The sequence below is a fragment of the Streptomyces sp. NPDC086777 genome (assembly GCF_040702065.1).
Lineage (GTDB): Bacteria > Actinomycetota > Actinomycetes > Streptomycetales > Streptomycetaceae > Streptomyces.
Window position 1 is genome coordinate 56,517 of record NZ_JBFBJI010000020.1, and the last position, 56,258, is coordinate 112,774.

At 73.2% G+C, this 56,258-nt stretch carries 50 protein-coding genes (2 of these 50 cut by a window edge); 26 read left to right on the top strand and 24 right to left on the bottom strand.

The window, feature by feature from the left end; genetic code table 11:
- Positions 1-175: the 5' end (the start) of a DUF456 domain-containing protein gene (locus tag AB0472_RS26520; RefSeq protein WP_366359660.1), read on the bottom strand. 311 nt of this gene lie to the left of the window's left edge; the window shows 175 of its 486 coding nt (coding positions 1-175); its start codon is at positions 173-175; its stop codon lies off the left edge, out of view.
- Positions 176-211: 36 nt separating this feature from the next.
- Positions 212-1,192, bottom strand: coding sequence for a helix-turn-helix domain-containing protein (locus AB0472_RS26525; RefSeq protein WP_366359662.1), 981 nt, complete (start codon positions 1,190-1,192; stop codon positions 212-214).
- Positions 1,193-1,733: 541 nt separating this feature from the next.
- On the opposite strand from AB0472_RS26525, the gene AB0472_RS26530 reads away from it, so the two are divergent.
- Together AB0472_RS26530 and AB0472_RS26535 are read left to right on the top strand one after the other, a co-directional pair.
- Positions 1,734-3,263, top strand: a complete 1,530-nt coding sequence (locus AB0472_RS26530; protein WP_366359664.1) for a protein phosphatase 2C domain-containing protein — start codon at positions 1,734-1,736, stop codon at positions 3,261-3,263.
- A 77-nt stretch (positions 3,264-3,340) separates the two neighbouring features.
- Entirely contained in the window at positions 3,341-5,083 is a 1,743-nt protein-coding gene (locus tag AB0472_RS26535; protein WP_366359666.1) for a pyruvate dehydrogenase, read from the top strand.
- A gap of 26 nt (positions 5,084-5,109) precedes the next feature.
- Here the strand turns inward: AB0472_RS26535 and AB0472_RS26540 are convergent, their stop codons facing one another.
- Positions 5,110-6,489 carry a helix-turn-helix domain-containing protein gene (locus AB0472_RS26540; protein ID WP_366359668.1) on the bottom strand — a complete coding sequence of 460 codons (1,380 nt, stop codon included), beginning with the start codon at positions 6,487-6,489 and terminating at the stop codon, positions 5,110-5,112.
- Positions 6,490-6,705: 216 nt separating this feature from the next.
- On the opposite strand from AB0472_RS26540, the gene AB0472_RS26545 reads away from it, so the two are divergent.
- The 3 genes from AB0472_RS26545 to AB0472_RS26555 all read left to right on the top strand — a co-directional run bounded on the left by AB0472_RS26545 (position 6,706) and on the right by AB0472_RS26555 (position 8,676).
- Entirely contained in the window at positions 6,706-7,326 is a 621-nt protein-coding gene (locus AB0472_RS26545; RefSeq protein WP_366359670.1) for a hypothetical protein, read from the top strand.
- 124 nt (positions 7,327-7,450) lie between these two features.
- Complete coding sequence (locus AB0472_RS26550) at positions 7,451-7,912, top strand: hypothetical protein (protein ID WP_366359672.1); 462 nt, start codon at positions 7,451-7,453, stop codon at positions 7,910-7,912.
- Positions 7,913-8,220: 308 nt separating this feature from the next.
- A complete protein-coding gene (locus AB0472_RS26555; protein ID WP_366359674.1) occupies positions 8,221-8,676 on the top strand; it encodes an ATP-binding protein in 456 nt (151 codons plus the stop codon).
- A gap of 82 nt (positions 8,677-8,758) precedes the next feature.
- On the opposite strand, the gene AB0472_RS26560 is transcribed toward AB0472_RS26555, so the two are convergent.
- Together AB0472_RS26560 and AB0472_RS26565 are read right to left on the bottom strand one after the other, a co-directional pair.
- Positions 8,759-9,793, bottom strand: a complete 1,035-nt coding sequence (locus AB0472_RS26560) for a DUF2637 domain-containing protein (RefSeq protein WP_366359676.1) — start codon at positions 9,791-9,793, stop codon at positions 8,759-8,761.
- Between the two features lie 328 nt (positions 9,794-10,121).
- A complete protein-coding gene (locus tag AB0472_RS26565; protein ID WP_366359678.1) occupies positions 10,122-10,946 on the bottom strand; it encodes a (2Fe-2S)-binding protein in 825 nt (274 codons plus the stop codon).
- A gap of 163 nt (positions 10,947-11,109) precedes the next feature.
- On the opposite strand from AB0472_RS26565, the gene AB0472_RS26570 reads away from it, so the two are divergent.
- Positions 11,110-11,877 (top strand): GntR family transcriptional regulator, encoded by a 768-nt coding sequence (locus tag AB0472_RS26570; RefSeq protein WP_366359680.1) that lies wholly within the window; start codon positions 11,110-11,112, stop codon positions 11,875-11,877.
- Between the two features lie 492 nt (positions 11,878-12,369).
- On the opposite strand, the gene AB0472_RS26575 is transcribed toward AB0472_RS26570, so the two are convergent.
- The 3 genes from AB0472_RS26575 to AB0472_RS26585 form a co-directional block, all read right to left on the bottom strand.
- Positions 12,370-12,870 carry a DUF2231 domain-containing protein gene (locus AB0472_RS26575; RefSeq protein WP_366359682.1) on the bottom strand — a complete coding sequence of 167 codons (501 nt, stop codon included), beginning with the start codon at positions 12,868-12,870 and terminating at the stop codon, positions 12,370-12,372.
- A gap of 74 nt (positions 12,871-12,944) precedes the next feature.
- Positions 12,945-13,712, bottom strand: coding sequence for a hypothetical protein (locus AB0472_RS26580; RefSeq protein WP_366359684.1), 768 nt, complete (start codon positions 13,710-13,712; stop codon positions 12,945-12,947).
- A 168-nt stretch (positions 13,713-13,880) separates the two neighbouring features.
- Positions 13,881-15,581, bottom strand: a complete 1,701-nt coding sequence (locus AB0472_RS26585) for a PucR family transcriptional regulator ligand-binding domain-containing protein (protein WP_366359686.1) — start codon at positions 15,579-15,581, stop codon at positions 13,881-13,883.
- A gap of 373 nt (positions 15,582-15,954) precedes the next feature.
- On the opposite strand from AB0472_RS26585, the gene AB0472_RS26590 reads away from it, so the two are divergent.
- From AB0472_RS26590 to AB0472_RS26610, 5 genes are all read left to right on the top strand, one after another.
- Positions 15,955-16,845 carry a xanthine dehydrogenase family protein subunit M gene (locus AB0472_RS26590; protein WP_366359688.1) on the top strand — a complete coding sequence of 297 codons (891 nt, stop codon included), beginning with the start codon at positions 15,955-15,957 and terminating at the stop codon, positions 16,843-16,845.
- The gene (locus tag AB0472_RS26595) at positions 16,845-17,426 is read left to right on the top strand and encodes a (2Fe-2S)-binding protein (RefSeq protein WP_366359690.1); all 582 of its coding nucleotides are present in this window, start codon (positions 16,845-16,847) and stop codon (positions 17,424-17,426) included. Before AB0472_RS26590 ends, AB0472_RS26595 begins: the two co-directional genes overlap by 1 nt.
- A 3-nt stretch (positions 17,427-17,429) precedes the next feature.
- Entirely contained in the window at positions 17,430-19,862 is a 2,433-nt protein-coding gene (locus AB0472_RS26600; RefSeq protein ID WP_366359692.1) for a molybdopterin cofactor-binding domain-containing protein, read from the top strand.
- A gap of 169 nt (positions 19,863-20,031) precedes the next feature.
- Positions 20,032-21,489 (top strand): NCS2 family permease, encoded by a 1,458-nt coding sequence (locus AB0472_RS26605; protein WP_366359694.1) that lies wholly within the window; start codon positions 20,032-20,034, stop codon positions 21,487-21,489.
- A 167-nt stretch (positions 21,490-21,656) separates the two neighbouring features.
- Entirely contained in the window at positions 21,657-22,814 is a 1,158-nt protein-coding gene (locus AB0472_RS26610) for an XdhC/CoxI family protein (RefSeq protein ID WP_366359696.1), read from the top strand.
- Between the two features lie 62 nt (positions 22,815-22,876).
- Here AB0472_RS26610 and AB0472_RS26615 read toward each other — a convergent pair whose 3' ends face one another.
- Positions 22,877-23,317: an SRPBCC family protein gene (locus AB0472_RS26615; protein ID WP_366359698.1), complete on the bottom strand. Its 441-nt coding sequence runs from the start codon at positions 23,315-23,317 to the stop codon at positions 22,877-22,879.
- 209 nt (positions 23,318-23,526) lie between these two features.
- Positions 23,527-25,290 carry an esterase gene (locus AB0472_RS26620; RefSeq protein WP_366359700.1) on the bottom strand — a complete coding sequence of 588 codons (1,764 nt, stop codon included), beginning with the start codon at positions 25,288-25,290 and terminating at the stop codon, positions 23,527-23,529.
- Positions 25,291-25,479: 189 nt separating this feature from the next.
- Here AB0472_RS26620 and AB0472_RS26625 point away from each other — a divergent pair, with 189 nt between their 5' ends.
- The 3 genes from AB0472_RS26625 (at position 25,480) to AB0472_RS26635 (ending at position 27,672) form a co-directional block, all read left to right on the top strand.
- Complete coding sequence (locus AB0472_RS26625; RefSeq protein ID WP_366359702.1) at positions 25,480-26,121, top strand: phosphoribosyltransferase family protein; 642 nt, start codon at positions 25,480-25,482, stop codon at positions 26,119-26,121.
- 17 nt (positions 26,122-26,138) lie between these two features.
- Complete coding sequence (locus AB0472_RS26630; RefSeq protein WP_366359704.1) at positions 26,139-26,558, top strand: TIGR03668 family PPOX class F420-dependent oxidoreductase; 420 nt, start codon at positions 26,139-26,141, stop codon at positions 26,556-26,558.
- Positions 26,559-26,655: 97 nt separating this feature from the next.
- Positions 26,656-27,672, top strand: coding sequence for a serine/threonine-protein kinase (locus AB0472_RS26635; RefSeq protein ID WP_366359706.1), 1,017 nt, complete (start codon positions 26,656-26,658; stop codon positions 27,670-27,672).
- Here AB0472_RS26635 and AB0472_RS26640 read toward each other — a convergent pair.
- Positions 27,669-30,122 (bottom strand): SpoIIE family protein phosphatase, encoded by a 2,454-nt coding sequence (locus tag AB0472_RS26640; RefSeq protein ID WP_366359708.1) that lies wholly within the window; start codon positions 30,120-30,122, stop codon positions 27,669-27,671. The two genes, AB0472_RS26635 and AB0472_RS26640, sit on opposite strands and share 4 nt — an antisense overlap.
- Positions 30,123-30,350: 228 nt before the next feature.
- Here AB0472_RS26640 and AB0472_RS26645 point away from each other — a divergent pair, with 228 nt between their 5' ends.
- Entirely contained in the window at positions 30,351-30,578 is a 228-nt protein-coding gene (locus AB0472_RS26645) for a helix-turn-helix transcriptional regulator (RefSeq protein ID WP_366359710.1), read from the top strand.
- An 81-nt stretch (positions 30,579-30,659) separates the two neighbouring features.
- The gene (locus AB0472_RS26650; protein WP_366359887.1) at positions 30,660-31,823 is read left to right on the top strand and encodes an NAD(+)/NADH kinase; all 1,164 of its coding nucleotides are present in this window, start codon (positions 30,660-30,662) and stop codon (positions 31,821-31,823) included.
- A 13-nt stretch (positions 31,824-31,836) separates the two neighbouring features.
- Here the strand turns inward: AB0472_RS26650 and AB0472_RS26655 are convergent, their stop codons facing one another.
- Complete coding sequence (locus AB0472_RS26655; RefSeq protein ID WP_366359888.1) at positions 31,837-32,724, bottom strand: aldo/keto reductase; 888 nt, start codon at positions 32,722-32,724, stop codon at positions 31,837-31,839.
- Between the two features lie 198 nt (positions 32,725-32,922).
- Here AB0472_RS26655 and AB0472_RS26660 point away from each other — a divergent pair, with 198 nt between their 5' ends.
- Complete coding sequence (locus AB0472_RS26660; RefSeq protein WP_366359712.1) at positions 32,923-33,513, top strand: TetR/AcrR family transcriptional regulator; 591 nt, start codon at positions 32,923-32,925, stop codon at positions 33,511-33,513.
- 12 nt (positions 33,514-33,525) lie between these two features.
- Here the strand turns inward: AB0472_RS26660 and AB0472_RS26665 are convergent, their stop codons facing one another.
- Together AB0472_RS26665 and AB0472_RS26670 are read right to left on the bottom strand one after the other, a co-directional pair.
- Positions 33,526-35,238 carry a hypothetical protein gene (locus AB0472_RS26665; RefSeq protein ID WP_366359714.1) on the bottom strand — a complete coding sequence of 571 codons (1,713 nt, stop codon included), beginning with the start codon at positions 35,236-35,238 and terminating at the stop codon, positions 33,526-33,528.
- A gap of 136 nt (positions 35,239-35,374) precedes the next feature.
- Entirely contained in the window at positions 35,375-36,448 is a 1,074-nt protein-coding gene (locus AB0472_RS26670) for a substrate-binding domain-containing protein (protein ID WP_366359716.1), read from the bottom strand.
- Between the two features lie 111 nt (positions 36,449-36,559).
- On the opposite strand from AB0472_RS26670, the gene AB0472_RS26675 reads away from it, so the two are divergent.
- Positions 36,560-37,045 carry a MarR family transcriptional regulator gene (locus AB0472_RS26675; protein WP_366359718.1) on the top strand — a complete coding sequence of 162 codons (486 nt, stop codon included), beginning with the start codon at positions 36,560-36,562 and terminating at the stop codon, positions 37,043-37,045.
- Here AB0472_RS26675 and AB0472_RS26680 read toward each other — a convergent pair.
- Positions 37,032-38,339, bottom strand: a complete 1,308-nt coding sequence (locus AB0472_RS26680) for a hypothetical protein (protein ID WP_366359889.1) — start codon at positions 38,337-38,339, stop codon at positions 37,032-37,034. The two genes, AB0472_RS26675 and AB0472_RS26680, sit on opposite strands and share 14 nt — an antisense overlap.
- Before the next feature lie 197 nt (positions 38,340-38,536).
- Between AB0472_RS26680 and AB0472_RS26685 the strand changes: the two genes are divergently transcribed.
- Entirely contained in the window at positions 38,537-39,781 is a 1,245-nt protein-coding gene (locus AB0472_RS26685; protein ID WP_366359720.1) for a molybdopterin-dependent oxidoreductase, read from the top strand.
- Positions 39,781-40,272: a hypothetical protein gene (locus tag AB0472_RS26690; RefSeq protein WP_366359722.1), complete on the top strand. Its 492-nt coding sequence runs from the start codon at positions 39,781-39,783 to the stop codon at positions 40,270-40,272. Before AB0472_RS26685 ends, AB0472_RS26690 begins: the two co-directional genes overlap by 1 nt.
- Here AB0472_RS26690 and AB0472_RS26695 read toward each other — a convergent pair.
- From AB0472_RS26695 to AB0472_RS26705, 3 genes are all read right to left on the bottom strand, one after another.
- A complete protein-coding gene (locus tag AB0472_RS26695) occupies positions 40,161-40,871 on the bottom strand; it encodes a class I SAM-dependent methyltransferase (RefSeq protein ID WP_366359724.1) in 711 nt (236 codons plus the stop codon). The genes AB0472_RS26690 and AB0472_RS26695 overlap by 112 nt on opposite strands.
- Complete coding sequence (locus AB0472_RS26700; RefSeq protein WP_366359726.1) at positions 40,868-41,494, bottom strand: DUF2064 domain-containing protein; 627 nt, start codon at positions 41,492-41,494, stop codon at positions 40,868-40,870. The genes AB0472_RS26695 and AB0472_RS26700 overlap by 4 nt, the downstream gene beginning before the upstream one ends.
- A gap of 224 nt (positions 41,495-41,718) precedes the next feature.
- On the bottom strand, positions 41,719-42,444 hold the full coding sequence (locus tag AB0472_RS26705; protein ID WP_366359728.1) for a glycosyltransferase family 2 protein: 726 nt from the start codon (positions 42,442-42,444) through the stop codon (positions 41,719-41,721).
- A gap of 115 nt (positions 42,445-42,559) precedes the next feature.
- Here AB0472_RS26705 and AB0472_RS26710 point away from each other — a divergent pair, with 115 nt between their 5' ends.
- Together AB0472_RS26710 and AB0472_RS26715 are read left to right on the top strand one after the other, a co-directional pair.
- The gene (locus AB0472_RS26710; RefSeq protein WP_366359730.1) at positions 42,560-43,378 is read left to right on the top strand and encodes a response regulator transcription factor; all 819 of its coding nucleotides are present in this window, start codon (positions 42,560-42,562) and stop codon (positions 43,376-43,378) included.
- A gap of 1 nt (position 43,379) precedes the next feature.
- Complete coding sequence (locus tag AB0472_RS26715; RefSeq protein ID WP_366359732.1) at positions 43,380-44,492, top strand: HAMP domain-containing sensor histidine kinase; 1,113 nt, start codon at positions 43,380-43,382, stop codon at positions 44,490-44,492.
- A gap of 9 nt (positions 44,493-44,501) precedes the next feature.
- Here AB0472_RS26715 and AB0472_RS26720 read toward each other — a convergent pair whose 3' ends face one another.
- Positions 44,502-45,491 (bottom strand): NAD-dependent epimerase/dehydratase family protein, encoded by a 990-nt coding sequence (locus tag AB0472_RS26720; RefSeq protein ID WP_366359734.1) that lies wholly within the window; start codon positions 45,489-45,491, stop codon positions 44,502-44,504.
- A 276-nt stretch (positions 45,492-45,767) separates the two neighbouring features.
- Here AB0472_RS26720 and AB0472_RS26725 point away from each other — a divergent pair, with 276 nt between their 5' ends.
- On the top strand, positions 45,768-46,973 hold the full coding sequence (locus AB0472_RS26725) for an acyltransferase (protein WP_366359736.1): 1,206 nt from the start codon (positions 45,768-45,770) through the stop codon (positions 46,971-46,973).
- 42 nt (positions 46,974-47,015) lie between these two features.
- On the opposite strand, the gene AB0472_RS26730 is transcribed toward AB0472_RS26725, so the two are convergent.
- The 4 genes from AB0472_RS26730 to AB0472_RS26745 form a co-directional block, all read right to left on the bottom strand.
- Complete coding sequence (locus AB0472_RS26730) at positions 47,016-47,582, bottom strand: hypothetical protein (RefSeq protein WP_366359738.1); 567 nt, start codon at positions 47,580-47,582, stop codon at positions 47,016-47,018.
- Between the two features lie 66 nt (positions 47,583-47,648).
- Positions 47,649-49,136 (bottom strand): alpha-amylase family glycosyl hydrolase, encoded by a 1,488-nt coding sequence (locus AB0472_RS26735; protein WP_366359740.1) that lies wholly within the window; start codon positions 49,134-49,136, stop codon positions 47,649-47,651.
- Positions 49,133-51,838, bottom strand: coding sequence for a glucosidase (locus AB0472_RS26740; protein WP_366359742.1), 2,706 nt, complete (start codon positions 51,836-51,838; stop codon positions 49,133-49,135). Before AB0472_RS26740 ends, AB0472_RS26735 begins: the two co-directional genes overlap by 4 nt.
- Positions 51,839-51,898: 60 nt before the next feature.
- Positions 51,899-52,603, bottom strand: a complete 705-nt coding sequence (locus tag AB0472_RS26745) for a hypothetical protein (RefSeq protein ID WP_366359744.1) — start codon at positions 52,601-52,603, stop codon at positions 51,899-51,901.
- A gap of 267 nt (positions 52,604-52,870) precedes the next feature.
- Between AB0472_RS26745 and AB0472_RS26750 the strand changes: the two genes are divergently transcribed.
- The 3 genes from AB0472_RS26750 (at position 52,871) to AB0472_RS26760 (ending at position 55,181) form a co-directional block, all read left to right on the top strand.
- Positions 52,871-54,076: a glycosyltransferase gene (locus tag AB0472_RS26750; RefSeq protein WP_366359746.1), complete on the top strand. Its 1,206-nt coding sequence runs from the start codon at positions 52,871-52,873 to the stop codon at positions 54,074-54,076.
- 49 nt (positions 54,077-54,125) lie between these two features.
- On the top strand, positions 54,126-54,488 hold the full coding sequence (locus tag AB0472_RS26755) for a signal peptidase I (protein WP_366359749.1): 363 nt from the start codon (positions 54,126-54,128) through the stop codon (positions 54,486-54,488).
- A gap of 357 nt (positions 54,489-54,845) precedes the next feature.
- Positions 54,846-55,181 carry a hypothetical protein gene (locus AB0472_RS26760; RefSeq protein ID WP_366359751.1) on the top strand — a complete coding sequence of 112 codons (336 nt, stop codon included), beginning with the start codon at positions 54,846-54,848 and terminating at the stop codon, positions 55,179-55,181.
- A gap of 43 nt (positions 55,182-55,224) precedes the next feature.
- On the opposite strand, the gene AB0472_RS26765 is transcribed toward AB0472_RS26760, so the two are convergent.
- Positions 55,225-56,258, bottom strand: the final stretch of a protein-coding gene (locus AB0472_RS26765; protein ID WP_366359753.1) for an alpha-L-rhamnosidase. It continues 1,867 nt past the right edge of the window; only the last 1,034 of its 2,901 coding nucleotides appear in the window; its start codon lies off the right edge, out of view — the gene reads right to left on this strand; its stop codon occupies positions 55,225-55,227.

The window sequence follows — 56,258 nt, forward strand, 5'->3', positions numbered from 1 at the left end:
GCAGCACCAGGGTCGCCCCGATCAGGACCGTCCAGGCCACCGGGCGCGGGTCGTACAGCGCCCACCACAGCACCGCGGCCCACACCAGCCCCGTCCCCGGCACCCCGGGCACCAGCACCCCGCACAGGCCGAGCACCAGCACCAGGCCGACCAGCAGGAGTTCCCCTGCTCCCATCTGCCCAGAGTGCCGGACGGCGGGCGGACGCGCAGGTCAGTTCCGGGTCACCCAGCCTCGCTCGTAGGCCTGCCAGCCCAGCTGCATGCGGGTCGACACCCCGGCCAGCTCCATCAGCCGCCGCACCCGGCGCTGCACGGTCCGCAGGCCCACGTCGAGCTGCTTGGCCACGCTGGCGTCGGTGAGGCCCGCCAGCAGGAACGACAGCACCTCCAGGTCGGTGGCGTCGGGTCCGTCCGGCTCCTCCTCGACCACCCCGGTCGCACCGAGCCGCAGCGGCAGCGCCTCCCGCCACACGGACTCGAACAGGCCGCACAGAAGTTCCAGCAGGCCGCTGGCGTGCACCACCAGGGCGGCGGGCTCCGCGGCCGACGAGGTGAGGGGGACCAGCGCCAGCGTGCGGTCGGCGACGACCAGCTTCGTCGGCACCCGCTCCACCACCCGCACCTGCTCGTCCCTGCCGAGCGCGGCCGTCAGCTCCGGGACGGCGTCCGGCAGGCCGAGCGCCGGCCGTTCGACCACCACCCGGTAGCGCACGCCCCGTTGCGCGGCCTGTTCCTCCGCCTCGTTCTCCGTCCCGGTGACCGCCACCGGCCTGTCCGTGACCAGCGCGCACACCTCGTCCAGGGCACCCAGCTGGAGCTGCCGGAACCGCCGGGCGACGGCGGGGGCGCCGGTCACCACCTCCACCAGGTCGTGCACCGCCGGCTCGGCGGCGGCCGACCGGTACTCCTCCGCGAGCAGCGCCGCCGCCAGCTCCGCCTTCTCCAGTTCGTGCCGCTGCTGGGTGAGCAGGGCGCCCAGTGCGACCCCGGGCGGCGCCGCCACCCAGCGCTCAGGCCGGCCCGGGGACCGGCCCGCCAGCCCGTGCCGCTCCAGCCGGCGCAGCGCGTGCTCGGTGTCCGGCTCCGTCAGCGTCAGGCGCCGTGCCAGCCCCGGCACGTCGGCGGCGCCCGCGGACACCAGCGCCCGGTACGCCGACTCGTCCCGTTCGTCCAGCCCCAGCGCTGCCAGCATCGGCCCGTGTCACTCCCTCGAACTCCGGTGGCCTGGCGGGAACCGGCCACGGCGCAAACCCGCCGCGGCACATCATCGCCGTACCGCGGGTCACTCTGCCAAGATCACGTCACCGCAGCACCTTCGCACGGGAAACCGATGCGCCGTTCACAGCTGACCGCCAGGAAGACCCGTCACAATCTGGCCTTCCGGCCGGCGCCACGGCGTTCGGCCGTGCGAACGGTGACCGGCCCCACGACGCGCGTACGCGCAGGGGATCTGGGACCGGTCACTCCGGTGTCGCCGGGTGGTTCTCCCGTGGGGGGTGGGACCACCCGGCGACTCACACGTGTCAGCATCGACGCCCTCTCCCCTCCTGCCAGCCCCGTCCGGCACGCCTCGTCCGTGTGCTGTGCACCGTCCGTCCCGCGCGTGTCGCCGATTCCCCTTCCTTGTACGGGTGTTCGGGATGTCCCTCGTCACGCCGTTCGAGCGGGGGTCGGGTGCGGGATTTTCCTGATGCCCCGTTTTCATCCGGCCCCCGCGGTGGACAATTAGGGGCATGAGCCAGCCAGGGGGTAGGCCCGCCCGTCACGACGACGACTGGTGGGGGCAGTTGTACGACGACTCCACCGAGGACACCGGCCCGACGGCCGCACCCGATTCCCTGGACGACCGCTTCGCCTCGGCGAAGAACACGGTGGGGGGACGGCGGGGCGGCACCGCGGAGCCGGGCGACGAGCCGCCACCGCCGACGGTGCCGGCCCAGCGGGTGCCCGCCCCCGCCGAGGGCACCGGGACCGCCGCGCCGACCTGGCCCTGGGACGTGGAGGACCAGGAGCCGCCGGTGGCGGACGGCGGGCACCCGCTGGGCCGGTACCCCGCCACCCGGCCCGACCTGCCCGGCCCGCCCACGTACGCGGCCGAGGAGATTCCGGCCGGGTACACGGGCGAGGAGATTCCGGCCGGGTACACGGGCGAGGAGATTCCGGCCGGGTACGCGGCCCAGGACAGCCCGGCCGCCTATCCCGCGCAGGAGTACCCGGCCGCCTATCCCGCGCAGGAGAACCCGGCTGTCCGTGCCGAGGGGGAGGACCTGGCCGTCCCGGCCGCCGCCTCGGCCTCCGCCGTCGACTACGTCGGCTCCGGACCGCCCACCTACGACGCCGAGCCCACCGCCCTGCCCGCCGCCGACCCCGACGAGCTCGACGACCTGGTCTCCGACACCGTCCTGGACGGCGCCCGGTACGGCGCCTGCACCCTGCGGGCCGTCTCGCAGCGCGGCGACTCCGCCCGGTACCGGGGCGAACCGCGCCGCGACGCCCTGCTCACCGCCCGGTTCGGGACCGGCGAACAGGCCCTGGTCCTGGTCGCGGTGGCCACCGGCGCCCGCGCCACCCCCGGCGCGCACCGGGCCGCCGCCGAACTGTGCCAGTGGATCGCCAGGGCCGTCGGCCGCAGCCATCAGCGGCTCACCGACGACATCCAGGCGGCCCGGCGCGGCGACCTCAAGTCCGGACTGCACCGGCTCACCGACCGCAGCCTCGGCAGGCTCCGCGCCAGCGCCGCCGAACAGGGCATCGCCCCCGAGGAGTACGCGGCCAGCCTGCGCTGCCTCCTGCTGCCCGCCCACCCCCAGTGCCGTACCCGCGTCTTCTTCGGGGTCGGCGAGGGCGGTCTGTTCCGGCTGCGGGGCGGTGAGTGGCAGGACATCGAACCGCGCGTGGACGCCGACGCCGCCGGTGAACCCGTGCTCGGCTTCGGCTCACTGCCCTCCGAGACCCCGCAGGGCGACCGGCTCACCATGGACCTCGGCATCCCGACCCCGCCCAGCCCCTACGAACCGGCCCCCGAACCGCCCCGCGACCCGTTCCTGTTCCGGGCCTCGGTAGCCCGCCCGGGTGACGCCCTCGTGATGTGCACGGGCGGCCTCGCCGACCCGCTGCGCGGCGAACCCGCACTCTGCGCCTACCTGGCCCGACGCTGGTCAGGCCACACCCCGCCGGGCCTAGCCGCGTTCCTCGCGGACACCCAGGTCCGGGTCAAGGGATACGCCGACGACCGTACGGCGGCGGCCGTCTGGGAGGCGTGAGCGCGGCCGCTGTGGATACATGGAAGGGCATCGCGGGGGAGCCGGAGATCCGCGCAGCCGAAGGGTGCCCGACCACCATGGCCAAGCAGAACGTCGCCGAACAGTTCGTCGACATCCTCGTCCGCGCCGGGGTGCGCCGCCTCTACGGCGTCGTCGGCGACAGCCTCAACCCGGTCGTGGACGCCGTCCGCCGCAACTCCGCCATCGACTGGATCCACGTCCGCCACGAGGAGACCGCCGCCTTCGCGGCCGGTGCCGAGGCCCAGATCACCGGCACCCTGGCGGCCTGCGCCGGCTCCTGCGGCCCCGGCAACCTGCACCTCATCAACGGCCTCTACGACGCCCACCGCTCGATGGCCCCGGTCCTCGCCCTCGCCTCCCACATCCCGTCCAGCGAGATCGGCCTCGGCTACTTCCAGGAGACCCATCCCGAACGGCTCTTCCAGGAGTGCAGCCACTACAGCGAACTGATCTCCAGCCCGCGGCAGATGCCCCGGCTGCTCCAGACCGCCATCCAGCACGCGGTCGGCCGCAGCGGGGTCAGCGTGGTGAGCCTGCCCGGCGACATCGCCGACCAGCCCGCCCCCGAGCAGTCCGCCTCGGCCGCCATCGTCACCTCCCGCCCCACCGTCCGCCCCGGCGACGCCGAACTCGACAGACTGGTCGCGATGATCGACGCGGCCGACAAGGTGACGCTGTTCTGCGGCAGCGGCACGGCGGGCGCCCACGCGGAGGTCATGGAACTGGCCGAGAAGGTCAAGTCCCCGGTCGGGCACGCCCTGCGCGGCAAGGAGTGGATCCAGTACGACAACCCGTACGACGTCGGCATGAGCGGGCTGCTCGGCTACGGCGCCGCCTACGAGGCCACCCACGAGTGCGACCTGCTGATCCTGCTCGGCACCGACTTCCCGTACAACGCCTTCCTCCCCGACGACGTGCAGATCGTCCAGGTCGACGTCCGCCCCGAGGTGCTCGGCCGCCGCTCCCGGCTGGACCTCGCGGTCTGGGGCGACGTGCGCGAGACGCTGCGCTGCCTGGTGCCGCGGGTGCGGGCCAAGGAGAACCGGCGGTTCCTCGACCGGATGCTGAAGAAGCACGCGGACGCGCTGGAAGGAGTGGTGAAGGCGTACACGCGGAAGGTCGAGAAGCACGTCCCGATCCACCCGGAGTACGTGGCCTCCGTTCTCGACGAACTCGCCGACGACGACGCCGTGTTCACCGTCGACACCGGCATGTGCAACGTGTGGGCCGCCCGCTACCTCTCGCCCAACGGCCGCCGCCGGGTCATCGGTTCCTTCTCGCACGGCTCGATGGCCAACGCACTGCCGATGGCGATCGGCGCCCAGTTCACCGACCGGCGGCGGCAGGTCGTGTCGATGTCCGGGGACGGCGGGTTCGCCATGCTGATGGGCGACTTCCTCACCCTGGTCCAGTACGACCTGCCGGTGAAGGTGGTCCTGTTCAACAACTCGGCGCTGAGCATGGTCGAGCTGGAGATGCTGGTCGCGGGGCTGCCCGCGTACGGCACCGGCAACACCAACCCCGACTTCGCCGCCGTCGCCCGGGCCTGCGGCGCCTACGGGGTGCGGGTCGAGAAACCGAAGCAGCTGGCCGGCGCGCTCAAGGACGCCTTCCGGCACAAGGGGCCCGCCCTGGTCGACGTGGTCACCGACCCCAACGCGCTGTCCATCCCCCCGAAGATCAAGGCCGAGATGGTCACCGGGTTCGCGCTCTCCGCGTCCAAGATGGTGCTGGACGGCGGCGTGGGCCGGATGGTCCAGATGGCCCGCTCCAACCTGCGCAACGTGCCCCGGCCGTGAACAGTGGCATCGTTCGGCGGCGTCGCTCAGCCGGTGGGCACCCACTGGCGGACGCCGTCCACGAAGCCGTACCAGTAGTGCGGCAGGCCCTTGACGGAGCTGGTTCGGAACGGCCGTCCGTGGTCGTCGATCCGGACGGTGCCGCTGCGGCCCTGTGACGACCAGTCGAGTTCGAGGTACCAGCGGCAGTCGCAGCCCGCGGTGCTCGCCTTGACGCGCAGCACCTCGGGGTCGGTGGCGGAGACCCGGTAGGGCAGGTGCATGGTCGAGACGGTCTTCCCGTCGGGACCCTCACCGGCCACCGGGCGGGCGATGGGGCGGTCCTTGTCCAGGTTGACGTCGAAGTACCGCGGGGTGAGCCCACCACCGCAGCCGTCGGCCATGGAGTAGGCGATGCCGGGCGCGGGAGCCGTTCGGCCGACGACGCGCACCCGCAGCGCCTCCAGGACGACGGCCGTGGACGAACGGCCCTGCACGGAGACGTCCACGATCGTGTTGCCGCCGTGCACCGCGTTCTGGGTGGCCGCCCAGGTGCCGGCGTCCTGCGGGGCGGGCGGCGGCGGGACCCGGGCAGGCTGCTTGTCGATGACGTAGTCGTGGTCGCAGCCCAGCTCCCACAGCTGCGAGTTCGCGGTCCAGGTGAGGGGGACGGCGGTCGGGCCGGGGGTGATGGGCGTCCCGCCGGTGGGGGAGGAGGCCGTTGCCCCGCCCGACGCGGACGGCCTCGAGGCCGAGGCCGGGACCGGGGACGACGGGGTGGCGGAGTTCGGTGCCGGGCCGGTGGTGCGGTTGCCGTGGCGCTGGGCGTCACCGGCGGCGGTCGTGACGGCGGAGCCGGGACTCCGGGGCGCCGCGCCGGTGGCCCGCCGGTCGTCCGGGAGGGCGGCCAGGGTGCCCAGTGTCGTCAGGAGCACCGTGGCCACGGCCGAGACGACCAGCGTGCGACGCCGTCGGTACCAGGGGCGGGCGCCGGGGGCCGGCTCCGGTGCGGGGACCGTATCCGGCAGGGGCTCCGCGGCGGCCTGCGGGGTCCGCACGGGTTCGGCGGCACGGACAGCCGTCGCCCCGGACTCCGTGTTCTCGGCGTTCTCCGCGTTCTCCGCGTTCTCCGCGTTCTCTGCGTTCTCGGTGTTCTCCGTGCTCTCCGTGCCGCGTGGTCGCTGGCGGGCCGCCACCGCGCGCAGCCAGCGCTCGTGGAGTTCGAGCCGTTCCCGCGGTGTCGCCCCGCAGAACGCGGCCAGGCGCTCCACCGGGGCGAAGTCCAGCGGGACCGCCTCGCCCGCGCAGTAGCGGTGCAGGGTGGAGGTGTTCATGTTCAGGCGGCGGGCCAGCGAGCCGTAGCTCCGGTCCGTACGGTCCTTCAACTGCCGCAGCAGCGCCGCGAACTCCTCGACGTCGTCGCGCACGGGCACCTTCCCCCGCTCGTCCGTATCCCAGGCACTCATATACCTGCACGTCAGCAGGGCTGGGATGGTTCCAGGCCGGCGCAACGGCCGGTGGCCGTTGCCGTTCGCCCAGGTGACGGCCGATGCTTCTGGTGTCGCACCGACCTGGGCCGGACCGACCATCCGGCGCCGTCGGCGGCATCCGACATCCATGCACCGATCTACGGGGGAACACCCATGCCCAAGCGCACCCGAGCAGGCGCGCTCACCGCGATCGCCGGTGCCGCACTCGTCGCCGGTACCGCGCTCGCCGCTCCGGCGGCGGCCGCACCCAAGGCGCCCGGCTTCCTCTCCGCCGCCGACCTGCCGCCGCGGGCCGGCACGTCCTGGACGGCCGGCAAGGTCACCGCCGGTATCCCGGAGGAGGTCAGGCAGGACATCTGTATCGGCGTCGGGCTCGGCGGCGGTCAGGACTCCTGGTACCGGACGTTCCGGACCGACCTCGACACGAGCGCCCGCCAGGTCAGCGCCGAGCTGCCCAGCGTCCGCCTGGCGAAGGGCCGGTTCGCGAAGCTCGACGAGGACATCGTGTCCTGCGCGGACCGGATCGAGATGGCGGACCCGCAGACCCGGGCCACGTTCCAGGACCACGGCACCCTCCCGGTCGGGGACGGCGCCCATGTCTACGCCCTGCGCACCGTGACCGCCTGGGGCGCGAGTGACATCCGGTTGATCTCCATCGGCCGGGAGGGGCGCACCGTCACCGTCGTGGACTGGGGGCAGCTCGGCGGCTTCGTGGACGCGCCCGTGAAGGCCTTCAGGAAGACCACCACCACGGCCGTGAACAAGCTGCACTGACGCACGGTCACCAGGGCCGGGGCCGCCCTCTCCCTCGGGGGAGGGGAGGGCGGCCCCGACACAGGACGCAGGACCCACAAACACGAAACACGAAACACGAAGACACAGAAAACGGGGATCAGACATGAGCAGCAAGACCCGCGCCGTCCTCACCGCCGGCGTCCTCGCCGTGGCCCTCGGGCTCGGCGCCACCGCCCAGGCCTCGGCCGGCGCACCGCGCACCGTCAGCGGCAACCCGGCCGACAACATCACCCGCATCGCCGACTTCTACGGTGCCTACATCGACGCGGAGAGCGACCCGGACGGCAGCGGCAACCTGCCCACCGCGCTGCGTGCCTACTACATCGCCCCGACCTACCTGAAGAAGCTGAAGGCCTGGGAGAACCGCGAGCACGCGGACGGGGTGCTGCGGGCCCAGAACACCCCGCTCAAGTGGAAGGTCACGGACAACGGCACCGGAAAGTACACGGAGGCCGTGATCACGCTCACCTGGAGCCGCAACACCACCTCGAAGCTGGTCGTCGACATGACCCGCGACACCCACAAGATCGTCAACATCGGTACCAAGGGCCTCGGGAGCAAGTAGCCGGAAGGACGGGTTTCGGCCAGGTTCGCCGGTGCCGTGGACCGCGTGAAAGAACCCGGGGGGTTGCCCACAGGGCCGAATCACGCAGGGTCCACGGCACCCTTGGCGCGTACGGGACGGTCCGGACGGGGGCGTACCGGCCGGAGCGGGCCCGGGACATGGCCGAACACCCGGTCGTCATCGGCGTGACATGACTGGCGCGTGCCCGAGCGGGCATGGATCCCCGTGAACGTGTTCGATCAGGAGGGGAACCGGCAAACAGCGTGCGGGCGGGGGTCATGAACAGTCAGGCACGAGGGGGCGGTCCCGTGGCCATCGGGGCCTCCTCGGCGCAGACGGCGGGGGAAGAGACCGACACGACAGAACGGGGAAACCCGTCGCAGCTCAGGCGCCGGCTGGGACGGTCGGACCTGCGGGCGGTGCCCGAGGCGCGCAGGGAACTGCGCGAACTGCTGCGGCACTGGGGGCGGCCCGGCCGCTCCGAGATAGCGGAACTGCTCACCAGTGAACTCGTCACCAACGCGCTCGTCCACACCAACCGGGAGGCAGTGCTGACGGCCGTCGTGGCGTCGGGACAACTGCGGGTGGAGGTACGGGACTTCGTGGCCCGCAGGCCGCGGATGTGCAGCCCGGACACCGACTCGGGCGACGGCACGCACGGCCGGGGCCTCGTTCTGGTCGACGCCTTCGCCGACGCGTGGGGCGTGCAGCCGCACGAGATCGGCAAGTCGGTCTGGTTCGAACTGGACGCGGAGGCCGCCTAGCCGGCGCCTCGGACCCTACGGGACGGGGGCGTGACCATCATGGTCACGCCCCCGTCCCGAGGTGCTGTGCGGCAGCGGCCGGTCAGCCGAACTGCTGCTCAAGGTCCTTGAGCTTGCGCTCCAGGGAGTCGAGGCGCGGCAGCGCCATTGTGTCGTCCTCCGCGGTCAGGTCGACCGTGATCGGGTCAGACCCTTTGCGGACGGGCTGAAGGGAGGGCCGCTGGCGTACGGGCAGCTGCTCCGGCGCCGCTATGGCAGGCTCCGCAGTGGGCTGGGAGGCGCGCTCCACCTGGTGCACCTCGTCCTGCCGGCCGACGCGTCCGACGAATCCCCGGTGGCCGCGGCTTATGGCCTTGAGCTGAGCCTTCTCCAGACGGTGCTGCTCGCGGCGGCGCAGTCGGTTCTCCTCCTTCTGCCGCTTGTCGTCGCGCACCTCCTCGACCGCCTCGTCCAGGCTGCGCACGCCCTCCAGGAGCATCAGCGACCAGGCCCGGTAGGTCTCGATGGGGGCGCGCATCCAGCGCACGATGCGGATCTGGGGCAGTGGGCGCGGCACCAGACCCTGCTCGCGCAGCGCGGCCCGGCGGGTCTGCTTCAGCGCGCGGTCGAAGAGCACGGCCGCCGAGAGCGACATGCCGGAGAAGAACTGCGGAGCACCGTCGTGGCCGCCGCCCCTCGGCGCGTGCACCCAGTTGAACCAGGCAGAGGCGCCCGCGAACGTCCACACCAGAATCCGGGAGCCGAGCGCCGCGTCACCGTGGCTGGCCTCGCGCACCGCGAGGACGGAGCAGAACATCGCCGCACCGTCCAGGCCGAACGGCACCAGGTACTCCCAGCCGCCGGACAGGTTGAGGTTCTGCTGGCCGAAGCCGACCAGCCCGTGGAAGGAGAGCGCGGCCGCGACCGCCGCACAGCAGAACAGCAGGACGTAGGAGGCGGTGGCGTATATGGCCTCCTTGCGCCGGCGGCGCTCCTCGCTGCGCTCCCACGAGTCGTCCTTCGCGTGCTCCCCGCCGGACCGCTTGGAGCGCGCAAGCACCGCCACCGCGACCAGCATGCCCAGGAGCAGTACGGCGCCGGGAAGCAGCCAGTTCAGCGATATGTCGGTCAGTCTCATCTAGGGGGTCCCTTGCATTGGGATAGGGCGTATCGCCCGCCATAGTGGCCCAATCCCACTGGCCCTCAGGGGGTTTCGGGGCAAGAGGCCGCCAAGGAAGTGCAAGGAGATGCCCCAGGACGGCATTCTGCTCGAACTGCCGCGTGAGGGGCGGGAGTTGAGTTCGAGTAAGACTACCCATACGGGTGGTTCCTCGGAAAGTTCCTGCGGCAAGTGAGGAAGTTGTGAATTTCCTGTCCGCGCAGGGGCGATCTTGCCACCGGCGATCTTAGTGGATGCCGGCGGGTGCCGTGTCCCGGGGGTGGGTGTCGCGCGGCCTGAGGGGGACTCAGGCGGCCGCGGCCGCGGCGAGTTTGGCGATCCGCTCGTCGTCGCAGGTGCGCGGGCAGGTGGCGCAGGTGTCCTCGGGGCGCAGCGTGTAGTACATGCAGCAGCTCGCCCGGTCCCGGGTCGGCAGCGGTTCCCCGGCCGGTCCTGACAGCACCCGGAAGGCGGCCGACCCGACGTACGGCCTGGTCGCGCCCGGGAGTAGCTGTTCGAGTTCGCGTACGGCCCGTGCCTCGTCCCCGAGCAGTCCGGCGATGTACCAGAGCCCCTCCACGACCTCGTCCGTCGCCATCCCCCACAGGGCGCGCCCGCGCCGCCGCATCCGCGGCCCGAAACCGGCGAGGACCGGCTCCAGGTGCTCGGCGACCGCCGCCCGTACCTCGGCCCGCAGCGCCTCCTCGCCGGCCACCACGACCGCGCCGGGCAGCGCCGCCGCCGGATCGCCCGGCAGGCAGGCGAAGGAATCGACCCGTACGGCCATCCGGCCCGCCGTGCGGTCGTACGACACCGCCGTCGCGGGGAGGCGGGGGACCCGGCGCTCCAGGAACCAGGGGAGGGTGATCAGCAGGCAGGCGGCCCACCCGTAGCGGTGCAGGCCGAAGGTGGCGACCACGTCGGGGCGGGCCGGCTTCCCCTCGTCCCGCAGGATCTGGGCCTCGTCCCAGGCCAGGAAGGCGTCCAGGCCCGCGCCGCCGGCCGCCAGCTCGGCGGCGCCGACCCAGCCGCCGCCCCGGGGTGCCGGTCCGCCGGGACCCAGCTCCGTGACCGCCAGGTCCGGGCAGGCCTCGGTGAGGCGTGCGTAGGCGGCGGAGACGGGGGAGGGCATGGGCTACCACCGATCGGGCGCGGGCCGACAGTCAGATAAGTAAGCCTTACCTTACCCATTCGTTCGGAAATTTGAACCAGCGCCTTGTGCGCCTAAGGTGCTTGACGGACAAGTAACAACCCGCCGTTAATGACCCAAGTGCCGACGAGCCGGAGGAGGACCTGTGAACCAGCGCGCGCACCCGGCTCCCGCCGGGACGGCCAGGGTGCCGGCGCAGTCGCGGTCCGAGGAGTCGGCACGGGAGGCACCCGGGTTCCCCGCCGGCCAGCCCGCCGCCCGGGGTGAGCACACCCACAGCGAGCGGCCCATCCCGCAGCCCAGGCCCGCCGTACAGCGGGCGTCCGTGCGCGGGCAGATCCTCGACGCGCTGCGTACCGCACTGGTCAGCGGCGAGCTGGCGCCCGGCGAGGTGTACTCGGCACCGGCCCTCGGGGAGCGGTTCGGGGTCTCCGCCACACCGGTCCGCGAGGCGATGCAGCAGCTGGCGCAGGAGGGCGCGGTCGAGGTCGTGCCCAACCGCGGGTTCCGCGTCGTCGAGCGGGGCGCCCGCGAGCTCGCGGAACTCGCCGAGGTACGGGCCCTGATCGAGGTACCGGTGCTGCTGCGGCTGGCGCGCAGCGTACCCGCCGAGCGGTGGGCCGCGTTGCAGCCGCTCGCCGAGGAGTCGGTGCGGGCCGCGGCGTCCGGATGCCGGGCGACGTACGCGGGCGCCGACCGGGCCTTCCACCGGGCGGTGCTGGCCCTGGCGGGCAACGAGCAACTGGTTCAGATCGCCGAGGACCTGCACCGCCGGGCGGTTCCGTTGCACGGGGCACGCGCCGACCTCATGGCGGACGCGGCCGAGCATGCGGCGCTGCTGGAGGCGCTGGCCTCGGGGGAACTGGACGCGGTGCGGAGGCTGGCGACCGGGCATTTCGCCGCCGCCGGCTGACAGACCGGAGGCGTCGGCACGGCATCCCACCGTGCAGCCACGGCCCCCTGCCGGCCGCGGGCGCATCGCGGCTCACCGCGCAGTTCCCCGCGCCCCCGACGGGGCTGCGCCACTGCGGACCCCCTGCCGGGTGCGGGTGCTTCGTGGCTTGTCGCGCAGTTCCCCGCGCCCCTGGCGGGGCACGTCGCGGCTGTGGACGGTCTGTCGGGTGCGGGTGTGTCGTGGTTTGTCGCGCGGTTCCTCGCGCCCTTGGCGGGGGACGTCGCGGCTGTGGACGGTCTGTCGGGTGCGGGTGTGTCGTGGTTTGTCGCGTGGTTCCTCGCGCCCTTGGCGGAGGTTGCACAGCTGCGGGCAGTCGTGCCTCCCCCCGTGCCTCAAGGGCCTGGGAGGTGCCCCCAGGGCGGCCCGGGTGGGCGCTGGGGGTCCTCCCGGCCGAAGGCCGGGGGAGGCACCCTGCAAGCGCAGGTGAGCGTCCCCCCGGCCCCAGCGTCCTCAGTCGCCCTGCGCCGTCTTCTGGTACGCGTCGTGCCACGCGGCCTTCGCGCCCGAGTCGCCTATGCGGTAGACGTCGACGACCGCGCCGGCCGCCACGGCCACCGACAGCACGCCCACCACGATCCGCACCGGCAGGGCCGACCAGCGGGCGCCCGTGCCGGGAGCCTGCTCCCGACCGTCGCGCCGCGCCGCCCACCACACCACCGTGGCCAGGACGAACAGACCGAGCGCCCACGGCAGCAGGCCGTCGCCCAGCTCGGTGTGCCGGCGGACCAGGGTGTCCTCGGTCACGTGCCGCTCCAGCCACTCGCCGGCCTGGGTCGCCAGCGGCACGCTGGCCAGTGCGACCAGGGCGAGCCCCGGCAGCAGTACGCCCAGCCGGCGGGCGGCCCGCGGCCACAGCGCGGCGGCCACCAGGGCGAGGGCGGTCAGCGGGACCAGCACGACGACGACGTGGACCAGCAGGACATGGGCCGGCAGCCCGTTGACGGTACTCATGGCGAAGCGCTCCTGTGAGGGTCGGGGCGCGTCAGGCTGCCACAGCAGACTCTCAGTTTCCTCTGAGCCGGGCCTCAGGCCGTCGCCGCGCCCGGTGCGGGCGGAGTCAGCTGCCTCGCCAGCCAGGTCGGGACGCCGCCCAGGAGACGGAACAGGCGTCCCGCCTCCTCACGCAGACGGGACGCCTCCGGCTCGGACTCCGTGTCGGCCAGCGAGGCGAGCGCCGGCGCCGTGCCCACCAGGTAGCCCAGTTCCTCCCTGATCCGCAGCGACTCCGCGAAACCGTGCCGTGCCTCCGCCAACTCCCCCTCCCGCAGCGCCAGCCCGGCAAGGTGACGCCAGGTGAAGGAGAGCAGCAGCGGGTCGGCGTGGGCGGTGGCGGCCGCGTGGGCCCGGCGGTAGGCCGCGCGGGCCGCCTGCGGGGAGCGGGTGAGGTTCTCCGCCAGCAGGCCCCGGCGGAAGTCGAGCAGTGCCCGGCCCGGCGCCCCCGGCGGGATCAGCGCCGCCGCCCTGCCGAGCGCGGCCCGCGCCTCGTCCGCCCGGTCCCGCACCCCGTGCAGCGTGGCCGCGTAGGCGAGTTGGCCGCGTTCGCAGGCGGCAGCGCCCCGCTCCTCGTCGGTCCTGGCCACCGCCTCCGCCGTCCGCAGCGCGTCCTCGGCCTCCTGCCAGCCCCTCTCGGTGTACAGACACCGCTCGACCATCAGCCCCGCCCGCTGCAGGGTCGACGACGGCGTGTCCGACGGCAGCAGAGCCGCCGCGTCGGCCCAGCAGGCCCGCGAGCGCAGCCGCCATACCGCGGTCTGGAGCGGATCGTCACCAGCGGTCGTTCCGTTCCCAGACATGGCGGAGTACGCCACGTTGCCCTCCCCTAGCGCGCCGTCGAGCAGTGAAGTGGTGGCCGCATTCCAGCACCGATCGCCGCGCGGGGCCAAGAGGGTGGGTGAATAATTTCACAAAGTCGTGGGACAGCAGCCCCACTTGGCGCGACCCGGCCGCACGCCCGCGTGACCTCAGCTCATCCGCAACGCCAAGAAGAAATCGAGCTTGTCCTCCAGCCGGGACAGGTCCCGGCCCGTCAACTGCTCGATCCTCCCCACGCGGTAGCGCAGCGTGTTGACGTGCAGGTGGAGACGGGTGGCGCAACGGGTCCAGGAGCCGTCGCAGTCCAGGAACGCCTCCAGGGTGGGGATCAGTTCGGCGCGATGACGGCGGTCGTACTCCCGCAGCGGGTCCAGCAGGCGCGCGGTGAAGGCGCGGCGGACGTCGTCGGGCACGAACGGGAGGAGCAGGACGTGCGAGGCCAGTTCCTGGTGGCCGGCCGCGCAGACGCGGCCAGGGCGCGCCGCCGCCACCCGGCGGGCGTGCCGGGCCTCCTCCAGGGCACCGCGCAGCCCCTCCGCCGAGTGCACGGCCGCACTGACGCCGAGGGTGACCCGGCCGTCGTCGTCGAGGCCCCCCGCCAGCGGAGCCCGTACGGACTCCAGCAGCGCGTCGGCGTGGATGCCGTACTCGGAGCCGTCGTGCTCGGCGGTGACGGTCGGCAGCGGGACGAGGGCGATCGCCTCGTCACCGGTGTGCGCCACCGCTATCCGGTCGGAGGGCTCCGGGCCGGTCGCCAGCGGGTCGACCAGGATCTCCTCCAGGAGGGCCTGGGCCACCGGGCCGCCCGCCACCTCCCCGCCGTCCCACTCGACGCGTGCGACGACCACCTGCCAGTGCGGGGCCGCACCGAGCCCGGGCAGCAGGACCGGCGCGGCCACCCGCAACCGGGCCGCGATCTCGGCCGGGGGCGCGCCCGTCTGCACCAGTTCCAGAACCTCCTGCGCCAGCCTGCGCCGCACCGTACGCGCCGCGTCCCGGCGGTCGCGCTCCACGGCGATCAGCTGGGTGACACCCTGGAGCAGGTCCAGCCGCTCCTCCGGCCAGTCACCCGCGTCCGCCTCCACCGCGAGCAGCCAGTCCGACAGCACGGTCTCGCGCACGTCCCGGGCGCCCTGCGGGGAACGGCCTCCCCCAGCTACCGCTGGGAGGTGCCCCGAGGAGCGGATCGGGAAGAGCGAGTACGTGGTCCCGCCGAGCAGCACGCGGTGCGGACCGCGACGGCCGGTGCGGGTGGCGGCCAGGTGCTCGGCCGCCAGCCCGGCGCAGGCCTCGGCGGGCAGCGCCGGCCCGGACGCCTTGGAACCCGCGATCAGGCGCCCGGTCGGGGACAGCACCCACGCGCGCAGGTCCAGGTCGGAGCCGAGCAGATCGAGGACCACGTCCGGGCCGCCGCCCGCCGGGCCCGAGGTCATCATCCGCCGGTGCCGGTCCACCACGGCCGCCAGGTCCCCGGCGCGCTCGCCACTGACCTGCCGTACGACATGCTCGGTGATCGTCGCGAAGGCCACCGACTCGTGAACCGCGAAGAGCGGGAGACGGTGGCGCGCGCAGGCCACCGCCAGGTCGTCCGGGATGTCGCTCAGCTCCGCCTCGCCGGCCGCCAGCGCGACCACCCCGGCCTGCACCAGCAGCCGTACGAACGGCTCCGAGTCCGCCGCGTCCCGGCGCCACGCCAGGCCCGTCAGCACCAGCTCGCCGCCGGAGAGGTAGCGGCTCGGGTCGCGCAGGTCGGTGGTCATCACCCCGCGCACGGTACGGTCGAGCTCGTCCTCGCCGCCGAGCAGCCGCAGGCCCAGCGCATCGGTGTCCAGCAGTGCGCGCAGCCGCATCTCGTCGCCGCCGTTCTGTGTCTCGAAATCTACGATGAATCTTGAAGGGTCACGGGGGAGGTGCCCGGTGGACGCCCCCGGGGACCGTCACCAAGGGCTGCCGGGCCGCCACCGGTGGTCGCCAGGGCGTTTCCTGCGTTTCCCCAGGAAAACCAAGAGGTTACTGATGACCTCCGTTCATACGAATCTACAAGATGCCCGTGCTGGCCAGCCAACTCCTTCATGGTTTCAGTGACTGACCCCGCTGGAGTAAGGGGCGGTGTACTGGCGTCATTCCGCGTTAACAGGACATGAACGAGCCGGGCCCGCCGCACACGGATTGGCTCAATCCGCACGACTCACGAGACTCACGAGACGGAGAAGAGAGCCGGTCATGGACTTCCTTCGCCCCGCCAGCTGGGAGGAGGCGCTCGCCGCGAAGGCCGAGCACCCCACCGCAGTGCCGATCGCGGGTGGCACCGATGTGATGGTCGAGATCAACTTCGACCACCGCCGGCCCGACCACCTCCTCGATCTCAACCGCATCGGCGAACTCTACGAATGGGAGGTCGGCGAGGAGAGCGTACGGCTCGGCGCCTCCGTCCCGTACACCCGGATCATGGAGAACCTCCGCGCCGAACTGCCCGGTCTGGCCCTCGCCTCGCACACCGTCGCCTCCCCGCAGATCCGTAACCGCGGCGGCGTCGGCGGCAACCTCGGCACCGCCTCCCCGGCCGGCGACGCCCACCCCGCGCTCCTCGCGGCCGGCGCCGAGGTCGAGGCCGAGTCGGTGCGCGGCACCCGGCTCATCCCCATCGACGACTTCTACACCGGCGTCAAGCGCAACGCCCTCGCACCCGACGAGCTGATCCGCGCGGTGCACGTGAAGAAGGCCGACGGCCCCCAGCAGTACTCGAAGGTCGGCACGCGCAACGCGATGGTGATCGCCGTGTGCGCCTTCGGGCTCGCCCTGCACCCGCGGACGCGGGCCGTGCGGACCGGAATCGGTTCGGCCGCCCCGACGCCCGTGCGGGCGAGGACCGCCGAGGACTTCCTGAACGCGGCGCTCGACGAAGGCGGTTTCTGGGACAACGGCAAGATCATCACCCCGTCGGTGGCCAAGCAGTTCGCGGACCTGTGCGCCGCCTCCTGCAACCCGATCGACGACGTCCGGGGCACCGCGAGCTACCGCCGCCACGCGGTCGCCGTGATGGCCCGCCGCACGCTCACCTGGACCTGGGAGTCGTACCGCGGCACTACTTTTCAGAAGGGGAGTGTCGCCTGATGCGCGTCAACTTCACCGTCAACGGACGTCCGCAGGAAGCCGACGACGTGTGGGAGGGCGAGTCCCTGCTGTACGTGCTGCGGGAGCGGCTCGGCCTGCCCGGTTCCAAGAACGCCTGCGAGCAGGGCGAGTGCGGATCCTGCACCGTCCGGCTCGACGGCGTGCCCGTGTGCTCGTGCCTGGTCGCGGCCGGGCAGGCGGAGGGGCGGGAGGTCGTCACCGTGGAGGGCCTGGCGGAGTTCGCGGAGCGGCGGGCCTGCGGGGCGGACAGTGGTATGTCACATGTCACGCGTGACACCTCACAGAACTGGCAGCCCAAGCCCCCCTCCGATTCCCGGACCGGCGAGCGCGCCCGACTCTCCCCCGTCCAGCAGGCCTTCATCGACGCCGGCGCCGTCCAGTGCGGTTTCTGCACCCCCGGTCTGCTGGTCGCCGCCGACGAGATGCTGGAGCGCCACCCCAACCCGAGCGACGCGGACATCCGCGAGGCGCTCTCGGGCAACCTGTGCCGCTGCACCGGCTACGAGAAGATCATGGACGCGGTCCGCCTCGCGGCCGCCCGGCAGGGAGAGGCGGTCTGACGGATGTCCTCCCCCATTCTCGGCTTCGCTCGAGCGGGTGGTGCCCCCGTCGGCGCTCCGCTCGGCACGCCCACCAAGGTCACCCAGGGCTCCCAGACCAAGGGCGGCATCGGTGAGTCCACGCTCCGCCCGGACGGCACCCTCAAGGTCACCGGCGAGTTCGCGTACTCGTCCGACATGTGGCACGAGGACATGCTCTGGGGCCAGATCCTGCGCTCCACGGTCGCGCACGCCGAGATCGTGTCGATCGACACCGGTGAGGCCCTCGCCCAGCCCGGCGTCTACGCCGTCATGACCTACGACGACCTGCCCACCGAGGTCAGGAACTACGGCCTGGAGATCCAGGACACCCCGGTCCTCGCGCACGGCAAGGTCCGCCACCACGGCGAACCGATCGCGATCGTCGCCGCCGACCACCCGGAGACCGCCCGCCGCGCGGCCGCCAAGATCAAGGTCGAGTACCGCGAGCTGCCCGTCGTCACCGACGAGGCCTCCGCCACCGCGCCCGACGCGGTCCTGGTCCACGAGGGCCGCGACGACCACCACATCGGCCACGTCCCGCACCCCAACATCGTGCACCGCCAGCCGATCATCCGCGGCGACGCCGACGAGGCCGCGAAGCGGGCCGACGTCGTCGTCAAGGGCGAGTACTACTTCGGCATGCAGGACCAGGCCTTCCTCGGCCCCGAGTCCGGCCTCGCGGTGCCGGAGGAGGACGGCGGCGTCCACCTCTACATCGCCACCCAGTGGCTGCACAGCGACCTGCGTCAGATCGCGCCCGTCCTCGGCCTGCCCGAGGACAAGGTGCGGATGACGCTGTCCGGCGTCGGCGGCGCGTTCGGCGGCCGCGAGGACCTGTCGATGCAGATCCATGCCTGCCTGCTCGCGCTGCGCACCGGCAAGCCGGTGAAGATCGTCTACAACCGGTTCGAGTCGTTCTTCGGGCACGTCCACCGCCACCCGGCCCGGCTCTACTACGAGCACGGGGCGACGCGCGAGGGCAGGCTGACGCACGTCAAGTGCCGGATCGTCCTCGACGGCGGCGCCTACGCCTCCGCCTCCCCGGCCGTCGTCGGCAATGCCTCCTCGCTCGGCATCGGGCCGTACGTCGTCGACGACGTGGAGATCGAGGCCATCGCCCTCTACACCAACAACCCGCCCTGCGGGGCGATGCGCGGGTTCGGCGCGGTCCAGGCGTGCTTCGCCTACGAGGCGCAGATGGACAAGGTGGCGAAGCAACTCGGTATGGACCCGGTGGAGTTCAGGAAGCTGAACGCCATGGAGCAGGGCACGATCATGCCGACCGGCCAGCCGGTGGACTCGCCCGCCCCGGTCGCCGAACTCCTGCGCCGGGTCACGGCGATGCCGCTCCCGCCCGAGCGCCAGTGGGAGAGCAGCGAGGGCGCCGACGTACGGCAGCTGCCCGGCGGTCTGTCCAACACCACGCACGGCGAAGGCGTCGTACGCGGTATCGGGTACGCGGTCGGCATCAAGAACGTCGGCTTCTCCGAGGGCTTCGACGACTACTCGACCGCGCGGGTGCGGATGGAGGTCGTCGGCGGCGAGCCGGTGGCCGTCGTGCACACCGCGATGGCGGAGGTCGGGCAGGGCGGCGTGACCGTCCACGCGCAGATCGCGCGCACCGAGCTCGGTGTGGCGCAGGTGACCATCCACCCGGCCAACACGCAGGTGGGTTCGGCGGGTTCGACCTCGGCCTCCCGGCAGACGTACGTCACGGGCGGTGCCGTCAAGAACTCCTGCGAGCTGGTCCGGGAGCAGGTGCTGGAGCTGGGCCGCCGCAGGTTCGGTACGTACCACCCCGCCTGGGCCACGGCCGAACTGCTCCTGGAGGGCGGCAAGGTCGTCACCGACGGCGGTGAGGTGCTCGCCGACCTGGTGGACGTCCTCGGCGACGAGGCCGTGGAGATCGAGGCGGAGTGGCGGCACCGGCCGACCGTGCCGTTCGACCTGCGCACCGGTCAGGGTGACGGCCACGTCCAGTACAGCTTCGCCGCGCACCGCGCGGTCGTCGAGGTGGACACCGAGCTGGGCCTGGTCAAGGTGATCGAGCTGGCCTGCGCGCAGGACGTCGGCAAGGCGCTCAACCCGCTGTCCGTCGTCGGCCAGATCCAGGGCGGTACGACCCAGGGCCTGGGCATCGCGGTGATGGAGGAGATCATCGTCGACCCGAAGACCGCGAAGGTCAGGAACCCGTCCTTCACGGACTACCTGATCCCGACCATCCTCGACACGCCGACCATCCCGGTCGACGTCCTCGAACTCGCCGACGACCACGCCCCGTACGGGCTCCGTGGCATCGGTGAGGCACCGACCCTGTCCTCGACCCCGGCGGTCCTCGCGGCGATCCGCAACGCGACCGGCCTGGAGCTCAACAGGACACCGGTCCGCCCGGAACACCTGACGGGCAACGCGTAACACTGCCGAACGGCAGCCCGGCGCCGGGCAGTTGCCCAACTCCCCGGCGCCGGACCCACAAGCGTGCACCTCCGGGCCGTCCCCCGGGTCATGCACTTCCCAAATCCCGCGCGCCGCCGAAGGCATCGGCATGCGCCGGGGGCCCCTGTGAACCTTGGGAGAAGGCACCATGACCCAGCAGTCACTCGAACCCAGGGCGACGGCCGAAGACGCGGGAGAAGGCACCCGCGTCCCGGCCGGACGGTCCTGGCTCGACCGGTACTTCCACATATCCCGGCGCGGATCGAGTGTCGCGCGTGAAGTGCGCGGCGGCGTCACCACCTTCATGGCGATGGCGTACATCCTTCTGCTCAACCCCCTGATCCTGTCCGGCAAGGACGCGGCCGGGGACACGCTCGGCCAGAAGGCGCTGATCACCGCGACGGCGTTCGCGGCGGCCTTCACCACGTTGCTGATGGGCTTCGTCGGCAAGGTGCCGCTGGCGCTCGCCGCCGGCCTCTCGGTCTCGGGCGTGCTGTCCTCGCAGGTCGCCCCGCAGATGACCTGGCCGCAGGCGATGGGCATGTGCGTGATGTACGGCGTCGTCATCATGCTCCTGGTCGTCACCGGCCTGCGCGAGATGATCATGAATGCGATCCCGCTCGCGCTCAAGCACGGCATCACCATGGGCATCGGGCTGTTCATCGCGCTGATCGGCTTCTACAAGTCCGGCTTCGTGCACCAGGGCAAGGCCACCCCGGTCACCCTCGGCCCGGCCGGCGAACTGGCCGGCTGGCCGGTGCTGCTGTTCGCCGGCACCCTGCTGCTGATCTTCATGCTGCAGGCCCGCAACGTCCCCGGGGCGATCCTGGTCGGCATCGTCAGCGGCACCGTCGTGGCGGCCGCGCTGAACGGCCTCGGGGTCGTCGATCCCAGGCAGTGGGCCGACGGCGCCCCGGAACTGCACGGGTCCGCCGTCTCCATGCCGGACTTCTCGCTCTTCGGTCACGTCGAGTTCGGCGGCTGGGGCAAGGTCGGCGCGATGACGGTGGCGATGATCGTCTTCACCCTGGTGCTCGCCGGGTTCTTCGACGCGATGGCCACCATCATCGGCGTCGGCACCGAGGCGAAGCTGGCCGACGACAAGGGCCGGATGCCGGGCCTGTCCAAGGCGCTGTTCATCGACGGCGCGGGCGGCGCGATCGGCGGGCTCGCGGGCGGCTCCGGGCAGACCGTGTTCATCGAGTCGGCGACCGGCGTCGGCGAGGGGGCCCGGACGGGTCTGGCCTCGGTCGTCACCGGCCTGTTCTTCGCGGCCTGCCTGTTCTTCACCCCGCTCACCGCGATCGTCCCGCAGGAGGTGGCCTCGGCCGCCCTGGTGGTCATCGGCGCGATGATGCTGATGAACGCCCGGCACGTGGACTGGGCCGACCGGGCCACCGCCATTCCGGTGTTCCTGACTGTCGTCCTGATGCCCTTCACGTACACCATCACCACCGGTGTGGCCGCGGGCGTGATCTCGTACACCGTCATCAAGACGGCTCAGGGCCGGGCGCGGGAGATCGGGGCATTCATGTGGGGCCTGACAGGGATCTTCCTGGTCTATTTCGCCCTCAGTCCCATTGAGAGCTGGCTGGGCGTCCAGTAGGCGTGTGGACGCTCCGCTGGGAGAGCCGTGACGGAGCTGCGGTCGGTCGTCGGCCGCGGGTCCGTCGGGGCTGGTCGCGCAGTTCCTCCCCCCAGCCTTCGGCCGGGGGGACCCCCAGCGCCCCTTCGGGGGCGCCTGTCCCTGACCTCGTTTAAGGAGACCGAGACATGCTGGACATCGCCGAGGAGCTGGACCGGTGGGTCGCCGAGGGGCGCAACTTCGCCGTGGCCACGGTGGTGGCGGTCGGGGGGAGTGCGCCGCGGCAGCCCGGTGCGGCTCTCGCGGTGGATGCCGGGGGGACCGCCGTCGGCTCGGTGTCCGGCGGCTGTGTGGAGGGCGCCGTGTACGAGCTGTGCCGGCAGGCGCTGGAGGACGGGGAGACCGTCCTGGAGCGCTTCGGGTACAGCGACGAGGACGCCTTCGCCGTCGGCCTGACCTGTGGCGGCGTCATCGACATCCTCGTCACCCCGGTCCGGGCGGACGACCCCGCCCGGCCGGTGGTCGCGGCGGCGCTGTCCGCTGCCGCGGGCGGGCGGGCGGCGGCCCTCGCGCGGGTCGTCACCGGCCCGGCCCAGCTGCTGGGCCGGGCCCTGCTGGTGGACGCCGACGGTGCCCACGAGGGCGGTTTCGGCGCCCACCCCGAGCTGGACCGGACGGTCGCCGCCGAGGCCGCCGCCCTCCTGGGCGCGGGCCGCACCGGCACTCTGGAGATCGGGGAACAGGGCTCTCGGTGCGGAGCACCGCTCACGGTGCTGGTCGAGTCGTCCGTCCCGCCACCCCGGATGATCGTCTTCGGTGCGATCGACTTCGCGTCCGCGCTGGTCAGGGTCGGCAGGTTCCTCGGCTACCGCGTGACGGTGTGTGACGCGCGGCCGGTCTTCGCCACCAGGAACCGTTTCCCGGAGGCCGACGAGATCGTCGTCGAGTGGCCGCACCGGTACCTGGAGCGCACGCGGGTCGACGGCCGTACCGTCCTGTGCGTCCTCACCCACGACGCCAAGTTCGACGTCCCGCTGCTCCGGCTCGCGCTGCGCCTCCCGGTGGCCTACGTCGGCGCGATGGGGTCCCGCCGTACCCACCTGGACCGCAACGAACGCCTGCGCGAGGTCGGCGTCACCGAACTGGAGCTGGCCCGCCTCCGGTCGCCCATCGGCCTCGATCTCGGCGCCCGTACGCCCGAGGAGACCGCACTGTCGATCGCGGCCGAGATCGTCGCGAACGGCCGGGGCGGCAGCGGGGTCTCCCTGACCGGCGCGCACACCCCGATCCACCACGACGTGACGTCCGCGGCACTCCCGGCACGGCGGATCGGATCGGTGGCGTAGCGCTCCGCCGAGCGGGCCCCTCGGGCGCCCCTGGGCGGGCCCCCGGGCGGGCCCGCGCCCGGTCAGGGCCGCCGGAGGAGCGAGTTGACCGCCCGCCCGAACACCGCCCGGGAGGTCCGGCGGACCAGCGGGTCGAAGAGCGACGGCAGCCCCCGGATCCGCAGTTCCTCGTGCCAGACCACCCGGGTACGGCCGCCGGGCCCGGGGTGCACCTCCAGTTCGGCCCAGCCGAGCACCACCCGGCCGTGTTTGACCAGGCGGCACCGGCCGGAGCCGCCGTCCCGCGGGGGCTCCCAGACGGTCACCTCCATGGGATCGTCGAACGACAGCGGCCCGAACCCGGAACGGGCGACGAAGACCGTGCCCTCGTGGGTCGGGGGATCGGTGAGCACGGTGACCCGGGTCAGCGGAACCACGTCGGCGTGCCGGGACCACTCCGTGAGCCGGCGCCAGGCCTCGTCGATCGGCAGCGGAGCCGTCCGCTGGAGGAGGAAGTTGACCACGGCACGATCGTAGGGAACCGGCCACCGATCGCGGGTCGCACACGGGATGTTCACAGGACAGACAGATTCGTCCAACCCGGGCCGGAGTCGGACCCGGCCCCGCACGACTCCCGCGATGGCGGGCAAATCGCCCGCCCGCACGGCGAGTTGGCCGACATGCCGTCGAAGACCCCTGGCGTCCCGATCGCCCGGGCGGTCCGGTCCCGTGGTCAATTCCCGGTGACGGACTCCACCCAGCTGATGAAGTTCGCCGTCGGGTCGCCGGTGCGCTCGGCCTCGGTGTGTCCCTGGGCCCACACGGTGGCGAAGTCGACGTCTCGGATGCCGTAGTCGCGCAAGGCCAACCGGAGGTTGATCTCGGTGGTGTTGGCAGTGTCGCCCTGCATGATGCCGGTGCGGATCCGCCAGTGCCGCGCGACCTGCGACCGGCGGTAGCCGTCGAAGGCGGGTGACAGGAAGTACAGCGGGTTGTACGCGTCGGCCCGCCAGGCCATGTCCTTGCCGACGCCGTCCTTCTTCGCGAAGTCGCTGTCGTAGGCCACGGAGCCGTAGTCGGAGCTCCAGTCGGAGTACGTGGCGTACGTCGTCTCGTTCGCCCGGACGACGTCACGGGTGAGCGGGGCGAAGTGCGCGGGGGCGTTCAGCCCCGTCGCGAAGACGCCGTTCTCGGTCTGCCCGCGGGAGTACCCGTCGAACGCGCCGACCGGCTTGTTCGCGGTCTTCTGGCTGTTGACGAAGCCTTCGAGGCCGGAGACCGTCGCGGTGTTGGTGGCGGCGTCGTAGGTGACCCACGTACTGGCGGTGTTGAGGTAGGCGATGTAGTCGTCGACGGTCCGGTACGTGGTCGAGGTCCCCGGCTGACCCGATCCGGGCGGGCCGCCCATCGTGGTGAGGGTGTACGGGAACGTGGTGTCGGACAGGAAGTTGTTCAGCGAGGTGGTGATCACCTCGATCAGGTGGTCGTAGTAGCTGCCGGCCAGGTGGGTGCCGCTGTCGGACGCGGTCAGCGTCAGGCGCCTGCCGTGCTCGTCCCGCAGCCCCAGCCGGTTGACGTACCTGGGCCAGGCCTTCGCGAGGTCCGCCGAGTAGGCGCTGGTCCAGGTGCCGGACGCGCGGGTGCCGGTCGAGGCGAACTGGCCCATGTTCCACTCGTAGGACAGGTTGGCCTCGTGCAGGCTGGTGATCGGGCACCAGGCCATGACCGCGGCGACCGCGTCGCTGAGGGGCCTGCCCTTCGCGTCCGCCATCGCCGCGCCGATCGTGCGCAGGTACGGGTCGTACAGGGGGCTGTCGCCGGAGGCGCCCGCCACGGTGTCCTGGGCGCCGCCGCCGCTCATGCCGAACAGGACGATGTCGTCCGTGCTGCCGGGCAGGACGCCCCGGTTGTACCGCAGGAAGCGCACCGCGGCCTTGAGGTCGGTCACGCCCCAGGGGGCCGCGTCGGAGCGGGTACCGGTCGAGCTGTCGCGGCCGCGCAGGCCCGGCCACACGTAGATGTGCCCGGCCGCGAGGTACGGCGAGACGCTGCGGTAGCTGTAGGACGTGGCCGGCTTCTGGGCGGCGTAGCCGGGGGTGTTGACCGGGACGACGATCGGCGCCGTGCGTGCCGAGTACGCGCCGAAGGTGCCCTTCGGGTCGACCGTCGCGGTGTACGTGGTGCCGTCGTCGTTCGGGGTGGCCTTCAGGTAGGCGCCCGGCACGTAGACCGACAGGTTCTCGATGTCCGTCGCGGCCGGGTTGGTGACGTACACCTTCCCGAGCTGGTAGTACACGTCGTTGGCCGAGTCGTACGACCAGGCGGCGGGATCGAACTCCAGCGAGTACGCCGAGTCCGCCGTGGACGTGCCCGACGTGCCGGACGGGCCGGTCGACGGCGAGGCGCCGGCGAAAGCCCTGCCTGCCGCGCCCTCGGCCATGCCGAACGCGGCCACGGCTGCGGCACCCCGGACAACGGTTCTGCGGTTGATCTCCACCCGTGGACCTCCTTGTGCAGCGGGTTGCTGTGCGGCTCTTCCGCGTCACCGACTGTAGGCAAGGACGCCAGGGATTGTTGACAATTTTGATGATTATTTTGTTAGAAGGTTGCCCGGCAGTCGGCCTTCGGCGCCTCCGGGTGTGAACATGGAGGCAGGGGACCCGAACCCGGCCGGAGAGGACGAACCGTGCGCTACCGCGACCGCACCCACGCGGGCCGCGAACTCGCCGCCGCGCTGGCCGGGCTGCGCGACGAGGGCGCCCTGCCCGACCCGATCGTGCTGGCGCTGCCCCGGGGCGGTGCGGCCGTCGCCGCCGAGGTGGCCCGCGAGCTGTCGGCCCCGCTCGACGTTCTCGTCGTACGCAAGATCGGAGCCCCGTACCACGAGGAGTTCGGCGTCGGCGCGATCGCCGGGGACGACCCGCCGCTCCTGGACCTGGCGACCCTGGCCCACCTGGACCTGAGCGTGGACTCCCTCGCCCCCGTCGTCGAGCGGGAGCGGCAGGAGCTGCGCCGCCGCGAGCGCCGCTACCGCGAGGGCCGGCCACCGCCCGCACTGCGCGGCCGTACCGTGCTCGTCGTCGACGACGGCCTCGCCACCGGCTCCACCGCCCGCGCCGCGCTCCGGCACGTACGGGCCCGGGGTCCCGCGCGCACCGTACTGGCCGTCCCGGTCGGCGCCCCCGACTCCCTGGACGCGCTCGCCGCCGAGGCCGACCTCGTCGTCTGCCCGTACCGCCCGGCGGTGTTCAGCGCGGTCGGGCAGTGGTACGACGACTTCGGGCAACTGACGGACGACGACGTGCTCGACGCGCTGCGCCGGGCCTGACCGGGACGGGGCGCGCGGTGCCGGAGCTGGCCGGGGGCGAGGCACGGCGCCGGTTCGCCGCGGCCCGGGTGGCGCGGCTCGCCACGGTGGACGGCGACGGCCGTCCCCATCTGGTGCCGGTCGTCTTCGCCCTGCACTGCGCCGACGGGATCGTCACCGCCGTCGACCACAAACCCAAGACCACCATCCGCCTCAAGCGGCTGCGCAACATCGCCGCGCGGCCGTCGGTGTGCCTGCTCGCGGACGCGTACGACGAGAACTGGGACCGCCTGTGGTGGGTGCGCGCCGACGGCGAGGCGGTCGTCGTTCCCGCCGACGCGGCGCTCGTCGCACCGCTGGCCGCGAAGTACCCGCAGTACCGGGAACACCCGCCGGCCGGCGCGGTCGTCGTCATGACCGTGACGCGCTGGACCGGCTGGCAGGCGGCGCCCCTGTGATCCGCCTCTTGCGATCCGGGCCTCCGCCGGGCCGGCCGGGGCCCGCACAGACGTGGACTCCTCGCGGGCTGCGGACCCCCTGGATACGATGGACGCGATGGCGACGCGCATCGCGGGCTACGAGGTCCAGGGCGAGATCGGGCGCGGCGGCATGGCCGTCGTCTACCGTGCCAAAGACCTGCGTCTGGACCGGACCGTCGCCCTGAAACTGCTGGCCCCCGAGATGGTGCGCAACGACACCTTCCGCCGCCGTTTCACCCACGAGTCACGGGTCGCCGCCGCCATCGACCACCCCCACATCGTGCCGATCTTCGAGGCCGGCGAGACGGACGGCGTGCTGTACATCGCGATGCGGTATGTCTCGGGACCCGACCTGCGCGCCCTGCTGGACGAGGAGGGCGTGCTGCCGGTGGACACGGTGCTGCGGATCGCCGCCCAGGTCGCCTCCGCACTCGACGCGGCGCACGAGCACGACCTGGTGCACCGGGACGTGAAGCCCGGCAACGTGCTGGTGGCCCGGGGCACGGACAGCGAACACCCCGAACACGTCTACCTCACGGACTTCGGGCTCACCAAGAAGTCGCTGTCGCTGACCGGGTTCACGACGGTCGGCGAGTTCGTCGGCACCCTGGACTACGTGGCGCCGGAGCAGATATCGGGGCGCCCGGTGGACGGACGCTGCGATCTCTACAGTCTCGCCTGCGTGGTCTTCGAGATGCTCGCCGGCGGTCCGCCGTTCGTCCGGGACGAGGACATCGCGCTGCTGTGGGCGCACCAGTACGACGCCCCGCCCGCGCTGAGCGAGGTGCGGGCCGGGCTGCCGCCGGGGCTCGACGACGTGTTCGCCAGGGCGCTGGCCAAGGCCCCCGAGGACCGGTACGGCTCCTGCCTGGAGTTCGTGGCCGCGCTGCGGCGCGCCGCGCAGGGCACCGGAGCGGCCGGGCGGCCCCCCGCCCACCGGGACGCCGACGCCGACGCCGACGCCGACGCCGACGGCGACGGCGACGGCGACCCGACCGTCGGCCGCAAGGCCGTCCGGACCCCGACCGTCGGCCGCGAGAGCACGCAGGCCCCGCCCCCGCCCGCCTGGGCCTGCCCGGTGTTCCGCCGCTAGCCTGCCCGGTCCCCGGTGAGGTGCTGCTCGGCCCAGACGGTCTTGCCGGTGCCGCCGTGCCGGGTGCCCCAGCGCCGGGTCAGCTGGCCGACCAGGAGGAGTCCGCGTCCCCCCTCGTCGTAGGTGTGGGCCCGCCGCATGTGCGGGGCGGTGTTGCTGGAGTCGAAGACCTCGCAGGTCAGGGTGTGGTCGTCGTGGATCAGGCGGAGCCGGACGGGCGGGCGGCCGTACCGGAACGCGTTGGTGACCATCTCGCTGACGATGAGCTCGGTGATGAACGCGGCCTCCTCCAGCTGCCACGCGGCCAGCTGCTCGGTGGCCAGTTTGCGGGCCTCGGCGACCGCGGCGAGGTCGAAGGGGAGCTCCCAGGTGGCCACCCGGTCGGCGTGCAGGGCCCGGGTGCGGGCGACGAGCAGGGCGATGTCGTCGTCGGGCCGGTGGGTGAGCATGGACGTCAGGACCCGGTCGCAGACGGTGTCCAGGGTCTCGGCGGGCCGGCCGAGCGCGGCGAACATCGTGTCGAGGGCGTCGTCGATGTCGTGCTCGCGGGGTTCGAGCAGGCCGTCGGTGTAGAGGGCGATCAGGCTGCCCTCGGGGAGTTCCGCCTCGTACGACTCGAAGGGCAGGCCGCCGAGGCCGAGCGGGGGACCGGCCGGGACGTCGAGGAAGCGGACGGTGCCCGCGGTGACCACGGCGGGCGGCGGGTGCCCGGCCCGGGCGACGCAGAGCCGCCGGGTGACGGGGTCGTACACGCTGTACAGGCAGGTCGTGCCGACACCGCCGGCGGCCTCGGCGGCGGTGTCGGCACCGGCCTCCTCGGCGGAGAGATGGACCACCAGGTCGTCGAGGTGGCTGAGGAGCTCGTCGGGCGGCAGGTCGACGTCGGCCAGGGTGCGCACGGCGGTACGGACCCGGCCCATGGTGGCCGCGGCCCGCATGCCGTGGCCGACGACGTCGCCCACGACGAGCGCGACCCGGGTCCCGGACAGCGGGATGACGTCGAACCAGTCGCCGCCCACCCCGGCCTGGCTGACCGAGGGCAGATAGCGGGTGGCGATGTCCAGGGCCGCCTGTTCGGGCAGGGTCTGCGGGAGCAGGCTGCGCTGCAGCGTCATCGTGGTGGTGTGCTGCCGCTGGGCGCGGGCGGCGCTCTCGATGCTGGTGGCGGTGCGCGCCGCGAGCTGCTCGGCGAGCCACAGGTCCTCCGCGTCGAACGGCTCGGTCCGCCGGTTCCGTCCGAAGAGGGCCACACCGAACGTGACGTCGCCCGCCCTGAGCGGCACCGCCAGCAGCGAGTGCGTCCCGCTCTGCCTGATCCACGCGGCGGCCTGCGGATCCTCCCGCTCCCAGCGGTTCAGGACCTCGTCGCCGCCCCCGTACACCGTGCCCCGCCCCTCGGCCAGGCACCGGCCCGACGGTGACCACGGCGGGCAGTGCAGCACATCGCCGGAGGGCCGCGGGAGCGGCGGGGCGTCGGACAGCGACCGCACGGCGGCCCGGCGCAGCGCGACGCCGTCGGGCGGCGGCACGTCGGGCGGCCGCGGGTGCCCCCGGGCGAGCTCGCCCGCGCGTGGCGGAGCGTCCAGCAGGTCCACCGCGCACACGTCCGCGAACTCGGGGACGGCGACCTCGGTCAGCTCCCGTGCGGTGCACTGCACGTCGGAGCTGGTGCCGATGCGCACCCCGGCGTCGCCGAGGAGCAGCATCCGGCGCCGTACCAGCTGCTGGGAGGCGTCGGCGTGGGCCGTCAGGGCCACCGCCCGCACCCTGCCGCCCGAGTCCGCCAGCGGCGCGAGCCGCACATGCCAGCTGCGCTCCGGGGCGGCCGGATCCAGGTGGAGCCGCACCTCCTGCGGTCCGGCGCCGTCCAGGACCCGCCGCATGGCCGCCTCGGCCTCGGCACTGCCCTCGTACGGCACGACGTCCGTCAGCCGCAGCCCCCGCATCATCCCCTCCGCCAGCGCCAGCGTGCGCTGCGTCGCGACGCTCGCCCGGGCCAGCCGCAACTCCTCGTCGAAGACGGCGGAGACGCACGGCGACTGCTGGAAGGCCCATTCGCCGAGCGCCTCCCCGGCGGCGGCCGCCACCGGACCGGTCACCGCGGACACCACCTGCCACTCCGCGCCGCCCGTCCGTTCGCCGGAGGACCTGCGGTGGACCAGGACGTCCCGGTCCAGCCGGTGCCCGTCGCGGTGGCGCAGCGCCACGGTCCCGCTCCAGCGCGGTCCGTCCGCGGCCTTCCGCCAGGCGTCCCGGTCCGGGTCGGCGAGCAGCCGGGCGGCGGGCTGTCCGAGGATCTCGGCGGGCGGGTAGCCCAGCAGCAGCCGGGCCCCGTCGCTCCAGCCGGTCACGGCACCCTGCTCGTCGACCGTGACCGAGGCGGTGCGGGCCCGCTGGGGCACGGCATGCGTCCGTGCCGGGTGGCTGGGAGGGGTGGGAGGTCGTTCCATCGACGCTCATCCTTCGCGGAACCTGCGCGGCCGGCTCTCTCCCCAGGATGATCCCGGCCGCCACGGAGCACCAATCCGCCGCCGCCACCGCGGGCTCCTGCCGCGCGGCCGCGGGAGGCTCCTGTGACGTGCCTGTGACGGTCGGCGGACACCGTCATGACGCCGGCTTGTGAGGGTTCCATAAACGGACAAATCGCCCCTGTCGGATCGATCGGTCGAGGAACCCTCATGAGCGTCACCGCACTCACCCAGCACACCGAGACCGCCGCCGCGCTGGCCCCGCGTGAGCGCGAGACGCTGAAGCACATCGCCGCGGGCTGCACCTACCTCCAGGCGGCCCGGCAGATGGGGCTCTCCAGGCACACCGTCGACGCCTACCTCCGCCGGATCCGCGCCAAGCTCGACATCAACACCACCGCCGAGCTCACCCGGCTGGCCATCTCCCTGGGACTGTGATCCCACTCCGCCCGACAGATCCGCCCGTGCCGTGGCAGCGTGGGAACAGTGGCTGAGCACGGTGGTGTCCTGGAGGCGGAGATGACGGTGAACGGGCTCGGACTGGTGGTGCACGGCGGGCGCGCGGAGGCGGTGGAGGCGGCCCGTGCCGTACGGGCGTGGGCCGCGGAGCACGACGTGCGGTGCACGGACATCGACGTGTGGCACGACGGCGGACGGCACCACTCCGGGGAGGAGGTGGCGGCCGCCGGCGATCCCGACCTGATCGTCACCCTCGGCGGGGACGGCACCTTCCTGCGCGGTGCCCGGCTCGCCGCCCGCAACGACGCGCTGGTCCTCGGTGTCGACCTGGGCCGGGTCGGCTTCCTGACCGAGGTGCCGGTCTGCTCGGTGCGGGAGGCGCTGGACGCGATCCGGGAGGACCGTTACACCGTCGACAGCAGACTCCTGCTGACCATGCGCGCCTCCCGGCGCCTGGAGGTGCCGGCCGACATGGAGCGGCTGATGCGGTACGGCCGCGGTCCGCTGCTGCCGCCTCCCCAGGTCCGCACCGACTGTGAGCAGGACACCGACTGGGGTGTCCCGCTGCACGTCGCCGCGGTCAACGACATCGTCCTGGAGAAGCTGTCCCGGGACCGCCAGGTCTCCGTCGGCGTCTACGTCTCCGGCCGGCTGCTCGCCTCCTACTCCGCCGACGCGCTGCTGGTGGCGACGCCGACCGGCTCGACCGCGTACAGCTTCGCGGCCGGCGGCCCGGTCGTCTCGCCGTGCGCGGAGGCCCTCGTCTTCACCCCGGTCGCCCCGCACATGACGTTCAACCGCTCGGTGGTCACCGCCCCGAACGAGGCGGTCGGGCTGCGCGTCCTGGAACGCTCGGGCCAGGCCGCGGTCAGCGTCGACGGCCAGGTGCGGGGTGTGCTGGAGCCGGGGGACTGGATCGGCGTCTACGCCGCCCCGACCCGGCTGCGGGTGGTCCGGCTCGCGGCGATGGACTTCTACGGCCGGCTGCGCGAGCGCATGAACCTGACCGACGCCCCGGCCGCCGTCGCCGACGGCGCCCCCGCCCCCCTGTGGTCGCTGCGCACGCCCCCGCCCGGCGACCTCTCCCACCTCTCGCTGCCGCTCATGGCGGCGGACTACACCGAGGCGGATGATCCGTGCGCCGACTGGAAGGACGGCGTCGCCCCCGCACTGGACAAGTCGGCCTTCCCGCGTCCCGCGCAGGAGGGCGACGGCAACCCGTGACCGCCGAACGGGGTCAGTAGCGGCCGCCCACCGTCCGCGCGGCCAGCGCGTCCAGCGTGGCGGCCTCGTCGGCGGTCAGCTCGACGCCGGCGGCTGCCACGTTCTGCTCCAGCCACTTCACACGCTTCGTGCCCGGGATCGGCACCACGGGCACCCCGAGGTGCGCGCTGCGCGCCTGCACCCAGGCCAGCGCCAGCTGTGCCGGGGTCACGCCCCTGGCCGCCGCCAGGGTGCGGAGGGCGTCCGCGATCCCCTCGTTGTCCGTCGTCCGGAACCGGGGCAGCCGCAGGCGCGCGTCGCTCGCCGGCAGTGCGGTGACGTCGACCGTGCCGGTCAGGAAGCCGCGGCCGAGCGGCGAGTACGCCACCAGGGCGACGCCCAGCTCGCGCAGGGCGTCCGCGACGGTCGTCTCCACGTCCCGGGACCAGATCGAGTACTCGCTCTGCACCGCCGTGACCGGGTGCACGGCGTGGGCGCGGCGCAGCAGCTCGCCGGTCACCTCCGACAGGCCGACGTGCCGGATCTTGCCCTCCTTCACCAGCTCCGCCATGGCGCCGATCGACTCCTCGATCTCGGCGTTCTGCGGCGGCCGGTGCAGGTAGTAGAGGTCGATGTGGTCGACGCCCAGGCGCAGCAGGGAGGCGTCGCAGGCGCGCCTGATGTAGCCCGGGTCGCCGCGCAGCGTCCAGGTGTCGGCGCCCATCCGGTCGATGCCGGTCTTCGTGGCGAGCTGCACCTCGTCGCGGCGGCCCGCGATCGCCCGGCCCACCAGCACCTCGTTGTGCCCGAAGGCGTAGGCGTCGGCGGTGTCGATGAGGGTGACGCCGAGGTCGAGGGCCCGGTGGATGGTGTCGATCGCGTCGTCCCAGCTGGTCGGGCCGTAGCCCTCGCTCATGCCCATGCAGCCGAGGCCCTGGGCGGAGGTGGTGAGGGCGCCGAGAGAAACCGTGTTCACGGCAGGACTCCGTTCGATGTGCGCAGTGCGTACGATGAGAGATACCGGAGGATCCTCCGGTAGTAGCGACGTTAACGGAGGATCCTCCGGTAAGCAAGTGAGCGGAATGCCCGGTACGGTGACCGGCCTGGAGGGGAGTACGGCATGAGCGAACAGGGACCCGGGCGGCCGGTGCGCGCCCACGCCCGCCGCAACCGCGAGAAGCTGGTGGCGGCGGCGCTGGCGGAGTTCACGCGCGGCGGCAAGGACGTGCCGCTGGACAGCATCGCCAGGGCGGCCGGGGTCGGCATCGGCACCCTCTACCGGCACTTCCCGACCCGGGACGCGCTGGTCCTCGCGGCCTACGAGCACGAGGTGGACCAGGTGTGCGCCGACGCGGCGGACCTCCTCGCGACCCGTGCGCCGGACCGGGCGCTGCGCGAGTTCATGGGCCGGCTGGCGGGCCTGCTCGTCACGAAGCAGCACATGTCCGAGGCGCTGCGCTCCGGCGGGACGCAGGGCTCGTACGCCAAGGTCTACGACACCGTCGACACGCTCTTCACCGCGGGCGTCGCCGCCGGGACGCTGCGGTCCGACATGGCGACGGCCGACGTCGTCCGGGCCATGGGCGGTCTGCTGCGGCTGGACGCGGGCGGCGACTGGCGGGGGCAGGCCGACCGGCAGATCAGGCTCCTGATGGACGGCCTGCGGACAGGAGCTCCGGTCCGCGCCGAAGGGCGCGGGCCGGAGCGGTAGTTCAGGGTCCGGTCAGTCCGCGGACCGCACCGTCGGCATGGCGAGCGCGACCGGGCCGGTCTTGCAGGAGTCGTGGCAGTCCTTCTCCAGGCTGCAGCACAGTGAGCAGATCGCCCCGGAGTGGAACGGGCAGCCCGCCACGTCCGGCCGCTCGAAGTCGGTCGCGCACACGGTGCAGGTCAGCGTGGCCGCCGACGGCAGCCCGTCCGGGCCGAGCAGCGGCTCCGCGAGGTCGTCGACACGGGCGATGTAGTACTTCCCCCCGGTCAGCACCGCGAACAGCGGCGAGAGCACCATCGCCAGGAACAGCGCGATGAACGGCGAGTACGCCTTGCCGTACGCGCCGAAGGCGTTGAAGTAGGCGGCGATCGAGACCGCCGACGCGATCAGCATCGAGCCGAAGCCGACCGGGTTGAAGTTGTGCAGGTGGGCCCGCTTGAACTCGATGTACGACGGGCTCAGCCCCAGCGGCTTGTTGACGACCAGGTCGGCGACGACCGCGCCGATCCAGGCGATCGCCACGTTGGAGTAGAAGCCCAGCACGGTGTTGAGGAAGCCGAAGACGCCGCCCTCCATCAGGGCCAGGGCGATGCCCACGTTGAGGAAGATGTAGACCACACGCCCGGGATGACGGTGCGTCAGCCGGGAGAAGAAGTTCGACCAGGACAGCGAACCGGAGTACGCGTTCGTCGAGTTGATCTTTATCTGGGAGAGGATCACGAAGAACGTGGCGAGGCCCAGCGCGACCGGCGCCGCGAACGTCCTGAACCCGGACACGTACTGCTGGATCGGCTCGTTGGCCTTGGCGAGGCCCACGCTGCCGGCGATGTAGAAGGCGAGGAACGCGCCGCCGATCTGCTTGGCGGCCCCGAGCACCACCCACCCCGGACCGGCCGAGAGCACCGCACCCCACCACTTCCGGCCGTTCTCCGGCGTCTTGTCCGGCATGAACCGCAGGTAGTCGACCTGCTCGCCGATCTGCGCGATCAGCGACAGCGCGACACCCGCACCCGCGCCCACCCCGAGCATGCTGATGCTCGACCCGGTCGGCGAGTTGCCCGCGAAGTGCGTGAACTCCGAGAACTTGCCCGGCTCCTGGATCGCGATGGACACGAACGGCGCGACCATCAGCACCAGCCACACCGGCTGCGTCCACACCTGCATCTTCGACAGCGCGGTCATGCCGTAGATGACCAGCGGCAGGATGATGACCGAGCAGATCAGGTAGCCGACCGCCAGCGGGATGTGCAGGCCCAGCTCCAGCGCCTGCGCCATGATCGAGCCTTCGAGCGCGAAGAAGATGAAGGTGAAACTGGCGTAGATGACCGAGGTGAGTGTCGAGCCGAGGTAGCCGAAGCCCGCACCCCGGGTCAACAGGTCCATGTCGATCGAGTACTTGGCCGAGTAGTACGAGATCGGGATGCCGGTGAGGAAGATGACCACGGCCGCGGTCAGGATCGCCACCAGTGCGCTGGAGAAGCCGTTGGAGATGGCGATCGAACCGCCGATGGCGAAGTCCGCGAGGTAGGCGATGCCGCCGAGCGCGGTGGTGGCCACCACGTAGGGGGTCCAGCGCCGGAAGGACTTCGGCGCGTACCGCAGCGAGTAGTCCTCCAGCGTGTCGTTCTGCGCCCAGTCGTTGTACGTCCGTTTGCCGTCCGTGCCGCTGCCCGTCCCGCCGTCCGCCGCGGCGGACGGCGCCTCTTTCCCGACGATCTCCGTCACGACTCTGCCCTCTCTCGTCCCCGGTCGTTTGCACGGAAGAGTCGCGGCGCGCTGTTTCCCGAACGTTTCACCTGCTTTAAAAGACAAAGCTTGATACTTCCCATGGAAAGTATCTTGATCCGAGGGGGAGTTGGGCTCAGAGCTGGGCGACGACATGGAAGTCGAAGGCGTCCGCCCGCGCCAGGTACAGCCGTTGGGCGAGATGGTTGCCGCGCAGCCGTACGGCGCCCCGCGGGCCCTCGTACGCCACCGCGTCCCCGACCGCGCACATCGCCCGCACCTCCAGCGACCGGGCCCGCTCGGCCAGGGCCGCCAGCAGCAGCACCCCCTCGAAACAGGACTCGCCGAGGCTCCCCACCACCGGGGCGTGCGCCCCGAACCGGGCCGCGTGCCGGGCGCCGAAGTCGAGGCTCTCGGCGGTCGCGAGCGTCTCGAAGAAACCGGCCGCCGCCCACAGCCCGTCGGTGCCGTCCGCGCCCGTGGCCAGCAGGATGTTCTCGTCCATGTGGGTGCTCAGCCGCAGGCACCGCTGGTGCAGCCCGTACCCGGCGAACGCCCGGTTGAAGCGGGCCGCGTCCGCGCCCACCAGCAGCATCAGCACCGCGTCCGCCTCGCACCGCTCGATCCGGCGCAGCACCGGCCCGAACCCCTCCGTACCCAGCGGCACGAACACCTCGTCCCGCACCCGCCCGCCGCACTCCCGCGCGTACGCCCGTGCCGTGCGCGCGGTCACCCGGGGCCACACGTAGTCGTTGCCCACCGTGCACCAGCGCCGCACCCCGGCCGCCTCCGCCAGCAGCCGCATCGCGGGCAGCAGTTGGGCGACGTCGGTCTCACCGGTCAGGAAGACGCCGGGGGTCCGCTCGCCGCCCTCGTACTGCGCGGTGTAGACGTACGGCACCCGGCCGGCGACCCGGGGCAGCAGCGCCTGCCGTACCGCCGAGGTGTGCCAGCCCACCACCCCGTCCACGGCGCCCAGCGAGACCAGGGCCCCCACCTCGGCCGCCACCCGGGCCGGCGGTGCCCCGCCGTCCACCGTGACCAGCCGGACCTCCCGGTCCAGCACCCCGCCCGCGGCGTTCAGTTCCTCCACGGCCAGCCGGGCGGCCGACTCGCACGACGGCCCGAGCACCCCCGCAGGCCCCTGCAACGGCACGACCAGGGCGAGGAGCAGCGTGCCGCGCACGCCGCTCGGCGGCGCCGGACGCATCGGCCACCTCCGTGCGGGCATGGGGAACGCGGATTCCGGTCCCGGGCCCCGGCGCCGTCGCCAAGACTCGTATTCTGCGCGCACAGTAGACCTACCGGAAGGACACCGGCAATGCCGTCCGTACCCTCCTCGCCGGACCTCGCCCACCTCCTCAGCCATGCCGAGCGGCGGGTCGTGCGGCGGCTGGCCGCGGTGCTGGCCGAGGAGGACTGCACGGTCGAGCAGTGGCGGGTCCTGTCGCTCGTCGGGGACGGCGGCGGGCACCCCATGTCCGAGACGGCCGAGCACGCCCTGATGCCGGCGCCCAGCCTGACCAAGCTCGTCGACCGCATGGTCGCGGACAACCTCGTCCACCGCCGCCCCGACCCCCACGACCGCCGCCGCGTCCTGCTCCACCTCACCGCGCGCGGCGAGGACCTGCACGGACGCGTCGCCCGCCGGGTCCACGGCGACCAGGCCCGGCTCCTCGAAGAGGTGGGCGGCGGGACGGCGCTGGCGGCCCTCCTCGCCCAGCTCTGCGCGGCGGCGGAGGCCCGGACGGGGGACCCGGCTCCGGCGGCGTTCCCGGACCCGGCCGACGGTGTCACCACCCGGTGAACAGCAGGTGGTTCACCAGCAGCCCGAGCAGCGCCTGCGCCGCGAGCCAGGCGCGCGGCCGGGGCAGGAACGCACAGGCCGGCAGCAGCCACATCGCGAACGGCAGCCAGATGCGCTCCGTCTCCGCCTTGCTCATCCCGGACAGGTCGGCCAGCAGCAGGGCCAGCAGCGCGGCGCCCACGAGGAAGGCCAGCCGCCGCTGCGCGACGGGTGCGGTACGGCTGTGGACGAGTACGGCACCCGCCCGCCGCAGCCCGGCCGCCGTCGCCGCCCCCGTGATGACCACCGTGCAGGCCAGGTTGGCCCACACCCAGTAGCCGTACGGCCGGGTCCCGCCGACCCCCTGGTAGTAGCGGGTGACCAGCAGCCGGTACCCCTGCCACCAGTCGAACCCGGCCAGGGTGAACACGAGCGGGACGACCGCCGCCCCCGCCACCAGCAGCGCGAGCACGACGGGGCGGGCCCGGACCCGGTGCCGGCCGAGCACCAGCACCGCCGCCCCGATCAGCGCGAACAGCGTCAGGCCGTACGACAGATAACAGGTCAGCCCGTACAGGAGTCCGGCGCCCGCCGCCCAGGCCACGGACCGGCCGGTCACCGCGAGCGCCAGCAGGGCCGACGTCCAGGCGGCGACCGCCGCGAAGTACCCGTCCGCCGAGGCACCCACCCACACCGCGGCCGGGGCCATGACCAGGAAGGGCGCGGCCCGCCGGGCGAGCCGCTCGTCGGCCAGGGCCCGCACCGCGACCAGCACGGCGACGCAGGCCGTCGAACCGACCGTGATGCACCAGGCCCCCGCCCAGCCGCCGCCGCCCAGCCCGATCCGGTCCAGGAGGACGAAGGTGAGCGTGGCCGCCGGCGGATGCCCGGCGATGTGCGCCGGCCAGGGGTGCGGGGTGCCGCTGACGATGTGTTGGGTGAAGTCCCGCAGGGTCGCCGGGATGTCGTGGAAGCGGGAGACGACCGTCAGGTACTCGTTCGGGCTGGTCAGCCGGCCCGCCACGCCCCGCTGCCAGCCGTCGACCAGCGCCAGCGACCACGTCCAGGCCAGACAGGCGCCCCAGGCCGCGCCCAGCAGCCCGCGCCAGGGCAGCCGTAGGGCCAGGTTCGGGCCGTACGCCACCACGCCGACCGCGACCAGCACGGCGGCCGGGGTGCCCGGGCCCAGGTGCGGGTCCCAGTCGGCGAACAGCGGCGGCCAGTGCACGAACAGGTTGCGGTAGGTGTCCTGGAGGTGCCGGCCGACCAGGACGGCGACGAGCACCAGCAGGGCGGCGGCGAGGACGGCGAGCAGGTCGGCGGCCGTACGGGTGGACGGGCCGGGCGACGTGCCGGTGGAGGGATCGGCGGACCGATCACGGTGCGGAGCGCGGGTCACACCGGAACGCTAGGCCGGGGATTGCGCCGAACCGTGCATCAGGCGGCTGACGTCAGACTTTCGTCATGGGTCGTGCACCCGTTCCGGGGGGTGTCCCGGCCTACGGTCGGACCATGCGCGACGACGACCCACGGCTTCCCACCTCACCCGGCTTCTGGCGCAGCCCGCTGCGCGGCACCTGGTTCACCTCGGTGCTCGGCCTGGTGCTCCTCGCGGGCGTCACCGTGCTCTTCGTGACCGGACTGGTGTCGTACGCCGCGTACAACCCGGACCTGGCCCCGGTGAACGACCAGACCCCGGACAAGGGCATCCTCGGCTTCTACCTCTTCTCCTGGCCGACGAACCCGTACTGGCTCTACCGGGTCACCCAGGGCCTGCACGTCACCCTCGGCATCGCCCTGATCCCGGTGCTGCTCGCCAAGCTGTGGTCGGTGGTGCCCAAGCTGTTCACGCTGCCCCCGGCCCGCTCGCTGGCCCATGCCCTGGAGCGGGTCTCGCTGCTGCTGCTGGTCGGCGGCGGCCTCTTCGAGTTCACGACCGGCGTCCTCAACGTCCAGCTCGACTACGTCTTCCCCGGCTCCTTCTACCCCCTGCACTTCTACGGCGCCTGGGTGTTCTTCGCCGCGTTCCTGGCCCACGCGGCACTGAAGACGCCGATGGCGCTGCGGGCGGTCCGGGAACGCCGACGGGACCGCGACGAAGCGGGGCTGGCGACCCCCCGGCCGGACGCGCCCACCGTCTCCCGGCGCGGGGCGCTGTGGTTCGTGGGCGGCGCGTCCCTGCTGCTGCTCGTCACGACCGCCGGGCAGAGCATCGGCGGCGCGCTGCGGCGCACCGCGCTGCTCGCACCGCACGGCGGAGCCGACCCGGGCAGCGGTCCGAACGGCTTCCAGATCAACAAGACGGTCGCGTACGCCGGGATCGACGCGCAGGAGACCGGGGACGAGGCATGGCGGCTGGTCGTCACCGGACGCGACGGCCGGACGGTCCGGCTCAGCCGCGCCGACCTGCTCCGACTGCCCCTGCACAGCGCCGCGTTGCCGATCGCCTGCGTCGAGGGCTGGTCGACCGCCGACCAGTGGTGGCGCGGGGTGCGGCTGCGCGACCTCGCCGCGCTCGTCGGCTACGACACCGACCCGCCGGACGTGCTCGTCGAGTCGGTCCAGCGGCACGGCGCCTTCCGCCGCGCGGCCCTGCGCGCCAACCAGGTCGCCGACCCGCGCTCCCTGCTCGCCCTCCAGGTGAACGGCGAGGACCTGTCCCCCGACCACGGCTACCCGGCCCGCGTGATCGTGCCCGCCGCACCCGGTGTCCTCAACACCAAGTGGGTGGCCCGGATGACCTTCGGAGACCTGTGATGCGCCCGCGCCTCGTCATCGGCAGCCCCCTGCAGATCCTCCTGCTGGCCTGCTCGTTCGCACTCGCCGCCTATGCCGGGGTACGGCTGCTGGCCGGCGACTGGCTCGGCGTGACGCTGTGGGTGGTGGGCGCGGCGCTGCTGCACGACCTCGTCCTGCTGCCGCTGTACGCGCTGGCCGACCGGGCGGTGACGCGGGGACCGGGCGCCGCCGGGCGCCGGGCGGGAGCCCCGCCCACGGCGTCCGGGCAGTGGGGGAGGACGATGTACGTCCGGGTCCCGGCCGCGCTCTCCGCGCTGCTCCTGCTGGTGTGGTTCCCGCTGATCAGCGGGATGGTGGCCGCGCGGTACCGGTCGGCCACCGGCCGGTCCGTGGACGGCTACCTGGCCCGCTGGCTGCTGATCACCGCCGTGCTCTTCGGCGGCTCCGCGCTGCTGCTGGCGCTGCGGTCGCGCAGGGCGGCGAAGCGGCGCCCACCGGTCTCCCACTGAGCCGCCGGCTCCCAGTCCCGCGCGTACCGCAGCAGGGCCGGGGTGCCCAGCCGCGCCCAGCGGAAGGGGGCGCCGACCGCCTCCTGGGCGTCGGTGAGGTGGACGTCGGCGCGTTCGTCGACGTCCATCGGCGCGGTCTCGGCGATCAGCAGCCCGCCGGGGGCGAGGAGTTGGGCCACCCGGCGGAGCAGGACGCGTGGATCGCCGCCGATGCCGACGTTGCCGTCCATGAGCAGGACGGTGCCCCAGCGGCCCTCGCCGGGCAGCGGCTCGAAGACGGAGCGGCGCAGGGCCTGGCCGCCGAGCCGCACGGTGTGGTCGACGGCGGCCGTACTGACGTCGATGCCCAGGACGGTACGGCCGCGGGCGGCGAGTTCCGCGACCAGCCGCCCGGGGCCGCAGCCGACGTCCAGGACCGCGCCCTCGCAGCGGTCGAGGACGGCCAGGTCGACCGGGTCGGCCCGCGCGCACCAGCGCTCGACGTCCAGGGGCAGCAGCCAGCCGTCGGTGCGGCGCAGGAACAGCGGGCCGTGCCCGGCGCGCAACGCGGCGGCGTAGGGGTCGGCGCCGGTCCAGGGGACGGGCGGCGAGGTGGTCATCGGCGGTCCGTTCCGCTGTGCGCCGTGCACCGGGACAGCAGGGCGGCGAAGCGCCCGTGGGGGACGAGGGCGGCGACGGCGGCCGCGTCGTCCGCGGTGTCCACGTCCCGCAGCCGGGGCAGGTCGCACACCCGGAGCCCGGCGCCGACGAGGCGCTGCCGCTGGCGGGCGCCGGTCTCCTGCGTGGACATCGGCACCCCGCGGAGCAGGGCCGGGTCCGGGTCGGCGAGCCCCAGCGCCCAGAACCCGCCGTCCTCGGCGCCGCCGAAGTACGCGTCGTACCCCGCGAAGTCCACGGTGAGCAGGCCGGGGGTGACCTGGGGGGTGTCCATGCCGATGAGGAGGGCCGGGCCGGAGCAGTGCGCGAAGGCGTCCGCGAGCCGCTCGTCCAGACCTCCGCCGCATTGCGGCACGACGTCGAAGCCGGGCGGCAGCCAGGGGCCGGGTTCGCCGTCCAGCACCAGCACGCGGCGGGCGGCGGGGGCCGCGGCCACGGCGTCCAGGGTGTCGGCGAGGGACGCCTCGGCGAGGGCGGCGGCCTGTGCGGGGGAGAAGGGCGGGGTCAGCCGGGTCTTGACCCTGCCGGGGCGGGGTTCCTTGGCGATGACGAGGAGGGTGGTCATGGGCGGTCCTTGGGTGGTGCGGGTGGGTGGGGGCTGAGGCGGGGGTGGGGACGCTCACCGGCGCTTGCCGGGTGCCTCCCCCAGCCTTCGGCCGGGGGCCCCAGCGCCCACCCGTGCCGCCACGGCGGCACGACTGCCCGCAGCTGTGCAGGACGCGGCTGGGCAGCGCGCCCCGCAGGGGCGCTGGGGGTACCCCCGGCCGAAGGCCGGGGGGAACTGCGCGATCAGCCCCCACCGGCCGGCACCCGAGGCCGTTCCTTCAGCACCCGGCTCATGTCCCGCACCGCCTGAAAGGTGCCGCGCCAGGTCCCCGTCACCTTGGACGTACCGGTGCGCGGCAGGTACGCCACCTCGTGCTCGGTGATCCGCCACCCCGCGTCGGCGGCACGCACGACCATCTGCAGCGGATACCCGCTGCGCCGGTCGTCCAGCGACAGCGCGAGCAACGCCTCCCGGCGGGCGGCCCGCAGCGGACCGAGGTCGTGCAGGCGCAGCCCGGTGCGCCGCCGCAGCATCCGGGCCAGCGCCAGATTCCCCGCGCGGGCGTGCGCGGGCCACGCACCGCGCCCCTCGGGACGCCGGCGGCCCAGCACCAAGTCCGCCTCGCCGTCCAGGACTTCGCGCACGAACGGCACGAGGAGCCCCGGGTCGAGCGAGGCGTCGCAGTCGCAGAAGCAGACGATGCCGGCGGTCGCCGCGGTCAGCCCCGCATGGCACGCCGCGCCGAAGCCGCGCCGCGCCTCGTGGACGACGGTCGCCCCGTACGCCCGGGCGATGTCCGCCGAGCCGTCGGTGGAGCCGTTGTCCACCACGAGGGCCCGCCAGCCCGCCGGGATCCGGCCGAGCACCCAGGGCAGGGCCGCCGCCTCGTTCAGGCAGGGCAGGACGACGTCCACGTCCGCCGTCGGCGACGGAGAGGATGAAGAAGGTGAGGTGGTCACGGCCTTCACCCTACGAACGCGAACCGGACATTTCGGGCCTCGACTGCTTACGAAACGCGGACGTCGCACCCCGGGCCCACGCCCGGCCGCGACACCCGCGGCGGCCCGGTGCGAGGGTGGAGGCATGCAGCAGCCGTACGAGCTCACCGAGGCCGGGACCACCGCCGGTGCCGCCCGGGTCCTGGTCGTGGACGACGATCCGACCGTCGCCGAGATCGTCGCCGGGTACCTGGACCGCGCCGGTTACCTGGTCGACCACGCCGGCGACGGCCCCACCGCCCTGATCCGCGCCGCCGCCCACTGGCCCGACCTGGTCGTGCTCGACCTGATGCTGCCCGGCATGGACGGCCTGGAGGTCTGCCGGCGGCTGCGCGGCCACGCCCCCGTCCCGGTCATCATGCTCACCGCGCGCGGCGACGAGGACGACCGCATCCTCGGCCTGGAGGTCGGCGCCGACGACTACGTCACCAAGCCCTTCAGCCCCCGGGAACTGGTCCTGCGGGTGGAGTCGGTACTGCGCCGCAGCCGCCCCGTCCCCACGGACCGGTCCTTCTCGACCGCCGGGCTCACCCTGGCCCCCGGCGCCCGTCGCGCCACCAAGGACGGCACCGAACTCGCCCTCACGCTGCGCGAGTTCGACCTCCTCGCCTTCTTCCTGCGGAACCCGGGACGGGCGTACAGCAGGGAGGACCTGATGCGCGCGGTGTGGGGCTGGGACTTCGGCGACCTGTCCACCGTCACGGTCCATGTCCGACGGCTGCGCGCCAAGGTGGAGGACGACCCGGCCCGGCCACGACTGATCCAGACGGTGTGGGGCGTCGGCTACCGCTTCGAGCCGAACGCGGAGCACGACCGGAGCGGCCCGGACGGCCGGAACCATCAGGACAGCCGGGACAGCCGGGACAGCCAGGACAGCCGGGGCGGACGGGAAGGGGTGGCCTGACATGCACGACACCCTCCTCATCGCCCTGTACGCCTTCGTCGGCGCCGCAGGTAGCGGACTGCTCGGGGCGGCCGCGCTGCGCCTGCTGCGGCGGCGCTCGCTGACCGCGTCCCTCACGGTGGTCGCCGCCGTCGGCGTGGTCGCGATGCTCGCCGGCACCCTGGCCGTCGCCTGGGCGATGTTCCTCTCCTCGCACGACCTGTCGGTGGTGACGACCGTGGTCGCGATGGCGGCCGTGGTGTCCCTCGCGACGGCGCTGATACTGGGCCGCTGGGTGGTCGCCCGCAGCCGCGAACTCGTGCTCGCGGCACGCTCGTTCGGCGAGGACGGCGACTTCGCCGTGCCGCCGGTCCCGGCCACCGCCGAACTGGCGGAGGTGAGCCGCGAACTGGCGGCGACGAGCGCGAAGCTCGCCGAGTCCAGGGAGCGCGAGCGGGCGCTGGAGACCTCGCGGCGGGAACTCGTCGCCTGGATCTCGCACGACCTGCGTACCCCGCTGGCCGGTCTGCGGGCCATGTCGGAGGCCCTGGAGGACGGCGTCGCCACCGACCCCGACCGCTACCACAAGCAGATCCGCACCGAGGTCGAGCGCCTCAACGACATGGTCGGCGACCTCTTCGAACTCTCCCGCATCCATGCCGGCGCACTCGCCCTGAGCCCGAGCCGGATGTCGGTGTACGACCTCGTCGGCGACGCCCTCGCCGGTGTCGACCCGCTGGCCCGGGAGTACGGCGTACGGCTGGTCGGCGACCGGGTGGAGCCGGTGCCGGTCGAGGTGGACGGCAAGGAGATGAGCCGGGTCCTGGGCAACCTGCTGGTGAACGCCATCCGCCGGACGCCCCCCGACGGCACGGTCGCGGTCGCCGCCGAGCGGTCGGCCGGGGGCGCCGTCGTCCTGTCCGTCACGGACGGCTGCGGCGGCATCCCCGACGAGGACCTGGCGCGCGTCTTCGACACCGGCTGGCGCGGCACCCACGCCCGGACGCCGCCCGCCGGGGCCGGCCTCGGCCTCGCGATCGTGCGCGGCATCGTCGAGGCCCACCAGGGCCGGGCCACCGTCCACAACATCCCCGGCGGCTGCCGCTTCGAGGTCACCCTCCCGGCGGCGCCGTGACACCGGCGGCTACCGCGCCTGCGCGAACTCCCGCATCCCCTCCGCGAACCCGACCTCGGCCTTCCAGCCCAGTGCGGCCCGCAGCCGGGCGGAGTCGGCCGTGATGTGCCGTACGTCGCCCAGCCGGTACTCGCCGGTGACCACCGGCAGCGGCCCGCCGTGCGCCTCGGCCAGCGCGCGGGCCATCTCGCCGACGGTGTGCGGCTCGCCGCTTCCCGTGTTGTACGCGGTCAGCACACCCGGCGCGGACCCCGCCTCCAGCGCCGCTGCGTTGGCGGCGGCCACGTCCCGGACGTGCACGAAGTCCCGGCGCTGCCGCCCGTCCTCGTACACCCGGGGCGCCTCGCCCCGGGCCAGCGCGGAACGGAAGAAGGAGGCGACGCCCGCGTAGGGCGTGTCGCGGGGCATCCGGGGCCCGTACACGTTGTGGTAGCGCAGCGACACCGCCGAACCGCCCGTCGACCTCGCCCACGCGGCGGCCAGATGCTCCTGGGCCAGCTTGGTCGTGGCGTACACGTTGCGCGGATCGACGGGCGCGTCCTCGTCCACCAGCCCCGGCGTCAACTCCTCCCCGCACACCGGACAGCGCGGCTCGAACCGGCCCGCCTCCAGATCGGCGACCGCGCGCGGACCGGGCCGTACGACACCGTGCCGCGGGCACTCGTACCGCCCCTCCCCGTACACGACCATCGACCCGGCGAGCACGAGGTGCCGCACCCCCGCCTCGGCCATCGCGGCGAGCAGTACGGCCGTGCCGAGGTCGTTGCGGGAGACGTACTCCGCTGCGTCGCCGAACCCGGTCCCCAGGCCGACCATCGCGGCCTGGTGGCAGACCGCGTCCACGCCCGTGAGGGCCCGCCCCACCGCCACCGGGCTGCGCACGTCGTCGCCCGGATCGTCCCGGACGTCGAACACGACCGCCTCGTGCCCGTGCGCGGTCAGCGCCTCGACGACATGGGACCCGATGAACCCGGCACCGCCGGTGACCAGTACACGCATGGGGCCACGCTAGGCGCGCGGGGCCCCCGGACCACGCGCCCACGCCCGCACGTCACCACTCCGTAAGGCGCCGGGCGGGCGGCGCGTCACCCCGTGCGGCAGCCGCGCGGCAGCGGGCGCACCCTGCGCGGGACGCCGGCGGCGACGGCCGGGGCCGGGCCGTTGAACGGCCCGGCCCGGGGTCACGTACCTGTCGCTGTGGGGCGGCGCCGTGCCGCCCGGAGACGGCGGCCGGGTACGGCGGCCGGTGTGCGGAGGAAGGGCCGAACCATTTCCGTGGATGCGAGTCGCCCGGCGGGCGGCGCCCTCGACCTGACCGTCCCCGCGCGCCGGGCGCAGGGTGGGACCGGAGACGGGGACGGGAACGCGGACCGGCTCCGTCGGCAGCCGCCCGCACAGGTGCGGGGCCTGGACGGCCTCCGCGGCCTGGCGGCGCTGTACGTCGTGCTGTTCCACTGCTGGCTGTACACCTTCCCCGGCTATCCGCACAGTTCGGCGCCGCCGTGGCTGGGCGGGCTGATGTTCGGGCGCCTCGCCGTCGTCTTCTTCCTCGTGCTGTCCGGGTTCTCCCTGGCGATCTCCCCGGCGCGGCACGGCTGGCGGTCGTCCGGTGTCGGTGAGTTCCTGCGCCGGCGTGCCTGGCGCATCCTGCCCCCGTACTGGGCGGCACTGGCCCTGAGCCTGCTGGTCTCGTGGTTCGTGGTGCCGGCCTCGCACTTCGGACCGCCCACCGGTGCGACGGTCATGGTGTACGGTCTGGTCGCCCAGGACATGGTCACCGCCCCGACGCCGAACGGCGCGTTCTGGTCGATAGGCGTGGAGGCCGAGCTCTACCTCCTGTTCCCCCTGCTCCTCCTCGTCCGCCGGCGCTGGGGCGCCGCGGTGCTGGCCGCGGCGGTGACCCTCCCGGTGGTCGTCCTCGGTCTGACGGCGCCCGGCGCCAACCCGGTGGAGGGCGACAACTGGCTCGCACCCCATCTCGCCCCGGTGTTCGCCGCGGGTGTCGCGGGCGCGGGCATCGTCACCGCCTCGGACCGGGTGCGACGACTGCCGTGGGGGTGGTTCGCCGTGGCGGCCGCGCTGCCGGTCCTGGCCCTCGGCGTGGTCCGTGGTTCCGCCTGGACGGTGAACCACTACTTCTGGATCGACCTCGCCGTCGCACCCGCCATGACGATGCTGCTCGCCGCCGTCGCCACCGCAAGGCCCGCCGTCCTCGTACGGTTCCTGACCGCGCGCCCCGTCCACGGCCTCGGCGGGTTCTCCTACAGCCTGTACCTGATCCATCTGCCGATCGTCCTGGCCGTGATCCGCCGGGTGGCCCCGCATTTCGTGGCGCCGGGCCTGCCCACGTTCTGGTTCACGCTGGTGGTGGGCCTGCCGGTCTCGGTCGTCTCGGCATGGCTGTTCTCCAAGATCTTCGAAATTCCGTTCAAACGGAACAGGTCCTGGAAGTCGTTCGCCGCCGCCCGTTCCCGCGCCTGAGGACAGGCCCGGCCCGCTGCTTCGGGCCGGGCCGCCGGTCCGTCAGCCCGTCGCCGTCGACTTCCCGCCGGAGGGAGTGACGGCGTACCACTCCTGGTCCTTCCCCTGGCCGTTCGTCTGCCCGGCCGCCGTGTCTCCCACGTACCGGTAGAGCGGCCAGCCGGCGAGGGTGAGCTGGGTCCGGCCGTTGCGGTGGACCGTGCCGAGGAGGCTCTTGTCCACCCCCGAGGTCTGCACGGACTCCGGCACGATCACCGGCAGCCAGGTCTTGGTGCAGGCGCCGGAGCAGGTCCACTTGGAGGGGTTCGGCTCGTCCTTGTCGTAGCGGTAGAGGGTCAGCCCCCTGTCGTCGGTGACGATGCTGCCCAGGCCCTGGGCCGACCTGGTCAGCACGGCTGCGGTGGTGGCCGGCTGTCCGCTCGCGCTGCCGCCGGCGGCGGACGGTGTGCCGGCGGCGGCCGGATCCGACGCGGCCGGGGTCACGGACGTGACCGGGGTGGCCGGGGCGGCGTTCCCGGTGCCGGTGCCGTTCGAGGAGCCGCACGCCCCCAGCAGGAAAGCGGAGGCGAGCCCCAGAGCGAGGCTCGGACCGATGCGTCGCGGGATCAAGGAAGGTGCCCTTCGTCGGAGTCGCGTCTACCTGCCCCTTCAGTACGTCGGACGGCTCCGGCCCGCTCAGTCGCCGCGATCACGTGACGCACTCTTGACCATCGCCCGGGGGAGCGACAGCAGGTGCCACTGCCAGGCGCCGAGCGCCACGAACAGGCCCGGGCCGGCCAGTTCGTCGCCCGCCCGGTCGTAGGCGGTCCCGTCGAGCAGCCCGGTCAGCCGGCAGGCCCGGCCCCGGAGCCCGGCCCAGGGCAGCGGAACCCGCCCCTGGGCCGGTTCCCCGGAGTAGTTGATCACGACGAGGCAGTGGTCCCGGGCCGTGGTCCAGGACCAGGCGAGCAGGTTGCGGTGGGTGAGGTTGTCCGGCCGGCCGGTGCAGTCCAGCAGCTGCCAGTCGCCCTCGCGCACGGGGGTCACGGCGGCCACGAGACGGCCGTGGAAGTCGCGCAGGGCCGTGTCGGCCTGCTCCTCGGGCCGGCGCGTCAGGAACACGGGCAGGCGGACCCGGCGGCCCTCGAACTGGCCCTCGTGCCAGAGGGTCGCGCCGGGCAGGGTGGCCACGGCCACCGCCGCCGCCCGTTCCTTCTCGCCCGGCAGGGTGGCGGCGGCCCGGGGCTCGTCGTGGTTCTCCAGGAACCGGACGAGTCCGCGCTGGTGGCCGAGGTCTGCCTGCAGACGGGCGCGGACGGAGCCGGCGTCCTCGTGGACCAGACGGTCGTAGAGCCGCTTGTCGTAGCAGTGGTCGAAGCCCTGCTGCTGGAGCGCCCCTTCGAGGTCCCAGTAGGCCTCCGCGACGAAGAGCAGGCCGGGGTGGCGCTCCCGCACCCGGCCGATGACGTACGGCCAGAAGTCCGCGGCGGGGACCGGCCCCGCCCGCTCGCCCCAGGTCCTGGCGAACACGTCGTTCATCGGCAGCATCGCCATGTCGCAGCGCACCCCGTCGGCCTGGTCGCCGATCGACACCAGCGTCTCGACCGCCGCCTCCCGCAGCCGCTCGCTGAACGCGTTCAGCTGGACCACGTCCGGCCAGGGCGGGAAGTAGGGGTCACGGCCCCGGGCGAACACCGTCCCGGCGGCCTCCAGGAACGACTCCGGCGAGCGGGCCAGGTCCTGCGCCGTGCCCTGGAGCAGGCAGTCCGGGCGCTCGGTGAGCCAGGGGTGGTCGGGGGCCACGTGGTTGGGGACGTAGTCCAGGATCAGGTGCACGCCGCGCGCGGCGAGTTCGGCCCGCGCCGCGGCCAGCCCCTCGGGACCGCCGAGCGACGGATCGACGACGTAGTTCCGCACGCAGTAAGGGGATCCGGCGATGTCCGCCTCGGTGAGGCCGGGCAGCGCCGCACGGAAGGAGGCGAGCAACTCCTCGTCGCCCAGGGCGATCCGCAGCCCGGCCGGGCTGCGCTCCCACACGCCCATCAGCCACACGGTGTCCACGCCCGGCCGCGCCACCTCGTCCCAGGCCTCGCCGGGAACGTCCCCGAGGGCCACGGGACGCCCGTACCGTCCGCTCAACTCGCCCAGCCAGACGAGGGTGTTGAGCTCGTAGATCACCGTCATGACAGCGGCTCCTCCCGCAGGGCGCCCCAGTCTCCGGCGCCGACGACACGGAACAGCGTGGCGGTGACCGCGGCCAGGCCGGTCCAGCCGGTCTGGTGGGAGGCGCCGAGGCCGGCGCCGTTGTCGCCGTGGAAGTACTCGTAGAACAGGATCAGGTCCTTCCAGTGCGGGTTCTCGGCGAACTCGGCCCGGCCGCCGTGCACCGGGCGGTGGCCGTCCGCGTCGCTCAGGAAGGTCGAGGTGAGCCGTCCGGAGATCTCGCGGGCGACCTCGTACAGGTTCAGCCGTCGCCCGGAACCGGTCGGGCACTCCACGGTGAACCCGTCGCCGTGGTAGGCGTGCAGGTTCAGCAGGGCGCGGACGAGCAGGACGTTGACCGGGAACCACACCGGGCCACGCCAGTTGGAGTTGCCGCCGAACATGCCCGAGTCGGACTCGGCGGGCAGGTAGCCGACGCCGTAGGTCTCGCCGTGCACCTCGAACGTGTAGGGGTGCGCCGCGTGGTACCGGGACAGGGAGCGGATGCCGTGCGGGCCGAGGAACTCCTCCTCGTCGAGCATGCGGGCCAGGATCCGGCGCAGCCGTTCCTCGTCGAACAGCGCGAACAGGTGCCGTCCCGCCGCGCCGGACCCGAGGACGTCGTGCGAGGCGACCAGGCCCTCGACGGCCGGATGCCGTCGCACGAACTCCTTGGCCCCCTTGACGAGTTCCGGGAACCTGCGGTCGGTCCAGGCACCGACCACACTGGTCGCGACGAGCGGGACGAGACCGACCATCGAGCGCACCCGCAGCGGGGCCGCGCTGCCGTCGGGCAGCCGCAGCACGTCGTAGAAGAAGCCGTCCTCCTCGTCCCACAGGCTCACGTCGTCCTTGCCGATCCGGTTCATGGCGACGGCGATCCACGCGAAGTGCTCGAACAGCGTCTGCGCCTGCTCGACGTACACCGGGTTCTCCGCCGCCAGCTCGACGGCGATCTCCAGCAGGTTCTGGCAGTACAGCGCCATCCAGGCGGTCCCGTCGGCCTGGTCGAGGTGGCCGCCCGTGGGCAGCGGCGCGCTGCGGTCGAAGACACCGATGTTGTCCAGGCCGAGGAAACCGCCCTGGAAGACGTTGTTGCCGTCGACGTCCTTGCGGTTGAGCCACCACATGAGGTTCTTCGTCAGCTTCTGGAAGGCGTTCTCCAGGAAGGCGCGGTCACCGCGGCCGGTGCGCTGCTTCTCCAGCTCGTAGACGAAGAGGAGGGCCCAGGCGTGCACGGGCGGGTTGACGTCGCCGAAGTTCCACTCGTACGCCGGGATCTGGCCGTTGGGATGCAGATACAGGCGGCGCAGCAGCAGCTCCAGCTGCGACTTGGCGAACCCGATGTCGACCATGGACAGCGCGATGGTGTGGAAGGCGAGGTCCCAGGCCGCGAACCACGGGTACTCCCAGGTGTCCGGCATCGACATGATCTCGTCGTTGACCATGTGGTACCAGGCACTGTTGCGGACACGCGGGTCGGCGGCGAGGGGATCGACGCCGTGCTCGGCGAGCCAGCGCTCCACGTCGAGGTGGTAGTACTGCTTGCTCCACAGCATCCCGGCCAGCGCCTGCCGCACCAGCCGCCGCTCGTCCTCGCCGAGCCCGTCCGGGACGACCCCCTCGAAGAAGGCGTCGGCCTCGGCCCGGCGGGCCTCCAGCACCTCCCCGAACCCGCCCCACGGATCGGTGGGTCCACCGGACGTCAGGCGCAGCCGGACGGTGCCGCTGCCGCCCGCGGGCACGGTGAGCACATGGTGGACGGACGCCTTGGTGCCGGTCCGCGCGGGATCCACGGCGTCCCGCTCGCCGTGGACGACGTACCGGCCGATGCCGTCCTTGACGTAGGGGGTGGCGTCGGGGCTGCCGAAGATCCGCTCGTTGTCGGTCTCGTTCCCGGTGAACAGGGTCTCCGCCGCACCCTCGAAGTACAGCCGGTACGAGCCGAGTTCCTCGTGGTCGGCGAGGACCGCGCCGTCCGTGTGCCGCAGGTCCGGCACCGCGGTGCCGCCCGCCCACGACCAGGTGTGCCGGAACCACAGCGTGGGCAGCAGATGCAGCGTGGCGGCGTCGGGGCCGCGGTTGTGCGCGGTGATCTCGACGAGCAGGTCCTCGGGACCGGCCTTGGCGTACTCCACGAACACGTCGAAGTAGCGGTCCTCGTCGAAGACCCCGGTGTCCAGCAGCTCGTACTCGGACTCGCCGCGCCCGCGGCCCCGGTTGACGGCCACCAGCTCGTCGTACGGGAACTGCGCCTGCGGGTACTTGTAGAGGAACTTCATGTACGAATGGGTCGGTGTGCTGTCGAGGTGGAAGTAGTACTCCTTTACGTCCTCGCCGTGGTTGCCCTCCGCGTTGGTGAGGCCGAACATCCGCTCCTTGAGGATCGGGTCGCGGCCGTTCCACAGCGCGAGCGCGAAGCACAGCCGCTGCTTGTCGTCGCTGACGCCCGCGATGCCGTCCTCGCCCCAGCGGTAGGCGCGGGAGCGGGCCTGGTCGTGGGTGAAGTACGACCAGGCGTCACCGTCGGGGCTGTAGTCCTCGCGCACCGTGCCCCACTGCCGGTCGCTCAGATACGGCCCCCACCGCCGCCACGCCACCCGCCCCGCGTCGGCCGCCGCCAGCCGCAGCCGCTCGGCATCGGTCCCGCCACCGCGCTCCGTGCCGTCCGCGTCATCCGCCATCGCACGCCCCTGCCTGTACGCCGCCTGCACTCGGACTCGGACACCTCTGCCCCGGACGGATCAGCCGGCGGAGGTGTTGTAGTTGACGATCCCCTCCACCATGAGGGCGACCGCACCCGGCAGCGGGCTGTCCACTCCCTTGGCCACCACGTCGGGTAACCGGTGCGCCTCCTCCTCGGTGACCGCCACCATGCCCCAGAAGGCGTTGAAGCCCGAAGGGTCCGCCGGTTTCTCGGCGGCCGCGCCGACGGTCATGACGCCACCCTCCTCGGTCACGGCGAGCGCGCCCATCTGCCGCAGGGTGCCGGGATCCCGCCCTTCGGCGGCGACCACGCTCCACCCCGTCACCTCCACGCACCGCAGGGCGGCGAGGAGGCTGCCGGCGCTGTCCTGCCCGGCCAGCACGATGTCGGGCAGGACCAGGGCCACCGGCCCCCGGGTCATCGGCAGACCGGAGCGGATCGCGCCCTCGAGGCCCGGTTCGAGCGACTCGTCCTGGTAGACGAAGACCATCTGAAGGGTCCCGGCATAGCGGGCGAGATAGCCCACGGTGTCGAGCTTGTGCGTCCCGAACACGACGACCACACGCACGTTGAGGCCGCTGTCGGCCAGTTCGACGACGGGTTCCAGGCTGCGGTCCAGCACGGTGACCCCGGGGGCCAGACAGTGCAGCTCCTTCGGGTAGGGCGCGCTGAAGCGCGTTCCGAATCCGGCGCAGGGAAGGATGATCGAGACATCGGGGACGGGCGCGGAAGAACGATGCATGGAGTGGCTCTCGGATTCTGTTGTCGACCGGGGAACCTTGCGCGCCTTGCAGTTGGGTGAGGACGTGCTCGCGATCACCGTAATTACCGGGGCGGCTCCAGGCGAGACGGCCGCCGGTCCGCGAGGGCCCGTACCGCGCCCGCATGGAGCACGACACACCTGGGTATCCAGCACCACGGTGCTCGCGGAACCTCCGCCGCCTCCGGTGTCACACACGTACGGCAAGGGCCGCAACGCAGGGGAATACAGAGCGAAAGAGGGCGCTGGATGCGGGTGCTGTTGTCCACCTACGGGACGCGAGGCGACGTCGAACCGCTGGTGGCCCTGGCGGTGCGGTTACAGGCGCACGGCGCCGAGGTGCGCATGTGTGCCCCGCCGGACGAGGAGTTCGCGGAGCGGCTGGCCGGGATCGGCGTGCGACCGGTGCCGGTGGGGCCGCCGGTGCGGGCACTGATGCGCGGGACCGCTCTGCCGACGGCGGCCGAACTGTCCCGCTACCGGACCGAGATGGTCGGCACGCAGTTCGACGTCTTCCCCGCGGCGGCGGCCGGCTGCGACGTGCTGGTGGCGGCCGGCCTGGCGCAGATCGCCGCACGGTCCGTGGCCGAGGCCGCGGGCATCCGCTACGTGTACGCGTGCTACTCGGCGGTCAACCTGCCCTCGCCCCACCACGCCCCGCCACCGCGACCGGGCTGGCCCGAGCCGGCGGCGGACGACAACCTCGCGCTGTGGGAGCTGGACGCCCGCCACGTGGACGCGCAGTTCGGCGAGGCGCTCAACCACCACCGGGCAGCCATCGGACTGCCGCCCGTCGGCAACGTCCGCGACCACGTCTGCACCGATCGGCCGTGGCTGGCGGCGGACCCGGTCCTGGGACCCTGGCGGCCCGCCCCGGGCCTGGACGTCGTGCAGACGGGTGCCTGGACGCTGCCGGACGAACGCCCCCTCCCGGCCGACCTGGTGGGCTTCCTGGACGCGGGGGAGCCGCCGGTCTACGTCGGGTTCGGCAGCATCAGCCCGTCGCCGGACATCGCCCGCAAGGCCGTGGAGACGAGCCTGGACCAGGGGTACCGGGTGCTCGTCTCCCGAGGCTGGGCGGACCTGGCCCTGCCCGAGGTCCGGGACGACTGCTTCGCCATCGGCGAGGTCAGCCACCAGCGCTTGTTCCCCAGGGTGGCCGCCGTGGTGCACCACGGCGGCGCGGGCACGACGCTGACGGCCGCACGGGCGGGCGTGCCGCAAGTGGTGGTCCCGCTCCGGCTGGCGGACAACCCGTACTGGGCCGGCCGGGTGGCCGACCTGGACATCGGCGCGGCACTGGACGAACCGGACCCGGCCGACGACACCCTGCGCGTCGCGTTCAAGACGGCCCTCGCCCCCGGGACGCGGGCGCGGGCCAGGGCACTGGGCGCCGGCCTGCGCACCGACGGAGCGGAGAGAGCCGCGAACCTGCTCCTCGACATGCTCCGCTGAACGGCGCCGCCCCGCCCGGCCCGACGGCCGGCTGTTAGCGTTCGGACGCATGGCGGACAGCGTGTACGTGGGCAAGGCGGGCAAGGACGCGGCACTGGACCGGGGATGGCTGCTCGGGCACTTCAAGGACCCCGACGACCCCCGGCACAGCGAGGCCGTCGAGGTCAAATGGGGCGTCCACGAACGCGGTGAACGGCGAACCCAGTGGGTGGAGGGCGAGGTGCGCACCGCACTCCTGGTCCTCGTCTCGGGCCGCTTCCGCCTGGAGTTCCCCGGCCGCAGCGTGCTCCTGGAGGAGCAGGGCGACTACGTCGTCTGGGGCCGGGGAACCGACCACTCCTGGATCGCCGAGGAGGAGTCCGTCGTCCTGACCGTGCGCTGGCCGTCCGTGCCGGGGTACGCCGCCCCGTAGGACGGCCCGCCGCGGGCGCGACGGCCGACGGTCACACCGTCGACGTGGAGGCCGCGCCTCGTGGGGAGACCGGTCAGTTGCGCAGGGTGTCGGCGGGGGCGGTGCCGTACGCGGCCCGGGGGAGCGCGGCGATGCGGCCGAAGGAGTCCCGGTCGGTTCGCTCGTGGACGGCACGGAGACGGATCCGGCCGAGCGGACCGACCGAGTACGGGATCTCGAAGTTCAGGCGACGGACGGGCGGTGCCGAGGCGGGCCGGCATCCCGGACTGCCGCTGGCCGGGGAAAGCCCGCGGCGGCACCTCTGAGCCTGCTCAAGTCGCTTGGCACACCCCGGCCATGACCGTCAGGCTGACCCGCATGACAGGAATCACGGGACTGGGCAGGAAGAACACCTTCGTGCTGACCATCCGGGACGCGGACGAGATCGCGGCGGCCCTGCGTCAGGCGCTGGCCGAGGCCTCGCCGGAGGAACGCCCGGGCCTGGAACGCGCCGCCGCGCTCGTGGAGTCCACCGCCGCCGCCACGGAGACCCGGCTGCGGGCCCGCTGGGTCCGTACCCGGCTGGCCGCCGTCGGCTTCACCGGGGACATCGCCTCCGTCGCCGCGGTGAAGGCCCTGCGTCAGGCGGAGCCGAGGCTGAGCCTGCTCGCGGCGGTGCAGTTGCAGAAGGACGCGGTGGCGCACCCCGGGTGATCCGGCGGCCCGCCCGGCGCACTCGGGCGGGCCGCCGGGCCGCTCAGGGCGTGAGGTAGCAGCCCTTCCGTACCCCCGGCAGCGGGTCGGTGCCGCCGAACGCCGACGTCGTGCAGGCGGCGCCACCGGTGAACGTGCGGTAGACGAAGGTGCCCCGGGCGCCGTAGGCCACGGTCCGCTGCCCGCCGAAGGCGCAGGTCCCGGACTCGTCCGAGCAGTTCGTGGCGTAACCGGCCGGGCCGCCGGTGGCGGTGTAGCAGGCCTTCGACTCGCCGGGGACCGGGTCACCGAACCTCGCGTCGGTGCACGGGGTGTCCCCGGTGGCCGTCAGCGTGGTGAACGCTCCGAACGCCCCGTACGCCACCGGCTGTCCGGCGGCGGCCGAGCAGGTGCCGTTCTGGTCCGCGCACTTGGTCCAGCCCCCGGCCGGTGCCCCGGCGGACGGCAGGTAGCAGGACTTGGCGACGCCGTCGACGGGATCGCCGAAGTGGGCGTTGGAGCAGGTGACGGACCCGTTGGTGACCTGGTGCACGAAGTCGCCGTTCGCACCGTAGACGACGTCCCGGTTGTAGCCGGGCACGGCACAGCTGCCGTTCTCGGCCGCGCAGACGGTGTAGCCGGGCGGTCCGCCGACGTCGGCGACGTAGCAGGACTTCACGAGATGCGGCGCCGGGTCGCCGCCGAAGGAGTCGTTGCTGCAGGCGGTGCCGCTGGTCACCGTCTTGTACGTGTACGTCCCGGCGCCGTAGGCCACCGAGCGGGTGCCGCTGAAGGAGCAGGTGCCGCCCTCGCCCGCGCACCGGGTGTAGCCCGCGCGCAGCGCACTGCTGGTGGCGGGGTCGGCGGGTGCGGCGGGATCACCGAGGCCGGTGGCGGTCACGGTGTAGGTGCCCGGGGCGACACCGGTGAGGTAGACGTACGCGTCGTCCTGGCTCGCGCCGGTGATGCCGGAGGCGGGCGTGAAGGTCCCGGCACGCCAGACGACGCTGCCGTTCACGGAGACGCTGACACCGGTGCCGCCGAACTTCGGGACACCGATGCGGCCGGCCGTGCCGGACGGGCTGGTCAGGTGTGCCG

What these genes read in the sequence shown, in the direction of transcription:
- AB0472_RS26525 (WP_366359662.1), bottom strand. Translation starts at nt 1,192, where the DNA reads ATGCTGGCAGCGCTGGGGCTGGACGAACGGGACGAGTCGGCGTACCGG.
- AB0472_RS26530 (WP_366359664.1), top strand. Translation starts at nt 1,734, where the DNA reads ATGAGCCAGCCAGGGGGTAGGCCCGCCCGTCACGACGACGACTGGTGG.
- AB0472_RS26535 (WP_366359666.1), top strand. Translation starts at nt 3,341, where the DNA reads ATGGCCAAGCAGAACGTCGCCGAACAGTTCGTCGACATCCTCGTCCGC.
- AB0472_RS26545 (WP_366359670.1), top strand. Translation starts at nt 6,706, where the DNA reads ATGCCCAAGCGCACCCGAGCAGGCGCGCTCACCGCGATCGCCGGTGCC.
- AB0472_RS26550 (WP_366359672.1), top strand. Translation starts at nt 7,451, where the DNA reads ATGAGCAGCAAGACCCGCGCCGTCCTCACCGCCGGCGTCCTCGCCGTG.
- AB0472_RS26560 (WP_366359676.1), bottom strand. Translation starts at nt 9,793, where the DNA reads ATGAGACTGACCGACATATCGCTGAACTGGCTGCTTCCCGGCGCCGTA.
- AB0472_RS26565 (WP_366359678.1), bottom strand. Translation starts at nt 10,946, where the DNA reads ATGCCCTCCCCCGTCTCCGCCGCCTACGCACGCCTCACCGAGGCCTGC.
- AB0472_RS26575 (WP_366359682.1), bottom strand. Translation starts at nt 12,870, where the DNA reads ATGAGTACCGTCAACGGGCTGCCGGCCCATGTCCTGCTGGTCCACGTC.
- AB0472_RS26580 (WP_366359684.1), bottom strand. Translation starts at nt 13,712, where the DNA reads ATGTCTGGGAACGGAACGACCGCTGGTGACGATCCGCTCCAGACCGCG.
- AB0472_RS26585 (WP_366359686.1), bottom strand. Translation starts at nt 15,581, where the DNA reads ATGCGGCTGCGCGCACTGCTGGACACCGATGCGCTGGGCCTGCGGCTG.
- AB0472_RS26590 (WP_366359688.1), top strand. Translation starts at nt 15,955, where the DNA reads ATGGACTTCCTTCGCCCCGCCAGCTGGGAGGAGGCGCTCGCCGCGAAG.
- AB0472_RS26595 (WP_366359690.1), top strand. Translation starts at nt 16,845, where the DNA reads ATGCGCGTCAACTTCACCGTCAACGGACGTCCGCAGGAAGCCGACGAC.
- AB0472_RS26600 (WP_366359692.1), top strand. Translation starts at nt 17,430, where the DNA reads ATGTCCTCCCCCATTCTCGGCTTCGCTCGAGCGGGTGGTGCCCCCGTC.
- AB0472_RS26605 (WP_366359694.1), top strand. Translation starts at nt 20,032, where the DNA reads ATGACCCAGCAGTCACTCGAACCCAGGGCGACGGCCGAAGACGCGGGA.
- AB0472_RS26610 (WP_366359696.1), top strand. Translation starts at nt 21,657, where the DNA reads ATGCTGGACATCGCCGAGGAGCTGGACCGGTGGGTCGCCGAGGGGCGC.
- AB0472_RS26635 (WP_366359706.1), top strand. Translation starts at nt 26,656, where the DNA reads ATGGCGACGCGCATCGCGGGCTACGAGGTCCAGGGCGAGATCGGGCGC.
- AB0472_RS26640 (WP_366359708.1), bottom strand. Translation starts at nt 30,122, where the DNA reads ATGGAACGACCTCCCACCCCTCCCAGCCACCCGGCACGGACGCATGCC.
- AB0472_RS26645 (WP_366359710.1), top strand. Translation starts at nt 30,351, where the DNA reads ATGAGCGTCACCGCACTCACCCAGCACACCGAGACCGCCGCCGCGCTG.
- AB0472_RS26650 (WP_366359887.1), top strand. Translation starts at nt 30,660, where the DNA reads ATGACGGTGAACGGGCTCGGACTGGTGGTGCACGGCGGGCGCGCGGAG.
- AB0472_RS26655 (WP_366359888.1), bottom strand. Translation starts at nt 32,724, where the DNA reads ATGGGCATGAGCGAGGGCTACGGCCCGACCAGCTGGGACGACGCGATC.
- AB0472_RS26660 (WP_366359712.1), top strand. Translation starts at nt 32,923, where the DNA reads ATGAGCGAACAGGGACCCGGGCGGCCGGTGCGCGCCCACGCCCGCCGC.
- AB0472_RS26670 (WP_366359716.1), bottom strand. Translation starts at nt 36,448, where the DNA reads ATGCGTCCGGCGCCGCCGAGCGGCGTGCGCGGCACGCTGCTCCTCGCC.
- AB0472_RS26675 (WP_366359718.1), top strand. Translation starts at nt 36,560, where the DNA reads ATGCCGTCCGTACCCTCCTCGCCGGACCTCGCCCACCTCCTCAGCCAT.
- AB0472_RS26685 (WP_366359720.1), top strand. Translation starts at nt 38,537, where the DNA reads ATGCGCGACGACGACCCACGGCTTCCCACCTCACCCGGCTTCTGGCGC.
- AB0472_RS26690 (WP_366359722.1), top strand. Translation starts at nt 39,781, where the DNA reads ATGCGCCCGCGCCTCGTCATCGGCAGCCCCCTGCAGATCCTCCTGCTG.
- AB0472_RS26695 (WP_366359724.1), bottom strand. Translation starts at nt 40,871, where the DNA reads ATGACCACCTCGCCGCCCGTCCCCTGGACCGGCGCCGACCCCTACGCC.
- AB0472_RS26700 (WP_366359726.1), bottom strand. Translation starts at nt 41,494, where the DNA reads ATGACCACCCTCCTCGTCATCGCCAAGGAACCCCGCCCCGGCAGGGTC.
- AB0472_RS26710 (WP_366359730.1), top strand. Translation starts at nt 42,560, where the DNA reads ATGCAGCAGCCGTACGAGCTCACCGAGGCCGGGACCACCGCCGGTGCC.
- AB0472_RS26715 (WP_366359732.1), top strand. Translation starts at nt 43,380, where the DNA reads ATGCACGACACCCTCCTCATCGCCCTGTACGCCTTCGTCGGCGCCGCA.
- AB0472_RS26720 (WP_366359734.1), bottom strand. Translation starts at nt 45,491, where the DNA reads ATGCGTGTACTGGTCACCGGCGGTGCCGGGTTCATCGGGTCCCATGTC.
- AB0472_RS26735 (WP_366359740.1), bottom strand. Translation starts at nt 49,136, where the DNA reads ATGACGGTGATCTACGAGCTCAACACCCTCGTCTGGCTGGGCGAGTTG.
- AB0472_RS26740 (WP_366359742.1), bottom strand. Translation starts at nt 51,838, where the DNA reads ATGGCGGATGACGCGGACGGCACGGAGCGCGGTGGCGGGACCGATGCC.
- AB0472_RS26745 (WP_366359744.1), bottom strand. Translation starts at nt 52,603, where the DNA reads ATGCATCGTTCTTCCGCGCCCGTCCCCGATGTCTCGATCATCCTTCCC.
- AB0472_RS26750 (WP_366359746.1), top strand. Translation starts at nt 52,871, where the DNA reads ATGCGGGTGCTGTTGTCCACCTACGGGACGCGAGGCGACGTCGAACCG.
- AB0472_RS26755 (WP_366359749.1), top strand. Translation starts at nt 54,126, where the DNA reads ATGGCGGACAGCGTGTACGTGGGCAAGGCGGGCAAGGACGCGGCACTG.
- AB0472_RS26760 (WP_366359751.1), top strand. Translation starts at nt 54,846, where the DNA reads ATGACAGGAATCACGGGACTGGGCAGGAAGAACACCTTCGTGCTGACC.